General features: G+C 69.0%; 49 protein-coding genes (2 of these 49 only partly in view). 11 read left to right on the forward strand and 38 right to left on the reverse strand.

The window, feature by feature from the left end:
* The 4 genes in view from IEY14_RS07885 to phnG are tightly spaced (at most 1 nt apart) and all read right to left on the reverse strand, a layout consistent with a single transcriptional unit that may run on beyond the window.
* Nucleotides 1-266, reverse strand: the beginning of a protein-coding gene (locus IEY14_RS07885) for an alpha-D-ribose 1-methylphosphonate 5-phosphate C-P-lyase PhnJ (RefSeq protein ID WP_188907668.1). It extends 604 nt beyond the left edge of the window; the window shows 266 of its 870 coding nt (coding positions 1-266); its start codon is at nucleotides 264-266; its stop codon lies beyond the left edge, outside the window.
* Nucleotides 263-1,366 carry a carbon-phosphorus lyase complex subunit gene (locus IEY14_RS07890; protein WP_188907669.1) on the reverse strand — a complete coding sequence of 368 codons (1,104 nt, stop codon included), beginning with the start codon at nucleotides 1,364-1,366 and terminating at the stop codon, nucleotides 263-265. The genes IEY14_RS07885 and IEY14_RS07890 overlap by 4 nt, the downstream gene beginning before the upstream one ends.
* Before the next feature lies 1 nt (nucleotide 1,367).
* Nucleotides 1,368-1,973, reverse strand: a complete 606-nt coding sequence (gene phnH, locus IEY14_RS07895) for a phosphonate C-P lyase system protein PhnH (protein WP_188907670.1) — start codon at nucleotides 1,971-1,973, stop codon at nucleotides 1,368-1,370.
* Complete coding sequence (gene phnG / locus IEY14_RS07900; protein WP_188907671.1) at nucleotides 1,973-2,434, reverse strand: phosphonate C-P lyase system protein PhnG; 462 nt, start codon at nucleotides 2,432-2,434, stop codon at nucleotides 1,973-1,975. The genes phnH and phnG overlap by 1 nt, the downstream gene beginning before the upstream one ends.
* A gap of 113 nt (nucleotides 2,435-2,547) precedes the next feature.
* On the opposite strand from phnG, the gene phnF reads away from it, so the two are divergent.
* Entirely contained in the window at nucleotides 2,548-3,294 is a 747-nt protein-coding gene (gene phnF / locus IEY14_RS07905; RefSeq protein WP_188907672.1) for a phosphonate metabolism transcriptional regulator PhnF, read from the forward strand.
* Between the two features lie 11 nt (nucleotides 3,295-3,305).
* Here the strand turns inward: phnF and IEY14_RS07910 are convergent, their stop codons facing one another.
* Both IEY14_RS07910 and IEY14_RS07915 read right to left on the reverse strand, forming a co-directional pair.
* The gene (locus IEY14_RS07910; RefSeq protein WP_280515029.1) at nucleotides 3,306-4,334 is read right to left on the reverse strand and encodes a glycosyltransferase family 4 protein; all 1,029 of its coding nucleotides are present in this window, start codon (nucleotides 4,332-4,334) and stop codon (nucleotides 3,306-3,308) included.
* On the reverse strand, nucleotides 4,334-5,158 hold the full coding sequence (locus IEY14_RS07915) for a UDP-2,3-diacylglucosamine diphosphatase (protein WP_188907673.1): 825 nt from the start codon (nucleotides 5,156-5,158) through the stop codon (nucleotides 4,334-4,336). The genes IEY14_RS07910 and IEY14_RS07915 overlap by 1 nt, the downstream gene beginning before the upstream one ends.
* Before the next feature lie 386 nt (nucleotides 5,159-5,544).
* On the opposite strand from IEY14_RS07915, the gene IEY14_RS07920 reads away from it, so the two are divergent.
* Nucleotides 5,545-6,837 carry a Gfo/Idh/MocA family protein gene (locus IEY14_RS07920; protein WP_188907674.1) on the forward strand — a complete coding sequence of 431 codons (1,293 nt, stop codon included), beginning with the start codon at nucleotides 5,545-5,547 and terminating at the stop codon, nucleotides 6,835-6,837.
* A gap of 28 nt (nucleotides 6,838-6,865) precedes the next feature.
* Here IEY14_RS07920 and IEY14_RS07925 read toward each other — a convergent pair whose 3' ends face one another.
* The 3 genes from IEY14_RS07925 to alr all read right to left on the reverse strand — a co-directional run bounded on the left by IEY14_RS07925 (nucleotide 6,866) and on the right by alr (nucleotide 10,724).
* Nucleotides 6,866-8,158 carry an adenylate/guanylate cyclase domain-containing protein gene (locus IEY14_RS07925; protein WP_188907675.1) on the reverse strand — a complete coding sequence of 431 codons (1,293 nt, stop codon included), beginning with the start codon at nucleotides 8,156-8,158 and terminating at the stop codon, nucleotides 6,866-6,868.
* Between the two features lie 146 nt (nucleotides 8,159-8,304).
* Complete coding sequence (locus IEY14_RS07930) at nucleotides 8,305-9,555, reverse strand: D-amino acid dehydrogenase (protein ID WP_188907676.1); 1,251 nt, start codon at nucleotides 9,553-9,555, stop codon at nucleotides 8,305-8,307.
* A complete protein-coding gene (alr, locus tag IEY14_RS07935) occupies nucleotides 9,552-10,724 on the reverse strand; it encodes an alanine racemase (protein WP_188907677.1) in 1,173 nt (390 codons plus the stop codon). Before alr ends, IEY14_RS07930 begins: the two co-directional genes overlap by 4 nt.
* Before the next feature lie 123 nt (nucleotides 10,725-10,847).
* On the opposite strand from alr, the gene IEY14_RS07940 reads away from it, so the two are divergent.
* Nucleotides 10,848-11,294: an Lrp/AsnC family transcriptional regulator gene (locus IEY14_RS07940; protein WP_188907678.1), complete on the forward strand. Its 447-nt coding sequence runs from the start codon at nucleotides 10,848-10,850 to the stop codon at nucleotides 11,292-11,294.
* Here IEY14_RS07940 and IEY14_RS07945 read toward each other — a convergent pair.
* From IEY14_RS07945 to IEY14_RS07970, 6 genes are all read right to left on the reverse strand, one after another.
* Nucleotides 11,289-12,026: a FadR/GntR family transcriptional regulator gene (locus IEY14_RS07945; RefSeq protein ID WP_188907679.1), complete on the reverse strand. Its 738-nt coding sequence runs from the start codon at nucleotides 12,024-12,026 to the stop codon at nucleotides 11,289-11,291. The genes IEY14_RS07940 and IEY14_RS07945 overlap by 6 nt on opposite strands.
* Nucleotides 12,027-12,033: 7 nt before the next feature.
* Nucleotides 12,034-13,029 carry a galactofuranose ABC transporter, permease protein YjfF gene (yjfF, locus tag IEY14_RS07950; protein ID WP_188908108.1) on the reverse strand — a complete coding sequence of 332 codons (996 nt, stop codon included), beginning with the start codon at nucleotides 13,027-13,029 and terminating at the stop codon, nucleotides 12,034-12,036.
* Nucleotides 13,030-13,031: 2 nt separating this feature from the next.
* On the reverse strand, nucleotides 13,032-14,060 hold the full coding sequence (locus tag IEY14_RS07955) for an ABC transporter permease (protein WP_373288935.1): 1,029 nt from the start codon (nucleotides 14,058-14,060) through the stop codon (nucleotides 13,032-13,034).
* Nucleotides 14,057-15,580 (reverse strand): sugar ABC transporter ATP-binding protein, encoded by a 1,524-nt coding sequence (locus tag IEY14_RS07960; RefSeq protein WP_188907680.1) that lies wholly within the window; start codon nucleotides 15,578-15,580, stop codon nucleotides 14,057-14,059. Before IEY14_RS07960 ends, IEY14_RS07955 begins: the two co-directional genes overlap by 4 nt.
* 74 nt (nucleotides 15,581-15,654) lie before the next feature.
* Nucleotides 15,655-16,617 carry a galactofuranose ABC transporter, galactofuranose-binding protein YtfQ gene (gene ytfQ, locus IEY14_RS07965; protein ID WP_188907681.1) on the reverse strand — a complete coding sequence of 321 codons (963 nt, stop codon included), beginning with the start codon at nucleotides 16,615-16,617 and terminating at the stop codon, nucleotides 15,655-15,657.
* 224 nt (nucleotides 16,618-16,841) lie between these two features.
* Nucleotides 16,842-17,162, reverse strand: coding sequence for a hypothetical protein (locus IEY14_RS07970; RefSeq protein ID WP_244639386.1), 321 nt, complete (start codon nucleotides 17,160-17,162; stop codon nucleotides 16,842-16,844).
* Nucleotides 17,163-17,378: 216 nt separating this feature from the next.
* Between IEY14_RS07970 and ppk2 the strand changes: the two genes are divergently transcribed.
* Complete coding sequence (gene ppk2, locus IEY14_RS07975) at nucleotides 17,379-18,293, forward strand: polyphosphate kinase 2 (RefSeq protein ID WP_188907682.1); 915 nt, start codon at nucleotides 17,379-17,381, stop codon at nucleotides 18,291-18,293.
* Nucleotides 18,294-18,336: 43 nt separating this feature from the next.
* Here ppk2 and IEY14_RS07980 read toward each other — a convergent pair whose 3' ends face one another.
* Entirely contained in the window at nucleotides 18,337-20,064 is a 1,728-nt protein-coding gene (locus tag IEY14_RS07980; protein WP_188907683.1) for a methyl-accepting chemotaxis protein, read from the reverse strand.
* 235 nt (nucleotides 20,065-20,299) lie between these two features.
* Between IEY14_RS07980 and IEY14_RS07985 the strand changes: the two genes are divergently transcribed.
* The 3 genes from IEY14_RS07985 to IEY14_RS07995 are packed head-to-tail and all read left to right on the forward strand — an operon-like array spanning nucleotide 20,300 to nucleotide 24,013.
* Nucleotides 20,300-21,313: an iron ABC transporter substrate-binding protein gene (locus IEY14_RS07985; RefSeq protein WP_188907684.1), complete on the forward strand. Its 1,014-nt coding sequence runs from the start codon at nucleotides 20,300-20,302 to the stop codon at nucleotides 21,311-21,313.
* A gap of 43 nt (nucleotides 21,314-21,356) precedes the next feature.
* Nucleotides 21,357-22,958, forward strand: coding sequence for an ABC transporter permease (locus IEY14_RS07990; protein ID WP_188907685.1), 1,602 nt, complete (start codon nucleotides 21,357-21,359; stop codon nucleotides 22,956-22,958).
* Nucleotides 22,955-24,013: an ABC transporter ATP-binding protein gene (locus tag IEY14_RS07995; RefSeq protein ID WP_188907686.1), complete on the forward strand. Its 1,059-nt coding sequence runs from the start codon at nucleotides 22,955-22,957 to the stop codon at nucleotides 24,011-24,013. Before IEY14_RS07990 ends, IEY14_RS07995 begins: the two co-directional genes overlap by 4 nt.
* A 5-nt stretch (nucleotides 24,014-24,018) precedes the next feature.
* On the opposite strand, the gene IEY14_RS08000 is transcribed toward IEY14_RS07995, so the two are convergent.
* The 9 genes from IEY14_RS08000 to IEY14_RS08040 form a co-directional block, all read right to left on the reverse strand.
* Entirely contained in the window at nucleotides 24,019-25,365 is a 1,347-nt protein-coding gene (locus tag IEY14_RS08000) for a putative bifunctional diguanylate cyclase/phosphodiesterase (RefSeq protein WP_188907687.1), read from the reverse strand.
* 299 nt (nucleotides 25,366-25,664) lie between these two features.
* Nucleotides 25,665-27,206: a SpoVR family protein gene (locus IEY14_RS08005; protein ID WP_188907688.1), complete on the reverse strand. Its 1,542-nt coding sequence runs from the start codon at nucleotides 27,204-27,206 to the stop codon at nucleotides 25,665-25,667.
* Entirely contained in the window at nucleotides 27,203-28,501 is a 1,299-nt protein-coding gene (locus tag IEY14_RS08010; RefSeq protein ID WP_188907689.1) for a YeaH/YhbH family protein, read from the reverse strand. Before IEY14_RS08010 ends, IEY14_RS08005 begins: the two co-directional genes overlap by 4 nt.
* Before the next feature lie 19 nt (nucleotides 28,502-28,520).
* Nucleotides 28,521-30,461 (reverse strand): PrkA family serine protein kinase, encoded by a 1,941-nt coding sequence (locus IEY14_RS08015; RefSeq protein WP_188907690.1) that lies wholly within the window; start codon nucleotides 30,459-30,461, stop codon nucleotides 28,521-28,523.
* Between the two features lie 309 nt (nucleotides 30,462-30,770).
* On the reverse strand, nucleotides 30,771-32,906 hold the full coding sequence (scpA, locus tag IEY14_RS08020; protein ID WP_188907691.1) for a methylmalonyl-CoA mutase: 2,136 nt from the start codon (nucleotides 32,904-32,906) through the stop codon (nucleotides 30,771-30,773).
* Complete coding sequence (locus IEY14_RS08025; protein ID WP_188907692.1) at nucleotides 32,906-34,915, reverse strand: acetyl-CoA carboxylase biotin carboxylase subunit; 2,010 nt, start codon at nucleotides 34,913-34,915, stop codon at nucleotides 32,906-32,908. Before IEY14_RS08025 ends, scpA begins: the two co-directional genes overlap by 1 nt.
* Nucleotides 34,916-34,944: 29 nt before the next feature.
* Nucleotides 34,945-35,223: a DUF2442 domain-containing protein gene (locus IEY14_RS08030; RefSeq protein WP_188907693.1), complete on the reverse strand. Its 279-nt coding sequence runs from the start codon at nucleotides 35,221-35,223 to the stop codon at nucleotides 34,945-34,947.
* Entirely contained in the window at nucleotides 35,204-35,440 is a 237-nt protein-coding gene (locus IEY14_RS08035; RefSeq protein ID WP_188907694.1) for a DUF4160 domain-containing protein, read from the reverse strand. Before IEY14_RS08035 ends, IEY14_RS08030 begins: the two co-directional genes overlap by 20 nt.
* 22 nt (nucleotides 35,441-35,462) lie before the next feature.
* Nucleotides 35,463-36,995, reverse strand: a complete 1,533-nt coding sequence (locus IEY14_RS08040; protein ID WP_188907695.1) for an acyl-CoA carboxylase subunit beta — start codon at nucleotides 36,993-36,995, stop codon at nucleotides 35,463-35,465.
* Between the two features lie 142 nt (nucleotides 36,996-37,137).
* Between IEY14_RS08040 and IEY14_RS08045 the strand changes: the two genes are divergently transcribed.
* A complete protein-coding gene (locus IEY14_RS08045; RefSeq protein WP_188907696.1) occupies nucleotides 37,138-37,926 on the forward strand; it encodes a 3-hydroxybutyrate dehydrogenase in 789 nt (262 codons plus the stop codon).
* Between the two features lie 643 nt (nucleotides 37,927-38,569).
* Here IEY14_RS08045 and IEY14_RS08050 read toward each other — a convergent pair.
* The 7 genes from IEY14_RS08050 to IEY14_RS08080 form a co-directional block, all read right to left on the reverse strand.
* Entirely contained in the window at nucleotides 38,570-39,526 is a 957-nt protein-coding gene (locus IEY14_RS08050; RefSeq protein ID WP_188907697.1) for a carbohydrate kinase family protein, read from the reverse strand.
* Complete coding sequence (locus IEY14_RS08055; protein WP_188907698.1) at nucleotides 39,523-40,590, reverse strand: ABC transporter ATP-binding protein; 1,068 nt, start codon at nucleotides 40,588-40,590, stop codon at nucleotides 39,523-39,525. Before IEY14_RS08055 ends, IEY14_RS08050 begins: the two co-directional genes overlap by 4 nt.
* A complete protein-coding gene (locus tag IEY14_RS08060; protein ID WP_188907699.1) occupies nucleotides 40,590-41,651 on the reverse strand; it encodes an ABC transporter ATP-binding protein in 1,062 nt (353 codons plus the stop codon). The genes IEY14_RS08055 and IEY14_RS08060 overlap by 1 nt, the downstream gene beginning before the upstream one ends.
* A 4-nt stretch (nucleotides 41,652-41,655) precedes the next feature.
* On the reverse strand, nucleotides 41,656-41,946 hold the full coding sequence (locus tag IEY14_RS08065; RefSeq protein ID WP_188907700.1) for a hypothetical protein: 291 nt from the start codon (nucleotides 41,944-41,946) through the stop codon (nucleotides 41,656-41,658).
* Nucleotides 41,947-41,950: 4 nt separating this feature from the next.
* Nucleotides 41,951-42,784 (reverse strand): carbohydrate ABC transporter permease, encoded by an 834-nt coding sequence (locus IEY14_RS08070; RefSeq protein ID WP_188907701.1) that lies wholly within the window; start codon nucleotides 42,782-42,784, stop codon nucleotides 41,951-41,953.
* A 4-nt stretch (nucleotides 42,785-42,788) separates the two neighbouring features.
* The gene (locus tag IEY14_RS08075) at nucleotides 42,789-43,718 is read right to left on the reverse strand and encodes a carbohydrate ABC transporter permease (protein WP_188907702.1); all 930 of its coding nucleotides are present in this window, start codon (nucleotides 43,716-43,718) and stop codon (nucleotides 42,789-42,791) included.
* A 272-nt stretch (nucleotides 43,719-43,990) separates the two neighbouring features.
* Nucleotides 43,991-45,475, reverse strand: a complete 1,485-nt coding sequence (locus IEY14_RS08080; RefSeq protein ID WP_244639387.1) for an ABC transporter substrate-binding protein — start codon at nucleotides 45,473-45,475, stop codon at nucleotides 43,991-43,993.
* 163 nt (nucleotides 45,476-45,638) lie between these two features.
* Between IEY14_RS08080 and IEY14_RS08085 the strand changes: the two genes are divergently transcribed.
* Together IEY14_RS08085 and dhaL are read left to right on the forward strand one after the other, a co-directional pair.
* Entirely contained in the window at nucleotides 45,639-47,714 is a 2,076-nt protein-coding gene (locus tag IEY14_RS08085; protein ID WP_188907703.1) for a bifunctional sugar-binding transcriptional regulator/dihydroxyacetone kinase subunit DhaK, read from the forward strand.
* Nucleotides 47,715-47,745: 31 nt separating this feature from the next.
* Nucleotides 47,746-48,390, forward strand: coding sequence for a dihydroxyacetone kinase subunit DhaL (gene dhaL, locus IEY14_RS08090; RefSeq protein ID WP_188907704.1), 645 nt, complete (start codon nucleotides 47,746-47,748; stop codon nucleotides 48,388-48,390).
* Between the two features lie 185 nt (nucleotides 48,391-48,575).
* On the opposite strand, the gene IEY14_RS08095 is transcribed toward dhaL, so the two are convergent.
* A complete protein-coding gene (locus IEY14_RS08095) occupies nucleotides 48,576-49,886 on the reverse strand; it encodes a four-carbon acid sugar kinase family protein (RefSeq protein ID WP_188907705.1) in 1,311 nt (436 codons plus the stop codon).
* Between the two features lie 7 nt (nucleotides 49,887-49,893).
* Nucleotides 49,894-51,168: a 3-oxo-isoapionate-4-phosphate decarboxylase OiaX gene (gene oiaX, locus IEY14_RS08100; RefSeq protein WP_188907706.1), complete on the reverse strand. Its 1,275-nt coding sequence runs from the start codon at nucleotides 51,166-51,168 to the stop codon at nucleotides 49,894-49,896.
* 104 nt (nucleotides 51,169-51,272) lie between these two features.
* Here oiaX and IEY14_RS08105 point away from each other — a divergent pair, with 104 nt between their 5' ends.
* The gene (locus IEY14_RS08105) at nucleotides 51,273-52,022 is read left to right on the forward strand and encodes a transcriptional regulator NanR (RefSeq protein ID WP_188907707.1); all 750 of its coding nucleotides are present in this window, start codon (nucleotides 51,273-51,275) and stop codon (nucleotides 52,020-52,022) included.
* Here IEY14_RS08105 and apnL read toward each other — a convergent pair.
* The 4 genes from apnL to IEY14_RS08125 all read right to left on the reverse strand — a co-directional run.
* Entirely contained in the window at nucleotides 51,974-53,899 is a 1,926-nt protein-coding gene (gene apnL / locus IEY14_RS08110; protein WP_188907708.1) for a D-apionate lactonase, read from the reverse strand. The genes IEY14_RS08105 and apnL overlap by 49 nt on opposite strands.
* 162 nt (nucleotides 53,900-54,061) lie before the next feature.
* Nucleotides 54,062-55,093, reverse strand: a complete 1,032-nt coding sequence (locus tag IEY14_RS08115; protein WP_188907709.1) for a Gfo/Idh/MocA family protein — start codon at nucleotides 55,091-55,093, stop codon at nucleotides 54,062-54,064.
* A gap of 10 nt (nucleotides 55,094-55,103) precedes the next feature.
* The gene (locus tag IEY14_RS08120) at nucleotides 55,104-55,931 is read right to left on the reverse strand and encodes a phosphogluconate dehydrogenase C-terminal domain-containing protein (protein WP_188907710.1); all 828 of its coding nucleotides are present in this window, start codon (nucleotides 55,929-55,931) and stop codon (nucleotides 55,104-55,106) included.
* Nucleotides 55,932-55,971: 40 nt separating this feature from the next.
* Nucleotides 55,972-56,387, reverse strand: the 3' portion of a protein-coding gene (locus IEY14_RS08125) for an ABC transporter permease (protein ID WP_373288949.1). Its footprint extends 637 nt past the window's final position; the window shows 416 of its 1,053 coding nt (coding positions 638-1,053); its start codon lies off the right edge, out of view; it ends in the stop codon at nucleotides 55,972-55,974.

The following is a 56,387-nucleotide window of genomic DNA, read 5'->3' on the forward strand; positions in this document are numbered from 1 at the left end:
GTCTTCTCGAAGAAGGCGCGGATCGAGACGGCGTTGGTCGTGTCGTCGGCGCCCTGGTCGATCACCTTCAGCACGTCGTCCGGGCCGATGATCGCCGCCGTCACCTGCACGCCGCCGGTGCCCCAGCCATAGGGCATCGGCATCTCGCGCGAGGCGAAGGGCACCTGATAGCCGGGAATGGCGATCGCCTTCAGGATCGCCCGGCGGATCATCCGCTTCGTCTGCTCGTCGAGATAGGCGAAGTTGTAGCTCGGCAGGGCGCTCATTGCGCCGCCTCCCGTTCGGCCGCGTCCGGCGCGGTGTCGTGATGGCGCCGCATGCGCCGCACGAGGTCGAGTTCGGCCTGGAAGTCGACGTAATGCGGCAGTTTCAGATGTTCGACGAAGCCGGTGGACTGCACGTTGTCGGCATGGGCGAGGACGAATTCCTCGTCCTGGGCGGGCGCGTTGCGCTCCTCGCCGAACTCCTCCGCCCGGAGCGCCCGGTCCACCAGGCTCATCGCCATGGCCTTCCGTTCCGACTGGCCGAAGACGAGGCCGTAGCCGCGCGTGAACTGCGGCGGTTCGCTGGCCGAGCCCTTGAACTGGTTGACCATCTGGCATTCGGTGAGGCGCAGCTCGCCGATGGCGACGGCAAAGCCGAGTTCCGGCAGCTCGACCTCCACGTCGACGAAGCCGATGCGGATCTCGCCGACGAAGGGATGGGTGCGCCCGAAGCCGCGCTGGGTCGAATAGCCGAGCGCCAGGAGAAAGCCCTCGTCGCCGCGCGCCAGCGCCTGGAGCCGGAGGTCCCGCCCGGCCGGAAAGTCGAGCGGCTCGCGCGTCAGGTCGCCCGGCTCCTCGCCGTTGCCGGAGCCGTCCGGCTCGATCAGGCCCTCGGCGCCGAGAATGTCGGTGACGCGCGGGCAGGCCATTTCCGCCTCGTCCACTGCGCGCCGGGCGCCGGGCTCCACTGCCGCGTCGCCGGCCATCGCCGGATCGATCAGGCGATGGGTGTAGTCGAAGGTCGGGCCGAGAAGCTGGCCGCCCGGCAGGTCCTTGAAGGTCGCCGAGACGCGCCGCTCGATCCGCATCGCTCCGGTGTCGAGCGGCACGGAGGCGCCGAAGCGCGGCAGCGTGGTGCGATAGGCGCGCAGGAGGAAGATCGCCTCGATCAGATCGCCGTGCGACTGGCGCACCGCCATCGCGGCGAGATCGGTGTCGTAGAGCGAGCCCTCCGCCATGACGCGATCGACCGCGAGGGCGAGCTGGCCGGCGATCTGCTCCAGGGTCAGGGCCGGCACGTCCCGATCGCCGCGCCGGCGGTCGGCGAGCAGGCGATGGGCATGGGCGATGGCGGTCTCGCCGCCCTTCACCGCGACATACATGTCAGGCCCTCCGGATCTGCGTCGTGCGCGGCAGGGCGAGCGCCCGCGTGCCGCAGGCGAGGATCACGTCGACGCCGCGCGGGAAGAGCGCCTGGTTGATCGCCCAGTCGGCGAGAAAGGTGTCCGGCAGGCCGCGCGGCGCGAAGCGGGTCGTGGTCTCGATGCCGGGGCCGGCGAGGAGATAGGGCGCGCCGCCGTCGAGCGCGGCGATGCCGAGGATCAGCGTCGTGGAACGGTCGGGATAGGTCGCCGTGCCGATCGCGAAGCTGCTGAGCGCCGGCAGGTCGGCCCCTTGCGGCACGAGGGCGAAGCGCGAAAGCTCCGGCCGGTCCATCACCACGGCGCCGGTCTGGAAGGCGATCCAGCCCCGGACGGTCTCGCCGCGCAGCGCCTCGTGCAGCCAGAGCGGCGTGTCGTAGTCGGCGAGCGTCGCCAGGAGCGCGGCGGCGGCCGGCTCCAGCGGCGCCGGAGCGCCGAGGCGCTCGCCGAAATCGACGATTGTGCCGGGGCGGGAAAAGGCGCGCATCGCCCGGTCGAACACGGCCTGCGCATCCGTCACCGGGGCGCGGAAGCCGCGCAGCATGTCCTTGTCGTCCGGGGATGCCATCAGTCCTCTCCGCGCACCAGGGTGAAGAAATCGACCTTCGTCGCCGCCGTCTCCTCGGCGCGCGCCCGGCGCGCCGCCGCGCGCTCGGCCAGCACCGGCGCGACGAGCTCGGCTTCGATCGCCGCGCGCTCGGCCTCGCCCTGCCAGGCGGCGTCGAGACAGGCGGCAAGCCGCGCCTTCTCCGCATCGCGGCCGAGCACCATGGCATGGCCGAGCCGGCCGTCGGCGAGCCGCACGCTGGCGCGCGTCACGCTCGCCTCGCCGAGATTGAAGGGCGCGCCACCGCCGCCGATCCGGCCGCGCAGCATGACAAGGCCGATCTCCGGTCCCCGGACGAGGTCGGCGGCGAGGCCCGCCCCCCAGCGGTCCCAGGCCGCGGCGAGGCGCGCCGTCCCGGCCGCCGCGAAGGCCTCCATCGCGCGCCGGCGCCCGGCTTGATCCTCCGCCACCCTCTCGCTCATACCGTCGATCCTTTATTGTCTATTTGTGTAGACAAATAGACCTTATGCTTGATACTTACTCCCGTCGCGGTGACAGAACAATGACGCCGCCGGAATTTTTCGAAGGGGCGCGCATGATCGGCGGAGAAGACGGGATCGCGCGCTGGCGCAGCGTCGCGGACGGCATCCGGGGAATGATCGCCGAGGCCGGCGGCGCGCTGGAGCGCCTGCCGGTCGAGGCGGAACTCGCCGCGCGCTTCGGCGTCAACCGCCATACGGTGCGCCGGGCCATCGCGGCGCTCGCGGCGGAAGGCCTGTTGCGGGCGGAGCGCGGGCGCGGCACCTTCGTCGCCGCCCGGCCGCCGCGCCTCTCCTATCCGGTCGGCCCGCGCACCCGCTTCTCGGAAAATGTCGCGCGGGCGGCGCGCCGGCCGGGCGGGCGGCTGATTCGCGCCGATCTGGTGCCCGCCGACGCGGCGCTGGCGGGGCTTCTCGATCTCAGGCCCGGCGCACCGCTGCACCGCCTCGAAACCTTGAGCGTCGCCGATGGCGTGCCGCTTTCGGTCGGCACCGGCTGGTTCCCGGCGGAGCGCTTTCCCGCCATCGTCGCCGCCTATGCCGAGACCGGCTCGATCACCCTGGCGCTGAAGGCGCATGGCATCGAGGACTATCGACGGCGCGAGACGCGCGTCACGGCGGAACGGCTGTCGCCGGCCGATGCCGAACTGCTAGCCTCGCCGCCGGACGGTCTGGCGCTCGTGTCGCATGGCGTCGATGTCGATCTCGGCGGATGCCCGATCCAGGCCAACCGGACGCGCGCCCATGCCGATCGCGTCGAACTCGTCTTCGACCACGCCCCGCCGCCGCGTGAAGCGGGGTGAGGGGACACGCATCAGCCGGCGAGGCGCAGGCCGGTGTCCTTCCGCGCCGAACGGGTGGCGGCGTCGAGAAAGATGTCGGCGCAGAGTTCCCAGCTGAAGGCGCGCGAGCGCTCCAGCGCGTCCTCGCGCCGCAGGGCGAGGGCGCCGAGGCAGGCGGCGCGCAGATCCTCCGACAGGCAGCCGGCCTTCGTATCGGCGATGACGTCGAGCGGGCCGGGCACCGGGAAGGCCGCCACCGGCACGCCGCAGGCCAGCGCCTCGATCAGGACGATGCCGAACGTGTCGGTGCGCGAGGGAAAGACGAAGACGTCGGCGCTCGAATAATAGCGTGCCAGCGCCTCGCCGGTCTGGAGGCCGGCGAAATGCACCTTCGGATAGCGCTCGATCAGCGCGCCGAGCGACGGGCCGGCGCCGACCACGATCTTCGAGCCGGGCAGATCGAGATCGAGGAAGGCTTCGAGATTCTTTTCCGGCGCGACGCGCGAGACCGTCAGGAAGACCGGCCCCGGCAGGCCGTGGTCGAGCGGCGGCAGCGGCTTGAACAGCGCGCGGTCGACGCCGCGCGTCCAGACCGCGAGATTGCGGAAGCCGCGCGTCTCGAGCTCCTGGCGGATGCTGTCCGTCGGTACGAGGCAGGCGCTGGCCGGCGCGTGGAAGCGGCGCAGCAGCGCATAGGAGAAGGCGTCCGGCACCGGCGCGCGCTTGCGCAGATATTCGGGAAAGCGCGTGTGGAACGAGGTGGTGAAGGCGAGGCCGCGCTGCATCGCCGCCTTGCGCGCCGCGATGCCGACCGGGCCTTCCGTCGCGATATGGATCGCGTCCGGCCGGAACTCGTCGACGACGCGCCCGACCCGGAAGGCGGTGGCGAGCGCGAGGCGGATCTCGGGATAGGTCGGGCAGGGAATGGTGCGGAAATCCTTCGGCGCCACGATCCGCACCTCGACGCCGCGCTCGGCCAGTTCCTGGCAGAGGCTGGTGAGGGTGCGCACGACGCCGTTGACCTGGGGCTCCCAGGCGTCGGTCGCGAGGAGAAGGCGCATCAGGCGGCCTCTTCCAGCGCCGGGACGCCGAGCGGGACGGAGCCCTGACGACGGCGCGTGGTGGGCACGCTGACCGGCCGCGTCCAGCGGATCAGCTCGAAGGAGCCGTCCTCGCGCTCGCCGATCGCCGTGCAGCTTTCCACCCAGTCGCCGGTGTTCACATATTGGATGCCGGCGCGCTCGGCGATCTCGGCATGGTGGATATGGCCGCAGATCACGCCGTCGCAGTCCTGGCGCCGCGCCTCTTCCGCCAGCGCCGTCTCGAAGGCGCCGATGAAGGAAACGGCGTTCTTCACCTTCAGCTTCGCCCAGGACGAGAAGGACCAGTAGGGGAAGCCGAGCGCCCGGCGCACGCGGTTGAAGACGGAATTGATGGCGATCGCCGCGTCATAGGCCCAGTCGCCGAGATAGGCGATGAGGCGGGCGTTGCGCACCACCACGTCGAACTCGTCGCCATGCATCACCAGGAAGCGCCGGCCGTCCGCCGTGTGGTGGATGTCGGAGACGCGCACCTCGATGCCGCCGAAATGCTGGCCGGGAAAGCCGCGCATGACCTCGTCGTGATTGCCGGGAATGTAGATGATCCGGGCGCCCTTGCGGGCCTTGCGCAGCAGCTTCTGCACCACGTCGTTATGCGTCTGCGGCCAGTGCCAGGAGCGCTTCAGGCGCCAGCCGTCGAAGATGTCGCCGACGAGGTAGATCGTCTCCGCCTCGTGCACGCGCAGGAAGTCGATCAGGAGGTCGGCCTGCGCCGCCTTCGATCCGAGATGCACGTCCGAAAGGAACAGCGTGCGGAACTGCCGGATGTCGTCTGAAGGATGCATGGCCGCTGACCCCACTGCGGATGACAAGCCAATGCACCAACACGATTTCAGTCGTGTGACAGTCGCGATGATCCGGGATTTTCTTCGCCTGTCATGGAACTGTCTTGGCTTTCCGCTATGTTCCTTTTCGAGCAAAGGGTCCGGGTGCTGCCCGGTGTCCGACCCGCCCTGCGGTGCGCCGGACCCCTGCTCAACCCCCGGACCGTCCCGGCCGGTGCTCTGGCGCCGCTTCCTCGGGCCGCCGCGGGCCGCCTCTATTTCGGCCACCGGCACCGCTCCTCCGCCTTCCGTTCCGCCTTCGCCTTTCCGTGAGGTCCCTACCGGTCGCGAATCCCTTTCGTCCCTGCCGCGTTCAGCGGCCGACGAGTTGCGAAAGGACGAGCGCCATGGATCATCGCTTCCGGCCGAGCCGCCGGGGTCTCCTGCAACTGGCCGGCACCGGCGCGGCGGGGCTTCTCGCCGCCTCGCGGGCCTCGGCCGCGTCCTATCCGGCGCCGACGCCCGTGGATGTCGGGCAGGTCGAGAACGGCAAGGTGAGCTTTCCGAACTGGCGCGCGCCGGCCGATACGCCGAGCGGTCCGCCGCCCGCGCCCCTGCCGCCGGAACAGCGTGTCGGCTTCGCCATCGTCGGCCTCGGCCGACTGGCGCTGGAGGAGATCCTGCCGGCCTTCGGCGAGGCGAAGAAGTGCCGGCCTGTCGCGCTTGTCTCCGGCACGCCGGACAAGCTGAAGGCGGTCGCCGCCCAATATGGCATCGCGCCGGAGCGCTGCCATTCCTACGCGGATTTCGACCGCATCGCCGAGGATTCGGCGATCCAGGTCGTCTATGTCGTCCTGCCGAACGGCATGCATCGCGAATATGTCGAGCGCGCCGCCAAGGCCGGCAAGCACGTGCTCTGCGAGAAGCCGATGGCGACGAACGCGGCCGACGCGCGGGCGATGGTGGCGGCCTGCCAGGCGGCCAGGCGGCATCTGATGGTCGCCTACCGCATCCAGTACGAGCCGCACAACCGCCGCGCCCAGCGCTTCGTGCGCGAGGGCACCTTCGGCCGGCTGGTCGGCATGAGCGCCACCAATGTCCAGACCGTGGCGGAAAACGGCACCCAGCAATGGCGGCACAAGCGCGCCCTGTCCGGCGGCGGCTCGCTGCCGGATATAGGCCTCTACTGCCTCAACACGGCGCGCTTCCTCACCGGCGAGGAGCCGGTCGAGATCTATGCCACGCAATATGCGCCGCCGAACGATCCGCGCTTCGCCGAGGTGGAGGAGACGATCGCCTTCACTTTGCGCTTTCCCTCGAACTTCATCGCCAATTGCTTCGCGAGCTACGGCGCGCGCGACGACAAGCACCAGCGGCTGAACTTCGAGCGCGCCAGCCTCGACATGCCGAACGCCTATTCCTACGAGGGCCAGCGGCTCACCGTCACCGCCCGTCAGGAGGACGACACCTCGCAGAACGAACTCGTCATCCCGCGCCGCAACCAGTTCGCCGCCGAGATGGATCACATGGCCGACTGCGTCCTCGCCGATCGCCGGCCGCGCACGCCGGGCGAGGAGGGCGTGCAGGACCATGTGCTGATGGAGGCGATCTATCGCGCGGCGGCGAGCGGCATGCCGGTGCGCCTGGAGCCGGTGGCCGGCCTCGACGCCTTTCGCGGGCCGCCCCTCGCCGCCGATTAGGACGGGGGAAGGGGCGGCTCCGACTTTGTCAGGCGGGAAGCGCTGCCTCCGCCAGGGCCTCTCCCGGCTCCTCCACCTTCGCCCGGCAGCGGTCGCCGGAAAAGGCGAAGACCTCGATCGGGCCGCCGATGCCCTTCAGCGGGAAGGCGCCGAGGCTTTCCAGCACCTTCTGGCAGCCCGCCATCTCGGCGAAGGCCTTCGAGACGAGGACCGGCCGGCCGACCTCCTTCGTCAGCGCCTCCAGCCGGGCGGCGGTGTTGACCGCCGGGCCGATCACGGTGAAGTCGAGGCGCCGGCGCGAGCCGATATTGCCGTACATCACGTCGCCGACATGGATGCCGATGCCGTAGCCGAGCGGCTTGCGGCCCCGGCGCACATGGTCCTCGTTGAGGAGCGCCATGGCCGCCTGCGCCTCCGCCACGGCATGGAGCAGGTCGAGACAGGCATTCGGCCGGTCGAGCGGGAAGATCGCGAGCAGCCCGTCGCCGACGAATTTCAGGATCTCGCCGCCATGGCGTTCGATCGGCTCCGACATCGCGTCGAAATAGCCGTTGAGGAGCTCGATCACGTCGTCGCGCGGCCAGAGTTCCGAGATCGTGGTGAAGTCGCGCAGGTCGCAGATCAGGATGGCCGCGCCGACCGTCGCGCCGCTGCCGCGCGTGATCGCGCCGGCCAGGATCTCGGCGCTGGCATGCGGGCCGACATAGGTCTCGAGCAGCGTGCGGGCGAGGCGGTTCTTCAGGCGGATCTCGCTGACGAGGGCGAGCGCCGGCAGGAGATCGCGCAGAAGCCCGATGTCGCCCTCGTCGAAGCCGCCCGGCCGGTCGGCGGCGAAGGTCACGACATGGCGGCGCCCGAGCGTGTGCTCGATCGGCCAGGCGACATAGTCGGTCATGCCCTGATCGCGCAGTTCGTCGTAGAGCGGATAGTCGTAGTCGCTGCCCGTCGCCGGCCGGTCCAGCCGGCGCCGGATCTCGCCGGCGCCCGCCAGCACCGCCTTGATGGGGCTCGTCAGATAGCTGACATTGTCCATCGTGCCGTGCTCGTAGGTCTCGATCTCAGCCTCCACCAGCCCGACGCGCCAGCGCATACTGGCGCCGAACCATTGCGGATGCTGGATGCGGAAATTCAGCGTGGCGCGGCCGATCGGCACGCCCGCCTCGCGCAGCCGCTCGCAGAGCTGCACCAGGATATTGTCGATGAAGCGCTCGCCGCTCGTCTCCAGCATCAGCCAGTCGAGGATGGCACTGCGCCGATGCGGCCAAGCGCCGCCGGTCACGGAAGCGGCGGGCCGCTCCGACGTGGAAGGCAAGAGTTGCATGGGCTCGCTCCGTCCTCTTCCCCAGCCGCGACGGGGCCGGACGGCGGCTGTCCTCGCGGGGAGGCGGCGGTCGTGGCCCGGGCGGTCCGTCTTAAATGGGGGCGGGCGGCCCGACAATCCAGCCCCTGGAATCTCCTCGAAAAATCCTATGCGTAGCGCGCGACGGCGAGGTCCGCCGCCTCGATCTCCGGGCTGCGGCCGGAGACGAGATCGGCGACGAGCCGGGCGGAGCCGCAGGACATGGTCCAGCCGAGCGTGCCATGGCCGGTGTTCAGAAACAGACCGTTCACCCGGGTCGGACCGATCACCGGCGTGCCGTCCGGCGTCATCGGCCGCAGCCCCGACCAGTAGTCGGCCTTCGCCAGATCGCCGCCCGGAAAGAGATCGCAGACGGAATGTTCGAGCGTCCGGCGCCGCGCCTCCGGCCGGTCGGTGGTGAAGCCGGAAATCTCCGCCATGCCGCCGACGCGGATGCGCTCGCCGAGCCGCGTGATGGCGATCTTGTAGCTCTCGTCGAGGACGGTCGATTCCGGCGCCCGCTCGGGATCGAGGATCGGGATGGTCAGCGAATAGCCCTTCACCGGATAGACCGGCAGGCGGATGCCGTGCGGCGCGACGAGCGCCGGCGAGAAGGAGCCCATCGCCACGAGAACGGCATCCGCCGCCTGGAAGCCGCGATCGGTCTCGACGCCGCTCGCCCGCCCGTTCTCGACGCGGATTCCCCGGATCGTCCGCCCGTAGTCGAAGGCGACGCCGCGCGCCGCCGCCAGCGCCGCCAGCGCATTGGTGAACTTGAAGCAGTCACCGGTCTCGTCCTTCGGCGTCAGCAGGCCGCCGGCGATGCGGTTATGGGCATGGGCGAGCGCCGGCTCGACGCGCACGCAGCCGGACGGGTCGAGCACCTCGAAGGGAACGCCGTCCTCGGCGAGCGCTTTGACGTCTTTGGCCGAGGCGTCGAGCTGTTCCTGCGTGCGGAAGAGCTGGAGCGTGCCCTGCATGCGCTGGTCGTATTCGATGCCGGTCTCGGCCTTCACCTCCGCCAAGGCGAGGCGGCTGTATTCGGCGACGCGCAGCATCCGGCTCTTGTTCAGCGCATAGGCTTCGGCCGTGCAGTTGGCGAGCATGCGCGTCAGCCAGGACAGCATGGCGAGATCCGGCTTCGGCTTCAGGATCAGCGGCGCGTGCTCCATCATCAGCCATTTGAGCGCCTTCTTCGGAATGCCCGGCGCCGCCCAGGGTGAGCAATAGCCGAAGGAGACCTCGCCGGCATTGGCGAAGCTCGTTTCCAGCGCCGGCCCGGGCTGCCGGTCGATCACCGTGACCTCGTGCCCGGCCTTCGCCAGATACCAGGCCGAGGTGACGCCGATGACGCCCGCGCCGAGAACCGCGACCTTCATGCCGAAACTCCCGCTTCGTCTTCGAGATAGTGCCGCTCGAACCGCGATCCGAGCCCGGTGAGGATCTCGTAGGAGATCGTTTCCGCCGCCTCGGCCACCGCGTCGAGGCTCTGCGCTGGGCCGATCAGGTCGACGAGATCGCCAGGCCGGAGCTCGGCTGCGCCAGCGTCGAGGATGATCGAATCCATGGACACGCGCCCGACCATCGGCAGCGCCGTCTCGCCGATATGAGCGGCGATGTGGTTGCCGAGCCGGCGCGGCCAGCCGTCGGCATAGCCGAGGCCGAGGGTCGCGAGCCGCATCGGGCGCTCGGCAGTGACGGTATGGCCATAGCCGATGCCGGCGCCGGCCGGCACGTCGCGCAGCTGGATCACCCGGCCCTGCAGCCGGACGACGGGGCGCATTGGGTTCGGCGCCGGGTCGGCGAAGGGCCGGCCGCCATAGACGGCGATGCCGGGCCTTGCGAGGTCGAAGCGGAAATCGGGGCCGAGAAATAGGCCGGCGGAATTGGCGAGCGAGCGCCGGGCCGCCGGCAGCAGAGCGGCGAGCCGCCGGAAGGCCGCGAGCTGGGCGGCGTTGGCCGGATGGTCGGGCGTGTCGGCGCAGGCGAGATGGCTCATCACCAGCACGGTCTCAAGACCGAAGAGACGCGTCGGATCGGTGGCGATACGCTCCACCTCCGCCGGGGACAGGCCGAGGCGGGACATGCCGGAATCGACCTGGATCGCGGCCGGCAGGCGCCGGCCCCGGCGCACGCCCTCGCGCGCGAAGGCCTCGATCTGGGCGAGGGAATTGAGGACCGGCACGAGGCCAGCCTCGGCGCAGGCCGGCTCCGCGCCCGGCGCCAGACCGTTGAGGACGAGGATCTCGGCCTCCGGCAGCGCCTCGCGCAGCGCTAGCCCCTCGGCGAGATGGGCGACGAAGAAGCTCTCGCAGCCCTCCCGCGCCAGCCGGCGCGCGACGGGCACGGCGCCGAGCCCGTAGCCGTCCGCCTTGACGACGCCGGCGACCTTCGCGCCGCCGGCGAGCGCCACGAGCTGGCGATAGTTCGCGGCGAGCGCGCCGAGATCGATCGTCAGCACGCCGCCGCCCGGAATCTCGCCGCGATCGGGAACCGTCGCCGTCCGCCAGCCTTCCGTCCAAGACAGGTTTGCCGAATGCGCGCCCATTTTTCGCACTCCGTCCAATCCTGCTCATGATCCTCGAAGCATCGCCGAATGTCCGCGCGATCTGCCGCAGGATATGCGAATATAGCGCTCCTTCTTCGACGTTCCTGCGACGGAGCCGCATTTTTGGCAGACCTCGACAAGCTCGACCGGGCCATCCTCAAGGTGCTGCGGCGCAATGCCCGGATCAGCAACGTGCAGCTCGCGGCCGAGGTCGGCCTGTCGCCGTCCGCCTGCCTGCGCCGTGTCCAGATCCTGGAGGAGGTGGGGACGATCCGGGGCTATACGGCGCTCGTCGCGGGGGCGCGCGACGCGCATGTGGTGATCGTGCGCATCAGCCTGGAGAAGCAGACGGAGGAGGCGCTGAACCGCTTCGAGGCGGATGTCCTGAAGCATCCGGAGATCCGCGAATGCTATCTGATGACCGGCGAGGAGGACTATCTCCTGCGCGTCGAGGCGAACGGGGCGGGGGACTACGAGCGCATCCACAAGGAGGTGCTGTCGCGCCTGCCCGGCGTGTCGCGCATCAATTCGAGCTTCGCCATCCGCAGCGTGCTGTCGGCCGCCTCATGAGCCGAGGCGGAGCGCCCGCCGTGTCCGGTCGACGCCGACGCCGATGACGGTCAGCATCGCGGCGCGCGTCGCCCGCTCGTCGCCCGCCGCGATGGCGTCGACGATCGCCAGATGGTTCGCGGCGCATTCGGAGATCAGCACCGGGTCGGAGGCGGGCGAGCTCAACTTGAAGGAGATCGCCAGCGCCGCCTCGATCAGGCTGGAGATCGACAGCATGAAGGGGTTCTTCGACACCTCGGCGATGGCGAGGTGGAATTCGAGATCGACCTTGGCGATGCTCGCCTTGTTGTGGGACGGATCGGCGAGGCGCCGGGCGATCTCGTAGAGCCGGGCGACGTCGGCGGGATCGGCGCGGCGCGCGGCGAGCGCTGCGGCCTCCGGCTCGAAGGCGGCGCGGATCTCGCCGAGATGGACGAGGAGGTCCTCGTCCAGCCCCGCCTCGAAGCGCCAGGCGAGGACGTCGCTGTCGAAGAGGTTCCAGCGGCTCTTCTCCAGGATGCGCGTGCCGACGCGCGCCTTCGGCTGGACGAGGTTCTTCGCCGCCAGCGTCTTCATCGCCTCGCGCAGGACCGTGCGGGAAAAGCCGAAATGGGCGCAGAGCTCGTCGTCGCCCGGCAGGATCGAGCCGACCTCGTAGCGGCCGGAGACGATGGCGCGGCCGAGCTCGTCCACGACCTGGGCATGGCCGTTGCCGCGCCGCTGGCCGGCGATCGTGGTTTCGAGGAGACTCACCGCTCGCTCATGCCGTGATCCGCGCCTCGCTCGCCCGGCTCGGCATTGGCCGCCGCGCCGAGAGCCAGAGCACGGCGCGCTGCAGGACGATGAAGGCGAAGAGGAGGATGCCGATCACGATCTTCGTCCACCAGGAGGAGAGGGTGCCGTCGAACACGATATAGGTCTGGATCAGCCCCTGGATCAGAACGCCGATCAGCGTGCCGAGCACGAAGCCGGAGCCACCGGTGAGCAGCGTCCCGCCGATCACCACCGCCGCGATGGCGTCGAGCTCGACGCCGACGGCCGACAGCGAGTAGCCGGCCGACGTATAGAGCGCGAAGACGATGCCGGACAGGCCCGACAGGAAGCCGGAGAGGGCGTAGATGCCGATCGTCGTGCGGGCGATCGGCACGCCCATCAGCTCGGCCGACTGGCTGTTGCCGCCAAGGGCATAGACATTCGTGCCGAAGCGGGTGCGTTGCGCGACGACGGCGCCGACGACGAAGGTGGCGAGCATCAGGAGGCCGACGAAGGTCAGCCGCCCGCCGCCGGCCATGCGGAAGTAGAGGCTCTGCAGCGTGTCGAAGAAGGGATGGGAGATCGGCACGGAATCGACGGAGAGCATGAAGGCCATGCCGCGCGCGAAGAACATGCCGGCGAGCGTGACGATGAAGGCCGGCATCCGCAGATAATGGATGATCGCGCCCATCAGCGCGCCGTAGCCCGTGGTGACGGCGAGCGCGAGGGCGAAGACGACGAGCGGGTGGAGGCTGGTCTCGCGCAGGATCACGGCGATGAAGACGCCGGTGAAGGCGATCACCGAGCCGATCGACAGATCGATGCCGCCGGACAGGATGACGAAGGTCATGCCGACGGCGGCGATGCCGAGAAAGGCGTTGTCGGTGAGGAGATTGCCGACGACCCGCGTCGAGGCCATGTTCGGGAACTGCGCGATGCAGGCTGCATAGGCGAGGACGAAGATGACGAGCGTCGTCGCCAGCGGCAGATATTTCGACTTCAGGCTCATTCCGCCGCTTCCCTGGTACGGATCGCCGGCTCGCGCCGCCGGGGCGCCAGAAAGGCGAGGACGGTGCGGCTCGCCGGCGACTGGATGACGAGGATGAGGATGATGATCCCGGCCTTGATCACCAGATTGAATTCCGGCGGGAAGCCGGAAAGGAGAATGCCGGTATTGACCGCCTGGATGATCATCGCCCCGATCAGCGAGGCGAGGATCGAGAAGCGGCCGCCGAAGAGCGAGTTGCCGCCGATGACGACGGCGAGGATGGCGTCGAGCTCCAGCCAGAGGCCGGCATTGTTGGCGTCGGCGCCGCGGATGTCGGCGGTCGCGATCGTGCCGGCGACGGCGGCGCAGACGCCGCTCGCCGCATAGGCGGCGAAGAGGATGACCACCGCGTTGAGGCCCGCCAGCGTCGAGGCCTGGCGGTTGATGCCGACCGCCTCGATGAGGAGGCCGAGCGCCGTGCGGCGGACGATGAGCGTCGCGAGCAGGCCGAGGCCGAGAAAGATGAGGACCGGCAGCGGCAGGCCGGCGAAGGCGCCGCTGCCGATGAAGGCGAAGCCCGGATCGTTGAAGGTGAGGATGACGCCTTCCGTCACGAGCTGCGCGATGCCGCGCCCGGCCACCATCAGGATCAGCGTCGCGATGATCGGCTGGATGTCGAGGACGGCGACGAGGAACCCGTTCCAGAGGCCGCAGACGAGGCCGAGGCCGAGAACGGCGGCGAGCGTCGCGAAGAGCGGCGTGCCCTCCGCCACCAGCGACGCGCCGACGGCGCCGCAGATCGCCATCACCGCGCCGACCGAGAGGTCGATGCCGCGCGTCGCGATGACCAGCGTCATGCCGATGGCGAGAATCGCCACCGGCGCGCCGCGGTTGAGGACGTCGATCAGGCTGCCATAGAGCCGGCCGTTCTGGACGACGACGTCGAAGAAGCCGGGAAACAGGAGGCCGTTCAGCACGAGCACCGCGCCGAGCACGGCGAGCTGGGGCCCGAGCCGGCGCAGGCCGGGGGCGAGACGTCCCATCATAGCGCCGCTTCCTTCGCTTCCGGCGCGGCGATCGCCGCCATGATGCGGTCCGGCGTCACCGCCTCGCCGACAAGCTCGGCGACATGCGCGCGCTCCGAGCAGACGACGATGCGGCGCGAATAGGCCGCGAGCTCCTCCAGCTCGGAGGAGATGACGAGCAGCGCCATGCCCTCGTCGCAGAGTTCCTTGATGAGGCGGATGATCTCGGCATGCGCCCCGACATCGATGCCGCGCGTCGGCTCGTCGAGGATCAGGAAGCGCGGATGGGTGACGAGCCAGCGGGCGAGCAGCACCTTCTGCTGGTTGCCGCCGGACAGGAACTTGATCGGCTTCTCGCGGTCGGAGGTGCGGATGTCGAGCGCCCGGATATAGCGGTCGGTCAGTTCGACCTGCTCGGCCCGCGACAGGGGCTTCGTCCAGCCGCGCCGCGCCTGGAGGGCTAGGACCAGATTCTCGCGCACCGAGAGATCGGCGATGATGCCGTCGGTCTTGCGCTCCTCCGGGCAGAAGCCGAAGCCCGCCGCGATCGCGTCGCGCGGCGAGTTCAGCGCGACCGTCCGCCCGTCGACGCTCGCCTCGCCGGAATCGGCCCGGTCGACGCCGAAGAGGAGGCGCGCGGTCTCGGTGCGGCCGGAGCCGAGCAGGCCGGCGATGCCGACGACCTCGCCCCGGCGGATGCCGAGATCGAAGGGCTTGACGCTCGTGCGCCGGCCGAAGCCGCGAAAGCGGATCTCCGGCTCGCCCGCCGCCACCGGCGCCGCGCGCGCTTCGGCGAGGGTCTCCTCCTTCAGTTCGCGCCCGAGCATCATCTTCACGATGTCGAGTCGCGACAGGCCGGCGATGTCGCGGCTGCCGACGCCCCGGCCGTTGCGCAGCACCGTGACGCGGTCGGCGACGGCGAAGACCTGGTCGAGGAAATGGGTGATGAAGACGATCGCGAGGCCCTGGTCCCGCAGGGCCCGCATCACGCCGAAGAGCCGCGCCACCTCGGCCGCGTCGAGCGAGGCGGTGGGCTCGTCGAGGATCAGAACCTTGCCGGAAAGTTCCACGGCGCGGGCGATGGCGACGAGCTGCTGCACCGCCACCGAATGGGCGGCGAGCGGCGTCGCGGGATCGAGGTCGAGACCGTAGCGCGCCAGGATCTCGCGCGTCATCTTCCGCATGCGGCGGATGTCGGTGAGGCCGAAGCGGCGCGGCTCGCGCCCGAGCAGGAGGTTCTCCGCCACCGAGAGGTTCGGCAGGAGATTGACCTCCTGATAGACCGTGCCGATGCCGAGGGCCTGCGCCTCCTCGACATGGCGCGGATCGATCGGCCGGCCCTCCAGGGCGATCTCGCCGCCGTCGCGGCGATAGACGCCGGTGATGATCTTGATCAGCGTCGACTTGCCGGCGCCGTTCTCGCCGAGCAGCGCGTGGATCTCGCCGCGCTGGAGGGTCAGGTCGATGTCGCTGAGCGCCGCGATGCCGAGAAACGACTTCGAGACGCCGGAAACGCGCAGAAGGGGATGTTCGGAGGGCATGCCGTCTCCGCTGACTTGGCAGGCGGGGAGGCCGCCCCCGGGCCGGTTCGGCGCGGGGGCGGCGGAGCGGGTCGTCAGTAGCCGAGGCCCTTCTTCTCCTCGTAGACCTTCATCGGATCGTCGGCCTGGGTATAGAGCTTGGACTCGGTCTGGATCCACTTGGCCGGCGCGGCCTTGTCCTTCTTGTACTTCTCGAGCGCGTCGAAGGCGGGGCCCGCCATGTTCGGCGTCAGCTCGACGGTGGCGTTCGCCTCGCCCTTCGCCATGGCCTGGAAGATGTCCGGCACGGCGTCGATCGAGACGACGAGAATGTCCGTGCCGGGCTTCAGGCCGGCTTCCTTGATCGCCTGGATGGCGCCGACCGCCATGTCGTCGTTATGGGCGTAGAGCGCGCAGATGTCCTTGCCGCCATTGGAGGACTTGATGAAGCTCTCCATCACTTCCTTGCCCTTGGTGCGGGTGAAGTCGCCGGTCTGGCTCTTGACGATCTTGACGTTGTCATGGCCGGCGAGCGCCTGCTCGAAGCCCTTCTTGCGGTTGATCGCCGGCGAGGAGCCGGTCGTGCCCTGGAGTTCGACGACGTTGCAGGCCTTGGAGCCGACCGTCTTCACCAGCCAGTCGCCGGCGACCTTGCCCTCGTGCACCTGATCGGAGGTGACGGCGGTGAGGTAGAGCGAGTCCGGCGCGTCGATCTGGCGGTCGAGCAGCACGACGGGGATCTCGGCTTCCTTCGCTTCCTTCAGCACCGCGTCCCAGCCGGTGGCGACGACGGGCGCGACGAGGATCGCGTCGACCCCTTGCGCGATGAAGGTGCGGATCGCCTTGATCTGGTTTTCCTGCTTCTGCTGGGCATCGGCGAATTTCAGGTCGACGCCGCGCTTCTTCGCCTCGCTCTTGGTCACCGAGGTCTCGGCGGCGCGCCAGCCGGATTCGGAGCCGATCTGCGAGAAGCCGACCGTCATGTCCGCCGCATAGGCGGACGAGGCCAGCATGGCGGCCGCCATGGCGACGCCAACCCGGAACTTCCAGGATGTCATGAATTATCCTCCCAAGACCTTCGCCATCGGCCTCCCAGCCGATGCTGACCCTATTCATAATATCGTATGACTTTTTCCGTCCAGCTTGTTGCGATGCGGCAATCGCTGCCCGGCAAAGGATGTTCCTTGGGAACACGGTCGGGGCGGCCACGCCCGCGCGGCCATCCGGGAAATGCGCGAAACGGCAGGCGGGGGAGGCCGATCGCGACGGTCGGCCGGCGCGCTCAGGCCCCGGCTTCGGCCGCCGTTTCCGTCGCGGCCTCGCCGCCCTTCTTCTTCCGGCGCCGCTCGCGCTTCGCCGCCGGCTCGGGCGAGGGGCTCTCCTCCGGCTGGCCGCGCTCCTTCAGGGCGAAGTCGTGCAGGCGGTCGGCCTGTTCCGGATCCTTGGCGGCGCCGCTCGTCAGCGCGTAGAAGGCCGCCCGCACCACGTCCTTCTTCGAGATGCCCGGATGCCGCTCCTTCACCGCCGCGATCAGCGCCTTCGGCTTCATGCCGGGGGCGGCCAGGGCGCTCACCGTGATCGCGACTTCCTGCAGGCGGGACATTCCGAACTCCATATTCACTGAACCATCATGCCCTTAGGGCCTGATCCTGTCACAAACAAACGGGCCACGCCGTAAAACAGGACATGGCCGCTCTGCAAATTCGCCGGGGCGGGCCTCGGCCTCCTTCGCGGCGCCCGCTTGCCGCCACCGGGCCTTGTCACATTCTTGCAATCCAAACCGCGCATCCCCTTCGTCGGACCTTGAGGAGACCCGGCCATGACGGACGAGACCCAACGCAGTTCCGCCTTCGAGTTCGACCGGCTGCGCGAGGAGATCGCCGATTCCTTCGACGAGGAGCTGGAGCTTTCGCTGGACGAGGAGACGCTCGACGAGCTCTCCTCCGCCGAGCCGGGCAGCGGCTTCGACCGCCGCCTCTATTTCCGCGAGCTCTTCCGGCTCCAGCGCGAGCTCGTCCGCCTCCAGGACTGGATCCAGGCCAAGGGCCTGAAGGTGGTCGTCCTGTTCGAGGGGCGCGATTCGGCCGGCAAGGGCGGTGCGATCAAGCGCATCACCCAGCGGCTCAATCCGCGCGTCTGCCGCGTCGTCGCCCTGCCGGCGCCGAGCCCGCGCGAGCGCAGCCAATGGTACTTCCAGCGCTATGTCGCGCATCTGCCCTCGGCCGGCGAAATGGTGCTGTTCGACCGCTCCTGGTACAACCGCGCCGGCGTCGAGCGGGTGATGGGCTTCTGCAGCGAGGACGAGGTGGAGGAGTTCTTCCGCTCCGTGCCGGATTTCGAGCGCATGCTGGTGCGCTCCGGCATCGTCCTTATCAAGTACTGGTTCTCGATCACCGATGCCGAGCAGCAGTTCCGCTTCTCCATGCGGATCAACGATCCGCTGAAGCGCTGGAAGCTCTCGCCGATGGATGTCGAGAGCCGGCGCCGCTGGGAGGACTATACCCGCGCCAAGGAGTCGATGCTGGAGCGCACCCATATTCCCGAGGCGCGCTGGTGGCTGATCGAGGCGAACGACAAGAAGCGGGCGCGGCTCAACTGCATCGCCCATCTCCTGTCGCAGATCCCCTATGCCGAGGTCGAGCAGGAGGCGGTCACCCTGCCGCCGCGCGTCCATCACGCCGACTATGTCCGCCATCCGGTGCCGCCGGAACTCTACGTTCCGGAGACCTACTGACCGGACGGCGCGGTGCGCTTCCTTCGCGCGCCGCGCCGGGACTTCAGAAGGCGCCGGCGACTCGCGCCTGCAGGTCGCGGGCCGGAGAGCCCGCCATGCGTCGGTCGCCCGGGCGGGTGCCGTGGCCGGGACCGCCGAGCTGGAACTTCGCCAGAAGCGCGTTCAGCGTGCTGACCTCCTGGAACAGTTCGTTGCAGGCGGCCGAGGATTCCTCCACCATCGCCGCGTTCTGCTGCGTGCCCTTGTCCAGCGTGCCGACGGCGACATTGATCTCGCCGAGGCCGGAGGCCTGCATGCGCGCCGCCTCGACGATCGCCTCGACATGGCTGTTGATCTCGGCGACCTTCTCGACGATGCCGCCGAGCGCCGAGCCGGCCTTGCCGACGAGTTCCACACCCTCTTCGACCTGCGCCGAGGAGGTCGAGATGAGATCCTTGATCTTTTTGGCGGCTTCCGCCGAGCGCTGGGCGAGCCCGCGCACTTCCTGCGCGACGACCGCGAAGCCCTTGCCCGCCTCGCCGGCGCGCGCCGCCTCGACGCCGGCATTCAGCGCCAGAAGGTTCGTCTGGAAGGCGATCTCGTCGATGACGCCGATGATATTGCCGATCTTGCCGGACGAGGCCTCGATCTTGCCCATCGCCGCGACGGCCTGGGTGACGATATTGCCCGACTGCTGCGCCTCGGTCTTGGTGCGGGCGACGAGATCCCCGGCCTCCTCGGCCCGGCGGCTGGAGCGGCGCACGCCTTCCGTCATCTCGGCGAGCGCCGCCGAGGTCTCCTCCACCGCCGCCGCCTGCTGTTCGGTGCGGCCGGCGAGGTCGTCCGAGGCGGCGCGGATCTGATCCGTGCCCGTCTCGATCATCCGCGCGTTCTGCTCGACCGTGCGCATCGCGTTTTGCAACGTCTCGACCGAGGCGTTGAAGTTCATGCGGATCGGGTCGAGGGCCGGAATGAAGCGCTCCTCGATCCGGCTCGCCAGATCGCCATGGGCGAGCGCGTCCAGCGCCTGGCCGAGCCGCTGCACGGCATGGACGCGCGGCGTCACGTCGGAGGCGAACTTCACCACCCGGTCCACATTGCCGTCGAAATCGAAGATCGGGTTGTAGGAGGCCTGAATGAAGACCTCGCGCCCGCCCTTGCCGATGCGCTTGAACTCGTCCGCCACGAACTGGCCGCTCCGCAGCTTCGCCCAGAACGCCTCGTAATCCGCCGAATTGGCATAGGCGGTCTCGACGAACATCCGGTGGTGCCGGCCGGCGACCTCCTCGGCCGTATAGCCGAGGGCGCCGAGGAAATTGGCGTTCGCCGCGACGATCGTGCCGTCGATCTTGAACTCGATCACCGCCTGCGCCCGGTTCACCGCATCCATCAGCGCCGCGTTGCGGACCTGCGAGCGCTTGGTCTCGGTGATGTCGTTGCAGAACTTCACGACCTTGACGACGCGACCGCGTCCGTTGCGGATCGGGTTGTAGTTGCCGCGAATGAAGACCTCTTTGCCGTTCTTGCCGATGCGCTTGAACTCGCTGCATTCGAATTCGCCCCGGCGCAGCTTGTCCCAGAAGGCGGTATAGGCGGGCGAGCGAGCCTCCTCGGGATCGACGAAGATCCGGTGATGCTGGCCGACGATCTCCGCCGGCGCGTATTCCATAAGATCGCAGAAGTTCTTGTTGGCGGAAAGGATCTTGCCGTCCATGTCGAATTCGATGGTCGCCATCGAAAGATCGAGGGCGGCGAGAATCTGGCGGGAATCCGTCGATAGGAGATCGAACATGGTCCTTGAATCGCCCTTCCTTAACCACGATGGCTCGAGGTAGGAGGAGATTACGCTCAGTGATTTAAACAATCCTCAATGCCGGAACGGACTTCGCGCCGATGTCAACATGAAATGCAGCCCGTGCGGGCAGGAGATGACTGCCATTTGATTGGCTGGATAACTTGACTAGTAAAATCATATTATGGAAAGGGCAGCGGCGCCGCCTCGGCGCGATACCATGAGAGGTGACAGGATGAAACTGCGCAAACTCGGCCTGACCGGCGCCCTGGCGCTGGCGACTTCGGTCGCGGCCCTCATCGGAGGCCGGGCCTTCGCGGAGGAGGGGATCACCGTCTACAACGCGCAGCACGAGAGCCTGACCAAGGCCTGGGCCGAAGGCTTCACCAAGGAGACCGGCATTCCCGTGACGCTGCGCAAGGGCAGCGACACCGAACTCGGCAACCAGATCGTGCAGGAAGGCGCCAATTCGCCGGCCGATGTCTTCGTCACCGAGAATTCCCCGGCGATGGCGCTGGTCGATCGCGCCGGCCTCTTCGCTCCCTTGAGCCAGGAGACGCTCAGCGAGGTGCCCGAGCAGTTCCGTCCCGTCGACGGCCATTGGCTGGGTGTCGCGGCCCGCTCGACGGTCTTCGTCTACGACAAGCGCAAGCTGAAGGAAGCCGACCTGCCGAAGTCGATCCTGGATCTGGCCGGCGACAGCTGGAAGGGGCGCTGGGCCGCCTCGCCCACCGGCGCGGACTTCCAGGCGATCGTCGCCGCCATGCTGGAGCTGAAGGGCGAGGCCGCGACGCTCGACTGGCTGAAGGCGATGAAGGCCAATGCCAAGCCCTACAAGGGCAACAGCGTCGCCATGAAGGCGGTGAATGCCGGCGAGGCCGAGGGCGCCGTGATCTATCACTACTATTATTTCGGCGATCAGGCGAAGACGGGCGAGAATTCGGCCAATGTCGCCCAGCATTACTTCCGCAACCAGGATCCGGGCGCCTTCGTCTCCGTCTCGGGCGCCGGCGTTCTCGCCTCCAGCAAGAAGAAGGCCGAGGCGGAGGCCTTCGTGAAATGGGTCGCCGGTCCCAAGGGGCAGGAGATCCTGAAGACCGGCACCTCCTTCGAATATGCGATCGGCAACGGCGCGGCGTCCCATCCCGCCCTCGTGCCGCTCGCCGAACTGCAGGCGCCGAAGGTCTCGCCGGACAAGCTCGACAACCGGAAGGTCGTGGAGCTGATGACGGCCGCCGGCCTTCTCTGACGATGGCGATTGCGGTTCGCCGCCGGGGCCGCTAGGCGGGGCGATGAGCGTTTCGACGACATCGCCAGGCCGGACGGCGGCCGCTCCCGCGCGCGCCGGCTTCCGGGCAGGCGGGCGCCGCCGCCTGCCGGCCTTCCGCCTCGGCCTCTACGCGGCGGCGGGGCTGGTGTCGCTCTTCGCGCTCCTGCCGCTCGGCTTCGTTCTCGTCGCCGGCGCGGCGACCGGCTGGACCGTGGCGGTGAACCTCCTGGTGCGGCCGCGCGTCGGCGAGCTTCTGATCAATACCCTGCTTCTCGTCGGCGGCGCGCTGCCGCCGACGATCGCCGTCGCCGTCGCGCTCGCCTGGCTGACGGAGCGGACCGATCTCAAGGGCGCCCGTCTCTGGTCCTTCGCGGCGGCGGCGCCGCTGGCGGTGCCGGCCTTCGTGCAGAGCTATGCCTGGATCTCGGTCATGCCGCGCATGGACGGCCTGACGGCGGCAATCTTCCTGTCGGTGATCGCCTATTTCCCGTTTCTCTATCTGCCCGTCGCCGCGCAGCTGCGGCGCCTCGATCCGGCGCTGGAGGAGGCGGCGGCCGCGCTCGGCCTGTCGCCGGCGCGCGTCTTCCTGCGGGTCGTCCTGCCGCAGCTCCGCCTCGCGATCTGCGGCGGGGCGCTGCTCGTCGCGCTGCATCTCCTCGCCGAATACGGCCTCTATGTCATGATCCGGTTCGACACCTTCACGACCGCGATCTTCGACCAGTTCCAGTCCTCCTTCGACGGGCCTTCGGCGACCATGCTGGCGGGCGTCCTGATCCTGCTCTGCTCGCTTCTCGTTCTCGGCGAAGCCCGGCTGCGCGGCACGCGGCGCTATGCGCGGATCGGCTCCGGCGCCCCGCGCGCGCCGCGCCGGGCTGGGCTCGGCCTCGCCCAGCCCCTCTGCCTCGCCTTTCACGCCCTCGTCGCCGCCCTGTCGCTCGGCGTTCCCGCCTATACGCTCGGCCGCTGGCTCTGGCTCGGCGGGGCGGGAGCCTGGACGGATGGCGGCGTCGCCGGGGCCTTCGCCACGACCTGCCTCCTGGCGCTTGCCGGCGGCCTTCTCGCGGTGGCGGCGGTGTTTCCGCTCGCCTGGCTCTCGATCCGCGCGCCCGGCCGTCTGGTGCGGCTCTTCGAGCTGGCGCATCTCTATGTCGGCTCGCTGCCGGGCGTCGTGATCGCCCTCGCGCTCGTCGCGATCACCGTGCGGGTCGCCCTGCCGCTCTACCAGACGATGGCGACGCTCGTCCTCGCCTATGTCCTTGTCTTCCTGCCGCGCGCCCTCGTCGCGCTGCGGCCGAGCCTCGCCCAGGCGCCGGCGCAGCTCGAAGAGGCGGCGCAGGCGCTCGGCCGCACGCCGGGCGAGGCCCTGCGGCAGGTGACGCTGCGGCTCGCCGCGCCGGGCGCCGCGGCCGGCGCCGTCCTCGTCGGCCTCGGCATCGCGACCGAACTCACCGCGACCTTGATGCTCGCGCCGAACGGCACGGAAACCCTCGCGACGCGCTTCTGGACGCTGACCAGCGAGATCGACTACGTGGCCGCCGCGCCCTATGCGGTTCTGATGGTGATCGCCTCCTTGCCTCTGACCCTGCTTCTGATCGCCCGCGCCGGCATGGGCTCCGGCCGATGAGCTTCCTCGAACTCGACTCCGTCACCAAGCGCTTCGGCGCGGTGACCGCGCTCGACGGCGTCGATCTGCGCGTCGAGCCGGGCAGCCGCACGGCGGTGGTCGGCCCGTCCGGCTCGGGCAAGAGCACGCTGATGCGGATCGTCGCCGGCTTCGAGGCGCCCGACGAAGGCCGGGTCCGGCTCGGCGGAGCGCTGCTCTGCGACGGCCCGGCCATCGTGCCGCCGCATCGCCGGCCGATCGGCCTCGTCTCGCAGGACGGCGCGTTGTTTCCCCATCTCGACGTCGCCGAGAATATCGGCTTCGGCCTGGATCGCCGCGCGCCGGACCGCCGGACGCGCGTTCTCGCCCTTCTCGACATGGTGGAGCTCGACCGGAGCATGCTGCACCGGCGGCCGCACGAGCTGTCCGGCGGCCAGCAGCAGCGCGTCGCGCTCGCCCGCGCCCTGGCGCGGCGGCCGAAGCTGATGCTGCTCGACGAGCCCTTCTCGGCGCTCGACACGGGGTTGCGCGAGGCGCTGCGCCGCACCGTCGCCGAGCTTCTGGCGAGCGAGGGCATCGCCGCCATCCTCGTCACCCACGATCAGGCCGAGGCGCTCGGCTTCGCCGACCAAGTGGCGGTGATGCGCGACGGGCGGCTCGTCCAGACGGGCGCGCCGCGCCAGCTCTATCTCCAGCCGCGCGACCCGGCGACGGCGGCCTTTCTTGGCGACGCGGTTCTTCTGCCGGGGCGCCTCGACGGCGGCTTCGCCCTGTGCGCCCTAGGCCGGATCGCGGCGGAGGGCGAGGGCGCGCCGGGGGCCGTCCGCCTGATGCTGCGGCCCGAGCAGCTGCGCGTCGCCCCCGCCGCCGAGGCGGGGCCGGACGCCGTGCGGGCGCGCGTCGTGGCGATCGAGTTCGGCGGGCCGGCGAGCGAGATCCGCGTCGCGCTTCTGGAGCCCGGCGCGGCCGGGCCCGTGCCGGACATCCGCCTCAAGGTGCCGAGCGCCGCCGCCCCGGCGATCGGCGATGTCCTGGCCCTTCGGGTCGAGGGCGCCGCGCGGATCTATCCGGCCTGATCCCGTCAGGCCCGCAGCCGCGCGCGGGTCTCCTGCGCCGGTACGGCGGGCCCTTCGCGCAGCGGCGCCGGCCGGCCGAAGCGATAGCCCTGGAAGGTCATGCAGCCCGCCGCCTTGGCGAGGGTGAAATGCGCCTCCGTCTCGATGCCCTCGGCGACGATTTCCAGATCGCATTCCCGCCCGATCGCGGCGACCGCCGAGACGATGATGCCCGCCACGGGGTCGCTCTCCAGCGCCTGGATATAGCTGCGGTCGATCTTGATGCCGTCGACGGGGAGGGAGCGCAGCGTGGCGAAGCCGCAATTGCCGCTGCCGAAATCGTCCAGCATCACACGGGCGCCGAGATCGCGCAGCGCCTGGAGGCGCTGGAGCACCGCCGGCGTCGCGGCCAGCGCGACGCCCTCGGTGATCTCGAAGGCGAAGCGCTCCGCCGGGCAGCCGGTCTCGGCGAATACCGAGGTGACCGTGGCCACGAGCGCGTCGCGCCGCAGCTGCGCGCCCGAGATATTGACGTTGACGATGCCGGCCGGCAGCGCGGCCGCGTCGCGGGCGGCGCGCCGCAGCACCCATTCGCCCAGCATGTCGATGAGGGTCGACTGTTCGGCGATCGGCACGAAGTCGTTGGGCGGGATCATGCCCCGCAGCGGATGACGCCAGCGCACCAGCGCCTCGACGCCGAGCGTCCGGCCGGCGCCGTCGACCAGCGGCTGGTAGTGCAGCTCCAGCTCGTCGAGCAGGATCGCCGCCCGCAACTCGCGCTCGATGAAGCGCTGATGCCGCTGCTCGCGCATCATCGCGCCTTCGAAGGCGGTGGCGCAGCCGCGCCCGCGCCGCTTGCTCTCGTAGAGCGCCAGATCGGCGCTGACGATCAGCTCGTCCACGAAACAGGCATGGTCGGGCACGGCCGCGAGGCCGATGGAGCAGCCGAGGCTCATCGGCCGCCCGGCGATCGTCGCCGGCCGGCGCAGCCCGGCGAGGAAGTCGGCGGCATGGCGCAGGCCGGTCTCCAGATCGCCGTCCGGCATCAGGATCGCGAATTCGTCGCCGCCGAGCCGTCCGATATGGGCTTCGGGAAAGCTCTCGCGGGCGACCGCCACGATATGGCGCAGCACCTCGTCGCCCGCCGCATGGCCGAAGCCGTCGTTGAAGCTCTTGAAATGGTCGACATCGACCAGGAGCAGCACCGCCTTGTCGGTGGCGCGCGGATAGACGATGCCCTGCAGCCGCTCGATGAAGGCGTTGCGCGAAAGGGCGCCGGTGAGGGTGTCGCAGCCGATCAGCCGCAGGCGCTCGCGCTCGATGATCTCGCCGGTCCTCACCTTCTCGGCCAGGACAAGACGGGCGCGAACCAAGACGATCAGGCCGATCAGCGCAAGTATACATACGACATAGACGTATTGTGGTTCGATGATTCCAGTAGAATTCAGGGATGCGATCGCGCTCAGGCAGATCGCAAGGAAGACTGCCCCTGCGGCATAGAACGAAATCTTGCTATCGTGAGCTGCGGGACGGGGCGGCATATGCTATGACCTGTTGGGCGCGCGCATCATCCCCTCCAGGCCTTAATATTCGCTAAGAGAAATGTGAATTTAATCTGACAAGCTATTGCCGTCACCTATGGCGGGTCTTGGGGAAGCGCCGGCGCTTGATGTCAGGCCAGCGGATTGGGAATCGCGTCATAGGTGGCGAAGGTGCGCTCCTCGTCGGCCTCGACCAGACGGACGCCATAGCCCCAGAGATCGGCGAGGTGCTGGAGGACGCGCCGCGCGTCGCCCGCGTCGAGGCGCACCCCGTCCGCCACCTGATGGCGCAGCAGTAGGCGGCGGTCGCCTTCGAGATCGACATCGACGATCTGGATGTCGGGATCCTGGCGCGAGACGTCGTAATGGCGCGACAGCGCGTGGCGGATCTCGCGATAGCCGCGCTCGTCATGGATGGCGGACACCGCGATCTCGTCCGACGCGCCGTCGTCGACGAGGCGGAACAGGCGGTGCTTGCGGATGAGGCGCGGGCTGAGGAACTGCGCGACGAAGCTCTCGTCGCGATAGTTCGCCCAGGCGTCGCGCAGCACGGCATAGGGCTCGCCGCAGCCGGCGATGTCGGAGAAGAGCCGGCGGTCCTCCTCGTCGGGGGCGGTCGCGATCCGCTCGATCTCCTCCATCATCGAGAAGCCGAGCGCGTAAGGGTTGATGCCGCCATAGCGCCGGTCGTCGAAATCCGGCTGCATCACGACATTGGTGTGCGAATGGAGGAATTCCATGAAGGCGCCGTCGGTGATGGCGCCCGCCTCGTGCAGCCGCGTCATGATGCGGTGGTGGACGAAGCTGGCGCAGCCCTCGTTCATCAGCTTGGTCTGGCGCTGCGGATAGAAATATTGCGCGATGAGCCGGACGATGCGGATCACCTCGCGCTGCCAGGGGGCGAGGCGGGGCGCGGTCTTTTCGAGGAAATAGAGGACGTTCTCCTCCGGCAGGCCGAGCAGGGCGCGGCGGCGGCCGTCCTCCTCCGAGGCGCGCGGCGCCTTCTTCGCCACCGGCACGGTGCGCCAGAGATCGTTGAACAGCCGCTCGCCATGTTCGCGCCGCTCGCGCTCGCGCCGCTCCTCGCTGCGCAGGTCGAGCGCGTGGCGGCCCTGGTAGCGGTGGACGCCCTGGTTCATCAGGGCATGGGCGGCGTCGAGCACCTTCTCCACCGCCTCCACCCCGTGGCGTTCCTCGCAGGCGGCGATGTAGCTCTTGGCGAAGGCGAGATAGTCGTGGATCGACCCGGCATCGGTCCATTGCCGGAAGGCGTAGTTGTTCTTGAAGAAATGGTTGTGGCCGAAACCCGCATGCGCCAGCACGAGGGTCTGCATCGTCGCCGTGTTCTCCTCCATGATATAGACGATGCAGGGATCGGAATTGATGACGATCTCGTAGGCGAGGCTCTGCCAGCCCTTGCGATAGAGCGTCTCGTCCCGCAGGAAGCGCTTGCCGAAGGACCAGTGCCGGTAGAAGAGCGGCATGCCGGTGGAGGCATAGGCGTCGAGCATCTGCTCGGAGGTGATGACCTCGATCCGGTTCGGATAGATGTCGAGCCCGAGCTCCTCGGTCGCGATCCGCTCGATGGCGCCGTAGACGCGGCCGAGCGTGTCGAAGTTCCAGTCGGAGCCGGTGAAGAGCGGTGCCGCCGGCCTCGTCGCGATCGCGCTCATGCCTTCGCCCGGCTCCCCGTCTTGCGCGCGAAGAGTTCGCGGAACACGGGATAGATCTCCCGCGCGTCGCCGACCTTGCGCATGGCCATCGGCACGCCCTCGCCGAGCACGCCGTCATAGGCGCGCCAGAGGCCGGATTCCTGCACCGGGCGGCCGAGCCGCTCGCCGTCGCCGCGCCCGACCTGGAGATAGGCGTAATATTGGCACATCGGCAGGATCGTCCCGCGCAGGAGTTCGGCCGAGACGGGATTGTCGACGGAGACATTGTCGCCGTCGGAGGCCTGGGCCGCGTAGATGTTCCACTGGTCGGCCGGATAGCGCGCCCGCGCGATCCGCTCCATCTCGCGCAGCGCCGTCGAGACCACGGTGCCGCCGCTCTCGCGGCTGCGGAAGAACGTGTCCTCGTCCACCTCTTGCGCCTCGTGCGTGTGGCGGATGAAGACGATGGCGACGCGCTTGTAGCGGTGCGACAGGAAGATATAGAGCAGGCTGAAGAAGCGCTTGGCCAGATCCTTCATGTGCTCGTCCATCGAGCCGGACACGTCCATCAGGCAGAACATCACCGCCTGGGCCGTCGGCTCGGGATGGATGTCCAGCCGGCGGAAGCGCAGATCGACCGGATCGATGAAGGGAATGGTGCGGGCGCGGCGCAGGAGCTGTTCCAGCTCCGCCTGGAGTTCGGCGAGCCGCTTCGGCTCGCGGCCGCTGCGCTCCAAGGCCTCGATCTCGGCGCGCAGCCGGTCGAGCTCGCGCCGCTCCGGGCGGCCGAGCGCGATGCGGCGCGACAGGCTGCGGCGCAGCGTGCGCGGCACGGAGAGAGCCGCCGGCGAGCCGGTGGTGCGAAAGCCCGCCGGGTGGCGCGCTTCCTTCTCCTCGCCCAGCACCTGGCGCTTGGCCATGTCCGGCAGTTCGAGATCCTCCAGGAAGAACTGGAGGAACTCCTCGCGGGTCAGGACGAAGCTGAACTGGTCCTCGCCCGAGCCGTCGGCCGAGCCTTCCGATCCCTTGCCGCCGCCGGAGGGCGGGCGGGCGATGCGGTCGCCGGCGACATAATGCTTGTTGCCGGGCAGGATATAGTCGCGCCGGCCGCCCTCGGGGCTCGCATGGAAGCTCGGCTCGTGGACGCTGCCGGCCGGGATCGAGACCGCGCCGCCCTCGCCGATGTCGCGGATCCGGCGGGCGGCGGCGGCGTCGCGCACCGCCTGGCGCACGACGTTCTTCGCCCGGCGGATGAACCGCTGCCGGTTGGCGAGGCTCTTGCCGCTGGCATCCAGACGACGGTCGATGATGCGCATCTGCGTTCCGTCCCCGCCTTCAGGCGGCCTGTCTGACCCGCATGTACCATTCCACGAGGCGTCGCACCTGACGCGGCGTGTAGCCCCGCTTCGTCATGCGCTCCACGAACTCGCCATGCTTCTTCTCGCTGTCCGAATCCTTCTTGGAGCCGAAGCTGATCACCGGCAGAAGGTCCTCGACCTGGCTGAACATGCGCCTCTCCACGACGTCGCGGATCTTCTCGTAGCTCGTCCAGGACGGGTTGCGTCCGCCATTGGCGGCGCGGGCGCGCAGCGAGAACTTAACCACCTCGTTGCGGAAATCCTTCGGATTGGCGATGCCCGCCGGCTTCTCGATCTTGGAAAGCTCCTGGTTGAGAAGCTCGCGATTCATCAGCTGGCCGGTATCGGGGTCCTTGAAGTCCTGGTCCTCGATCCAGGCATCGGCATAGGCGACATAGCGGTCGAAGAGGTTCTGCCCGTAGTCGTGATAGGATTCGAGATAGGCCTTCTGGATCTCGTTGCCGATGGATTCGGCATAGCGCGGGCCGAGATCGGCCTTGATGAATTCCAGATAGTTGTTCTCGGTCTCCTCCGGGAACTGCTCGCGCCGGATCGCCTGTTCGAGCACGTACATGAGGTGCACCGGATCGGCGGCGACCTCCTCGGTGTCGTGGTTGAAGGTCGCCGAGAGCACCTTGAAGGCGAAGCGCGTCGAGATGCCGTCCATGCCTTCGTCGACGCCGCCGGCATCGCGATATTCCTGCATGGTGCGGGCGCGCGGATCGACCTCCTTCAGGTTCTCGCCGTTATAGACGCGCATCTTGGAGTTCAGCGAGGAGTTCTCGTGCGGCTTCAGCCGCGACAGCACCGCGAAGCGCGCCAGCATCTCCAGCGTCTCGGGCGCGCAAGGGGCGTCCGACAGCTCGGAATTGCGCAGGAGCTTGTCGTAGATCAGCGTCTCCTCGTCCACCCGCAGGCAATAGGGCACCTTGATGACGTAGATGCGGTCGATGAAGGCCTCGTTGTTGCGGTTGTTCTTGAAGCTGCGCCATTCCGCCTCGTTGGAATGGGCCATGATCATGCCGGTGAAGGGGATCGCGCCGATATTCTCCGAGCCGACATAGGAGCCTTCCTGCGTCGCGGTCAGCAGCGGGTGCAGCATCTTGATCGGCGCCTTGAACATCTCGACGAATTCGAGAACGCCCTGGTTCGCGCGGTTGAGGCCGCCCGAGTAGGAATAGGCGTCGGGATCGTGCTGGGCGTGCATCTCCAGGCGGCGGATGTCGACCTTGCCGACCAGCGAGGAGATGTCCTGGTTGTTCTCGTCGCCCGGCTCGGTCTTGGCGATGCCGATCTGGCGCAGGCGCGAGGGGGTGATCTTGGCTACCTTGAACTTGCGGATGTCGCCGCCGAACTCGTCCAGCCGCTTCACGCACCAGGGGCTCATCAGGCCGGTGAGCCGGCGGCGCGGGATGCCGTATTCCTCCTCCAGCGTCGGCGCCATCGTCTCGGGATCGAACAGGCCGAGCGGGCTCTCGAAGATCGGGCTCAGCTCGTCGCCCGCCTTCAGGACATAGATCGGCTGCGCCTCCATCAGGAGCTTGACGCGCTCGGCCAGCGACGACTTGCCGCCGCCGACGGGCCCGAGGAGGTAGAGGATTTGCTTGCGCTCCTCCAGGCCCTGCGCCGCCTGGCGCAGGAAGGCGACGATGCGCTCCACCGTCTCCTCCATGCCGTAGAACTCGGCGAAGGCCGGATAGGCGCGGATGGTGCGGTTCATGAAGATGCGGCCGAGCCGGGCATCCTTCGACGTGTCGATGAATTGCGGCTCGCCGATCGCCGCGAGCAGGCGTTCGTGCGGCCCGGCATACATCAGCGGGTCCTCGCGGCAGCCCGCGAGATAGTCGCCGAGGCTCATCACCGTCTGGCGGCGGGTCTCGTAGGCTTGGGAATAGGATTCGAACAAGTGGCTCGACATGCTGCCTCCGTTTCAATCCATGCTCGCGTCGGCCTGTCGGTCGAAGCGGAATCCGATCGGTCGGGCGGAAGTTCCGCAGACGGTCCTTGGTCGCTCACAGAGCGTGATCGAAGACGATCAAAGTGACCGGCAAATGGCATCGCGTGAAGAGGCTTCCGGCGACCTCGCAGGTAAGGGTAGTCAAACTTATTTGATGGGCGAATTCAAACTTCTAACCCATAGGATATCTTTGGCGAGCAAGCTGGTGCGACGCTTGCGTGGGCAGAGGGCGCTTCTGCCCTCTCACGCGGCACCGCGTCGCTCGCCCATCTAGCGGTTGTGCCGCCGGCCTTCGAGAAGGTCAAGCAGCGCGTTGGCCGCCTCGACCACCGGCGTGCCCGGGCCGAAGACGGCGGCGACGCCGCTCTCCAGCAGGAATTCGTGGTCCTGCGCCGGAATGACGCCGCCGCAGATCACCAGCGCCTCCTCGCCTTGCGCCCGCAGCGCCGCGACGAGTTGGGGCAGGAGCGTGCGGTGGCCGGCGGCGAGCGAGGACACGCCGACGGCGTCGACGCCCGTCTCCGCCGCCAGACGCGCCGCCTCGGCCGGGGTCTGGAAGAGCGGCCCGATCACCACCTCGAAGCCGATATCGCCGAAGGCGGAGGCGATGACCTTCGCGCCTCGGTCGTGCCCGTCCTGGCCGAGCTTGGCGACGAGAAGTCGCGGCTTGCGGCCGAGCTTTTCGCCGAGCGCGTCGAGCCGGGCGCGCAGCACCGCATAGTCCGGCTCGTCGCGATAGGCCTCGCCATAGATGTCGCGGACGAGGACGGGCGTCGCGGCATGATCGCCGAAGACCTCGCGCAGCGCGTCCGAGATCTCGCCGACGCTGGCCCGCGCCCGCGCCGCCTCGACGGCGGCGGCCAGAAGATTGCCGGAGCCGCTCCGCGCCACGTCCCGCAGGGCGGCGAGCCTTGCCACCACGTCCTCGGCGCCGCGCCGGCGCCGCGTCTCGGCGAGGCGGCGGATCTGCGCCGCCCGCACCGCCGCATTGTCGATGGCGCGGATGTCGAGCGCCGCCTCGCTGTCCGGCCGGTAGCGGTTGACGCCGACGATCACCTCCTCGCCCTTGTCGACGGCGGCCTGGCGGCGGGTCGCCGCCGCCTCGATGCAGCGTTTCGGATAGCCTTCCGCCACGGCCTTCGTCATGCCGCCGCGGGCCTCGATCTCCTCCATCAGGGCCCAGGCCTTGTCGGCGAGCTCGGCCGTCAGGCTCTCGACATAGTAGGAGCCGGCCAGCGGATCGACCACCTTCGTCACGCCCGTCTCGTGCTGGAGGATGAGCTGCGTGTTGCGGGCGATCCGCGCCGAGAATTCTGTCGGCAGCGCGATCGCCTCGTCGAAGGAATTGGTGTGCAGCGACTGCGTGCCGCCGAGCACGGCGGCGAGCGCCTCGTAGGCGGTGCGCACGATGTTGTTGTAGGGGTCCTGCGCCTGGAGCGAGACGCCGCTCGTCTGGCAATGGGTGCGCAGCATGCGCGAGGCGGGCTGTTTCGGCTGGAACTCGTCCATCACCCGCGACCAGAGAAGGCGGGCCGCTCGGAGCTTGGCCGCCTCCATGAAGAAATTCATGCCGATGGCGAAGAAGAAGGACAGGCGCCCGGCGAAGGCGTCGACATCGAGGCCCCGGGCGAGGGCCGCCCGCACGTAGTCGCGCCCGTCGGCCAGGGTGAAGGCGAGCTCCTGCACCAGCGTCGCCCCGGCCTCCTGCATATGGTAGCCGGAGATCGAGATCGAGTTGAAGCGCGGCATCTCGCGCGCCGTGTAGTCGATGATGTCCGCGACGATCCGCATCGAAGGCTCGGGCGGATAGATATAGGTGTTGCGGACCATGAACTCTTTCAGGATGTCGTTCTGAATGGTCCCCGACAGGCGGGCGCGCGGCACGCCCTGTTCCTCGCCGGCGACGATGAAGGCGGCGAGCACCGGGATCACCGCTCCGTTCATGGTCATCGAGACGGACACGCGGTCGAGCGGAATGCCGTCGAACAGGATCTTCATGTCCTCGACGGAATCGATGGCGACGCCCGCCTTGCCGACATCGCCCTCGACGCGCGGATGGTCGGAATCGTAGCCGCGATGCGTGGCGAGGTCGAAGGCGACCGACACGCCCTGCTGGCCGCCGGCCAGCGCCTCGCGATAGAAGCGGTTCGACTCCTCGGCCGTCGAGAAGCCGGCATATTGGCGGATCGTCCAGGGGCGGCCGGCATACATCGTGGCGCGCGGCCCGCGCAGGAAGGGCGCCTCGCCCGGCAGCGAGCCGAGATGGTCGAGGCCTTCGAGATCCTGGGCCGTGTAGAGCGGCTTCACCGCGATGCCCTCGGGCGTCGCCGAGACCGCCGCCTCCGGCGCGGCGCCGAGCTCCTTCTCGGCGCGGCGGCGCCAGGCGTCGAGATCCGGCTTGTCCATCAGGCGAGTTCCAGGATCAGGTCGTCGGCGGCGAGACTGTCGCCCGCCTTCACCGCGACGCGCTTGACGACGCCTTGGCGCTCGGTGCGCAGCACGTTCTCCATCTTCATCGCCTCCACCGTCGCCACCGCCTGGCCTTCCTCCACCGCGTCGCCTTCCGAAACGGCGAGCGCCGTCAGGATGCCCGGCATCGGGCAGAGGAGAAGCCGCGAGGTGTCCGGCTTCACCTTCGGGCGAAGATGGCGCGTCAATGCGGCGACATGCGGCTCGCGGACATGGAGGTTTAGGTCGATGCCGCGCCAGCGCAGGCGAAACCCGGACCCGGCACGGTCGATCTTCACCGTCAGCGTCTCGCCCGCGATCTCGAAGACGCCCTGCCTCCGCCCCGGCAGCCAGTCGCCCGCGATGGCGAGCCGGCCCGCCGGACCGAAGTCGAGTTGGAAGCCTCTCGGCGCCGGCTCCAGCGCGACGGGAAGAGAGGCGCCTCCTCCCTGCACGACGAAGGCGCGGCCGATCAGGCGCCGATGGTTGTCGATCGTGCCGGAAATCGCGGCGGCGCGCGTTTCGATCGCGTGCCGCGCGAAGACGGCGACCGCCGCGAGGCGCAGGCGCTCCTCCGCCCCCGGCGCCACGCCGGCGAATCCGTCGGGAAATTCCTCGGCGATGAAGGCGGTGGAAAGGCGTCCGGCGCGAAAGCGCTCCGAGCCCATCACCGCCGCGAGGAAGGGCAGGTTGTGGCCAATGCCCTCGACCTCGAAACCGTCGAGCGCCTCGGCCATCGCCGCGATCGCCTGGGGACGATCCGGGCCGAAGGCGCAGAGCTTCGCGAGCATCGGATCGTAATGGACCGAGACCTCGCCGCCCTCCGCGACGCCGGAATCGTTGCGGATCAGGGTCCCGTCCGGCCGGGCGCCCTCGGCCGGCGGCCGATAGCGCGTCAGCCGGCCGATCGAGGGCAGGAAGTTGCGATAAGGGTCCTCGGCATAGAGCCGGCTCTCGATCGCCCAGCCGGAAAGCCGCACATCGTCCTGGCGCAGCGCCAGCGGCTCGCCCGCCGCGACGCGGATCATCGCTTCCACGAGATCGAGCCCGGTGACGAGTTCCGTCACCGGATGCTCGACTTGGAGCCGCGTGTTCATTTCGAGGAAATAGAAGCGGCGGTCGCGATCGACGATGAATTCCACGGTGCCGGCCGAGTGATAGCCGACGGCCTTGGCGAGGGCGACGGCCTCGGCGCCCATCGCGGCCCGCGTCTCGGCGTCGAGAAAGGGGGAGGGCGCCTCCTCGATCACCTTCTGGTTGCGGCGCTGGATCGAGCATTCGCGCTCGCCGAGATGGACGAGATGGCCGTGCCGGTCGCCGAGCACCTGGATCTCGATATGGCGCGGCTCCTCGATGAACTTCTCGATGAACAGGCGCTCGTCGCCGAAGGCGCCGCGCGCCTCGTTGCGCGAGGCCCGGAAGCCCTCGCGCGCCTCGGCCTCGGTCCAGGCGATGCGCATGCCCTTGCCGCCGCCGCCGGCCGAGGCCTTGATCATCACCGGAAAGCCGATCGCGGCGGCGATCCGCGCCGCCTGCCCCTCGTCCTCGACGATGTCGATATGGCCGGGCACGGTGGAGACGCCGGCCGACGCGGCGAGCCGCTTCGAGGCGATCTTGTCGCCCATGGCGCGGATCGCGGCGGGCGGCGGGCCGACGAAGGCGATGCCCGCGTCTTCGAGCGCCTCGGCGAATTCCGCCCGTTCCGACAGGAAGCCGTAGCCGGGATGCACGGCATCGGCGCCGCTGTGCGCGACGGCGTCGAGGATCGCCGGGATCGACAGATAGGACTGGCCGGAGGGCGCCGGCCCGATGCGCAGCGACTCGTCGGCCTCCCGCACATGCAGCGCGTTGCGATCGGCGTCGGAATAGACGGCGACGGTCGCGATGCCGAGACGCTTCGCCGTGCGCCTGATCCGGCAGGCGATCTCGCCGCGATTGGCGATGAGGAGCTTGGAGAAAAGCGGCAACTCGAACGATCTCCGGCGAAACGCGGCTGTTACTCGGCGGCTTCCGCCGGGGGGACGGCGTCAGCCGCCCGCCATCCGGCGAGCATGCCGGCAATGCTCAGGTCCTCGTCGAGATCGGGCCAATGGATGCCAGTATACATCAGCTGCATATTCGCGCGCTGCGCCGGCCCGGCGGCGGCGAGCGCCGGATACCACCAGAGCGGCGTGGCGATCTGCCGGCCGTCCCGCAGCCGGACGTACAGATCGTGGTCGTCGCACCACGCGTCGACCGGTTGGCGGCGATCCAGGTCAGTGTCCGAATTGCTCATGCCAGATCTCCAGAAGCGAGGCGCGTTCCTCGGCCGTCTTGGCGAGCAGCGCCCGCATCTCGCTTCCCGTGTAGCCCTTGTTGAATGCGATCGAGAGGCCGTGCAGCCAGATCTTGCATTCCTTGTCGTCCCTGAAGATGTGGACATGCGGCGGCTCGCGTCCATCGGCAACGTACCAGAAGAAGCGATTGCCTTTCCAACGCAGCACCGTGGGCACGCGACGCTCTCTCCGCCGATCGTCACAAGGGAATCGTGTCGTGCTTGCGCCAGACCCGTTCGCGGCGCTTGCCGCGCAGCGCCGCGAAGGCGCGGGCGATGCGGCGGCGCGAGGAATGGGGCATGATCACCTCGTCGATGAAGCCGCGCTCGGCCGCGACGAAGGGATTGGCGAAGCGCTCCTCATAGGCGCGCGTGCGGGCCGCGATCGCCTCCGCGTCGCCGAGCTCGGACCGGTAGAGGATCTCGACGGCGCCTTTCGCGCCCATCACCGCGATCTCGGCCGTCGGCCAAGCATAGTTGACGTCGGCGCCGATATGTTTCGACGCCATCACGTCATAGGCGCCGCCATAGGCCTTGCGGGTGATCAGCGTCACCATCGGCACGCTCGCCTCGGCATAGGCGAAGAGCAGCTTCGCGCCATGCTTGATGACGCCGCCATATTCCTGGCCCGTGCCCGGCAGGAAGCCCGGCACGTCGACCAGCGTCAGGAGCGGGATCTCGAAGGCGTCGCAGAAGCGCACGAATTTCGCGCCCTTCCGGGCCGAGTCGATGTCGAGGCAGCCGGCCAGCACCATCGGCTGGTTGGCGACGACGCCGACCGTGCGCCCTTCCAGGCGGATGAAGCCGGTGACGATGTTGCGGGCGAAATCCTTTTGGAGTTCGAAGAAGTCGCCCTCGTCGGCCAGCGCCAGGATCAGCTCCTTCATGTCGTAGGACTGCGCCGAATGGTCCGGCACCAGCGTGTCGAGGCGCATCTCGATCCGGCCGGGATCGTCGAAGAAGGGGCGGGCCGGCGGCTTGTCGCGATTCGACAGCGGCAGGAAGTCGAAGAGGCGGCGCACCTCCTCCAGCGTCTCGATATCGTTGTCGAAAGCGGCGTCGGCGACGGAGGAGCGGCGCGTATGGGTCTCGGCGCCGCCGAGCTCCTCGGCGCTCACCACCTCGTTGGTGACGGTGCGCACCACGTCCGGGCCGGTGACGAACATGTAGGACGTGTCGCGCACCATCAGGATGAAGTCGGTCATGGCCGGCGAATAGACGGCGCCGCCGGCGCAGGGCCCCATGATGACGGAGATCTGCGGAATGACGCCGGAGGCCTCGGCATTGCGGCGGAAGACCTCGGCATAGCCGGCGAGCGAGGCGACGCCTTCCTGGATGCGCGCGCCGCCGGAATCGTTGAGGCCGATCACCGGCGCGCCGACCCGCATCGCCATATCCATGATCTTGCAGATCTTCTGGGCATGCGTCTCGGAGAGCGAGCCGCCGAGCACGGTGAAGTCCTGCGAGAAGACGAAGACCTGTCGGCCGTTGATCGTGCCCCAGCCGGTGACGACGCCGTCGCCCGGCACCTTGGTCTCGGCCATGCCGAAATCGACGCAGCGATGCGTGACATAGGCGTCGTATTCCTCGAAGGAGCCGACATCGAGAAGGACGTCCAGCCGCTCGCGCGCCGTCAGCTTGCCCTTGGCGTGCTGGGCGGCGACGCGCTTCTCGCCGCCGCCGGCCCGCGCGGTGCGCCGCCGTTCCTCCAGCTCCTCGATGATGCGAAGCATGTCCTCTCCCTCGGCCGTCCCGCGCCGAAGATAGCGCTCCCGCCGGCCGGCGCGAAGGCATTTCGGCCTCTTGTCGTGGCGCCGGCCCGGCCAACATGCGACAAGCGGCACGCAGCCCATCCTTCGACACGGCAGGAACGCCATGGCCATGCTTTCGGGAAGAAACGCCCTCGTCACCGGCTCGACGAGCGGCATCGGGCTCGCCATCGCCCGCGCCTTCGCCCGCGAGGGGGCCAATGTCACGATCAACGGCTTCGGCGAGCCGGCGGCGATCGAGGCGATCCGCGCCGGGATCGAGGCCGAGTTCGGCGTTGTCTGCCGCCATAGCGCCGCCGACATGACGAAGGGCGAGGAGATCGCCGCCATGGTGCGCGAGGCGGAGGAGGCCTTCGGCAGCCTCGACGTGCTCGTGAACAATGCCGGCATCCAATATGTCGCGCCGATCGAGGAGTTTCCGGACGAGCGCTGGGAGACGATCATCCAGATCAATCTCGTCGCGGTGTTCCACGCGGTGAAGGCGGCGCTGCCGGGCATGAAGGCGCGCGGCTTCGGCCGCATCATCAACACCGCCTCCGCCCACGCGCTGGTCGCCTCGCCCTACAAGTCCGCCTATGTCGCGGCGAAGCACGGCGTCGCCGGCCTGACGAAGACGGTGGCGCTCGAAACCGCCCGGCATGGCATCACCGTGAACTCCATCGCGCCCGGCTATGTCTGGACGCCGCTCGTGGAGAAGCAGATCCCCGACACGATGAAGGCGCGCGGCCTGACCGAGGAGGAGGTGAAGCGCGACGTCCTCCTCGCCGCCCAGCCGACGAAGGAATTCGTGACGGTCGAGGAGGTCGCCGGCATCGCCGTCTTCCTCTGCTCCGACGCGGCCCGCCAGATCACCGGCACGACGCTCTCCGTCGATGGCGGCTGGACGGCGCAGTAGGGTTCCGGGTGTTGCCGACGGTGCCGCCGCGTCCCTCTCCCGAGTCGGGAGAGGGTGCCGGCAGGCGGGTGAGGGTGACGTAGGGCTCAGACGGCTGCATTCGCCACGGGATGCGGACGATGGCGCTCTACGTCTCCCTCATCCCGCTGCCGCGACCTTCTCCCGACTCGGGAGAAGGAGGAGGCTGCACGGCTTCTGCCTGTTTTCGGCAGCGAAGAAGCCGCATGCCGCGAGAGGAAGGGCGCCCTTCCTCTCCCCTGCGGGGAGAGGGTGGCCGCGAAGCGGCCGGGTGAGGGGCACGCGGCGGTTGAGATCATCCACGGCCCCTCGGCTGCGCCGGCCCCTCATCGCCTGCCGGCACTTCTCCCCGCAGGGGAGAAGAAGGCGGTGGACACGGCTGCGCCGTCTTTCAGCCGGATAGAACAGGCGGGGACGGGGGACACCGCGTCCCTCTCCCGAGCCGGGAGAGGGTGCCGGCAGGCGGGTGAGGGAGCCATAGGGCGACCACATCGAAGCCTTGACGCTCGTCGCCGTTCGAAACGGACGGCTCGGCGCTCGACGTTTCCCTCATCCCCCTGCCGGGACCTTCTCCCGGTTCGGGAGAAGGCGCGGCTGCTGCGTCGGCGCCTTCCGGAGGCGCCCTTCAGCCGAGCGCCGCGAGCTTTGCCGCGACGAAGTCTTTCGTATGCTCGAAGGAGATGACGCCGGCATCCGAGCCGAGGCCGCCGGCGACGAGGGCCGCGACGCCTTGGGCGAAGCGGATGCCCGTTTCCGGGTCCATCCGATGGTGCAGGGCGGCGATGAAGCCGGCGTCGAAGGCGTCGCCGCAGCCGGTCGTGTCGACGACGTCGATCCGATAGGCCGGCACCTTCAGCCGTGTGCCGTCGGCCCCGGCATAATAGGCCCCGTCGCCGCCGAGCGTGAAGACGCAGGTGCTGGCCCCCTGGTCGAGATAGAATTTCGCGCAGTCCTCCGGCCCCTTCTGCCCGGACATGTCCTGCGCCTCCTCGATCGAGGGCATGAAATAGTCGACATAGGGGAGAAGCGGCAGGACGAGCCGCGCCGTCTCGGCGCTTGCCGCGATGAGGTCGAAGGTCGTGGTCCGGCCCCGGCGCTTGGCCTCCTTCAGGATCTCGACGCTGCGCGGCCCGTCGAGCCGCTTCAGGAGGCCGGTGCCGCCGAGATGGACGATCGGCGCGTCGAAGGCCTTGTCGGCGAGTTCCGCCGTCAGGTCGAAATGATCCGAGGCGCCGCGCTGATGCAGCGCCGGCCGGTCGCCGTTCGGCCGGACGTTGAGGATCGTCGCCGAGGTCGGGATGCCGTCGAGCCGCTGCATGGCCGAGGTGTCGATGCCGAGCCGGTCCATGGCGCCGATGACGAAATCGGCCTTCTCGTCCTCGCCGACCGCGCCGACGGCGAGGCTCTTCAGGCCGAGCTTGGCGGTGTTGACGACGACGCCCCCGGCGGTGCCCGCCACCGTCAGGCGGATCTCGTCGATGAACTCGACATTGCCGCGCTCGGGGATGCGCGTCACCGGCCGGCCGAGAATGTCGAGGATGTAGAGGCCGATGACCGAGACATCGTGACCGGTCGTACTCATGGCGAGAAGCGCTCCCCGTTGCGGAAGATGGCGAGGCGCTCGACCGGCACGGTCAGATGCACGGTGCCGCCGAGCGCGGCGGGCGGCCGCCGGTCCGTGTTCACCTTCACCTCGATCTCTCCCAGCCGGACCTTCGTCAGGTAGCGGCCGGCGATGCCGATCGCCTGATCGGTGAGGACGGCCGGCACCGAGCCCGTCTCCGGGGCGCCGGTCATGCGGATCAGTTCCGGCCGGATGCCGAGCGTCAGCTTGCCGTCGCCGGGAAGGCTAGCCGGCTTGGCGAGGGGCTCCGCGAGAAGCGGCGAGCGCAGCGTGCCGCCCGCCGCCTCGGCCGGCACGAAGTTCATGCCGGGATTGCCGAGGAACCAGCCGCCGAATTCCGAGCTCGGCTCGTCATAGAGTTTGTGCGGCCGGTCATATTGCAGGATGCGGCCGGCCTGCATCAGGGCGATGCGGTCGGCCAGCGTCATCGCCTCCGTCTGGTCGTGCGTCACATAGACGATGGTCTGGCGCAGCCGCTGCGTCACCAGCTTGAAGGCTCGGATGAGGGCGAGCTTGGCATTGACCTCGACATTGGTCGTCGGCTCGTCGAAGAGCACGATCTCGGACTGGCGCGCGACGGCGCGGCCGACCGCTACCTTCTGGCGGCTGCCGGCGTCGAGCTCCTCGATGAAGGCCGTCGCCTTATCGCGCATGTCGAGGACGTCGAGCACTTCCGCCACGCGCTTCTCGCGCTCGGCCGCCGAGACGCTCCGGTCATGCACCATCGGCAGGCCGATATTCTCGGCGACGGAGAGCGTCGGGTACATGACCGGATATTGGAAGACCATGCCGACATTGCGCTTGCGCGGCGGCAGCGCCGTCACGTCGCGCCCGCCGAAGAGGATGCGGCCGGAGGTCGGGCGTTCCAGGCCCGCCAGCATGCGCATCAGGGTGGTCTTGCCGCAGCCGGAGGGGCCGAGCAGGCAGGCAACCTCGCCATCGGCGAAGCGCATCGCGATGTCGCTGACGGCGGTGAAGCTGCCGAAGCGCTTCGTCACGTGATCGATGACGATCTCGGCCATCAGGCGGCGCTCCCGGCGAGGCGGATCTCTGTCGCGGCGTCGAAGAGAAGGATGTCGGCGGGATCGACGGCGAGCGCGGTGCGGCTGCCGATCTCGGGCGGGCGTCCGCCGGAGATCGGCAGCGTGGCGGTGAGGTCGCGCCCGGCGGCTTCGAGATAGATCACCGCCTCGCCGCCGAGATTCTCGACGAGCCGCACCTGCGCCTCGATCCTGAGGCCCGGCGCCGCGCCGAGACGGATCGCCTCCGGGCGCAGGCCGGCGATCACCTCGCCGTCGCGCGCCGCGACCGCGCAGCGCAGCGGTCCCGCTTCCAGCATGCCGTTCGCGACGCGGCCGGAGAGGAGATTGGCATGCGGGAAGCCGACGAGATCGAGCGCCCGCGCGTGGCGCGGATCGTGATAGACCTCCGCCGCCTCGGCATGCTGCACGACACGGCCGCGATCGATCACCACCAGACGCTGCGCCATCGTCAGCGCCTCTAGGCTGTCGGAGGTCGCATAGAGGAAGGTCGCCTTCAGTTCGGCGCGCAGCGCCTTCAACTCGTCCATCAGCCGCTCGCGCAGCTTGTAGTCGAGACCGACGAGCGGATCGTCGAGCACGAAGATCTCGGCATCCTTCAGAAGGCCGCGCGCCACGGCGACGCGCTGCTTCTCGCCGCCGGACAGCTGGTCCGGCGTCTTCTTCAGGAGATGGGTGATCGACAGGATGCCGGCGGTGCGGTCCACCCTTCGGGCGATCGCCTCGCGCGGCGCGCCGGCGAGCCGCATCGGATAGGCCATGTTGTCGGCGACCGTCAGATGCGGATAGAGCGCGAAGCTCTGCGGCACGTAGCCGACCGGCCGCTCGGCCGGCGGCGTCGCCGTGATGTCGCGTCCGGACAGGAGGATGCGCCCGGCATCCGGCTTCTCCAGCCCGACCAGCAGGCGGAAGAGCACCGACTTGCCGGAGGCCGGCGGCCCGCAAAGGACGGTGAAGCTCTGCGGCTCGACCTTGAGATCGAAGCCGTCGAGGGCGGGCTTGCCCTTGTAGCTGCGCGAGAGGGTCTGGAACTCGACGCTCATGCGCTCAATGCCCGAAGCTGGCGAAGGTCGGCACCAGGAAGATGCCGAGTGAGAAGATGGCCGCGACGATCAGAAGCACGACGGCGATGAAGCGCAGGCTCCGCGCGACGGAAGCGTCCTTGGCGAGATTGCCGACGGCGATCTGCAGGATGGTCGAGACGACGAGGATCGACAGGCCGATCTTATAGAGCGTCAGGTCGTAGCGCTGGGCGATGAGGAGGATGCCGAGAAGCAGCCCGACGATCAGCGTGGTTTCGAGGACTTCCGGGAAGGAGCGGGAATGTTTCGTCGCCATCGCCTCAGACCTCGCCGCGCACCGTGCCGAAGGTCATGCCGACTAGCAGGTATTTCTGGAAGAAGAAGATGAATGCGATCGGCAGGATGATGTAGATCGACGTCATGGTGGAGATAAAGGTCCAGTTCACGCCGCCATCCGCATAGGTGCCGACGGCGAGCGCATAGGGAATGTTCTGCGTCGTCACCCCGCCGATGATGAAGTTAAACAGGAACTCGTTCCAGACGAAGATCATGTTGAAGATGAAGGCGGCGATGAGCCCCGGCCGGACCTGCGGCAGCACGACCTTGAAGATGACGTGGAACCAGGAGCCGCCATTGACGATGCCGGTCTCGTCGAAGCGCGTCGAGACGCCGTCGAGAAAGCCCTTCAGGATCCAGACCGAGAAGGGGATCGAGAACATCGCGTAGAAGAGCATCAGCCAGAGATGCGTGTCCTTCCAGCCGAAGGCGACATACATCAGGAAGACCGGCAGGATCACCGCCGGGCCGGGCAGCATGCGGATGGAGAGAAGCAGGAACATCAGGAAGTCGGTGCCCTTCGGCCGGAAGCGCGAGAAGCAGAAGGCGGCCAGGAAGGACACGAGCACCGCGATGATCACCGCGCCGAGCGACAGGAAGATCGAATTAGCGAGCTGGAGGAAGATGCCCTGCCGGTTGAAGAGCTCGACATAGTTCTCGAGCGTCGGCGTGAAGAGAAGCTTCGGCGGCACCGCCAGGATGTCGGCGCGCGTCTTGAAGGAGGCGAGCACGATCCAGGCGATCGGCGCGAAAAACAGGAGCGAGATCGCCCAGAGCGCCGTGTAGTAGAGGCCGCGTTTCAGGGATTCGGTCGACATCGGGTCAGCCTCCGCGCCGGCGGCGCAGGTTGAGCACGAAGATGAAGGCGCTCGTCATGGCGATGGAGATGAGGAGGAGCAGCACCGAATAGGCCGAGGACCAGCCCATGTTGAAGCTCTCGAAGGCCTGCTTGTTGAGTTCGAGCGCGACGAGGCGGGTCTGCTGGCCGGGGCCGCCCTTCGTCATCGGGATGACGAGGTCGAGCGTCTTGAAGCTGTCGATGGTGCGCAGGAGGATGCCGAGCATCAGGATGAACTTGCCGTGGTGCCAGATCACCAGCGACAGGCGCTTGTGGAAGGGAATGCGGTCGATCTCCGCCGCCTCCAGCTCCGCCTTCGGCACCGAGCCGAGGGCGGCCAGCGTCATCAGCGTCATGAAGGGCGTCCACATCCAGCAGTCGACGGCCAGCACCGACCAGAAGGCGATCTTCGGATTGCCGAGGAAGTCGATCGGCCCCCAGCCGAAGAGGCCGCCGGTGATGGCGTTGAGGACGCCGAAGGTCGGATCGTAGATGAAGCGGAAGAAGGTGCCGGTGGCGACGGGCGTCAGCACCATCGGCGCGAAGAGCAGCGTCAGCGCGAGGCGCCGGCCCGGCATGTCCTTCGAGCCCCAGAACAGGAAGCCGAGCGCCGCGCCGAGAACGGTCTGGATGCCGACCCCGCAGAGCACGAAGGTGAAGGTGCGCGACAGGTCGAACCAGATGGCGTTCTTGGAATTGAAGATCTGCACGAAGTTGCGGAAGCCGACATAGTCCGGCGGCAGGCCGTTGGTCAGCGAGAAATTGTAGAAGGACAGGCCGAGCAGCCAGAGCGTCGGAATCGTGTTGAAGACGACGAAGAACAGGAGCACCGGCGCGAGCAGCGCCGGCACGAGCAGCCTGCGGTCGTCGAAGAGGCGGGCGCGGCGGCGGCCCGGCCTGGCCGTTGCGGACATGGCGATCCAATCCATTGTGCGAGGAACGAGGCACCGGGCCGGTCTCCTCGCCGTGTCCGGCGAGTCCTCCGTCGCAAGGCCCGTGCGGGCGCTTCGCTCTCGACCTCGTCATCCCGGGCTTGACCCGGGATCCATTCCAAATCGTTCGATGCGGTGCGGGCGGGGGAGGAGAAGCTCCATCCTCCGACCGGTCTGGCGATGGCCCCGCCTCGGCATGGATCCCGGGTCAAGCCCGGGATGACGAGGCGGGGGTGCTGGCTACGACACCTCGCTCAGAGCGAGGTCGTCGCGCACATGTCGGAGGGGGCGATCTTGGACGTGCCGGAATCGTTCAGGATCTGCTGCTGCTGGCAGGCGATGTAGTCGAGCACCTGCTTGGGGTCCGAGGACTGGCCGGTGACGAAGGCCGAATAGCCCTCCTGCTGGACCGCCAGCATCTCCGAATATTTCGGATCGTGCCAGAAGTCGCGGCTGCGCCCGTCCTCCAGCATGTATTTGAAGGTGCGGTTCCAGGGATTGATGTCGTTGAAGTCGGCGCGCGACAGCGTGGTCTTGTCGCAAGGGTTGCCGCCGCGCTTGGCGAATTCCAGGGCCGTGTCCGGCTGGTACCACCAGTTCATGAAGTCGATGGCGACGCGCATCTTCGTCTCGTCGTTGAAGGCGTTGACCACCCAGGGCTGGCCGCCCATCGAATAGACGCGCTTGGCGGAGGCGCCGCTGCCGTGCTTGGGCGGCGGTACGACCAACACCTTGCCCTTCAGCTCGTCGGTGATCATGGCCGGGCCGACGGCGGCCCACTGGATCTGCGAGAAGACCTTGCCCTGCGTGAAGATGTCGATGCCTTCGGCGATGCCGACATTGGTCGAGCCCGGCGGGCAGTATTTCAGCCAGTCCTTGAAGGCCTGGAGCGACTTGGCGTTCTCCTCGGTGTTGAGGATGCCCTCGATCTGGCCGGTCTTGGCGTCCCAGATCTCGCCGCCGCGGCTCCAGAGATAGTTGTTGAAGGCGCAGGTCGCGAAGTCGTAGACGCGGCTATATTGCTGCGAGAAGCCCCAGCGCTGCTTGTCGGGCTGGGTGAAATGCGCCGCGACCTTCTCGAATTCCTCCATGGTGAGGTTCTCGAAATCCTCGAAGGTCTTGGGCAGCGGCTTGCCGTGCTGGGCCTGGAAGGCCTCGTTCTCCTTCGGGTCCTCCAGCCAGTCCTTACGCACGAAGAGCGCCTCGACATCGCCCTCCTGCGGCAGGCCCCAGATCTCCTTGGTGCCGTCCGGATAGGTCATGTAGGTGTCGATGACGGTCTGCGAGTACCAGTCGAGCTGGAGATTCTTGTTCTTCGCGATGGTGTCGTTGAGCTTCAGGATCCAGCCGGGTTTGGCCAGCGCGCCGAGCCACTGCGAGTCCGAGATGATGATGTTGAATTCCTGGCTCTTGGTGACGAGCGAGGTCGCCGCCTTCTGGAAGAGGTCGGAGAAGGGCGCCTCCTGGAAGCCGAAGGAGACGTTGTAGCCGTATTTCTCCTTCACGAAGTCGGCGAAGAGCGGCGACATCTTCACGCCGAGCGACGAGGGCACCCAGCCGGCGATGCCGAGGATGTTCATCTCGATCGTCTTGCCCTTCAGCGGATGCGCTTCCTGGGCGTGCAGGCGGTTGATGAAAGGTGCGCCGAGCGCCGTCGAAAGTCCGAATGCTGCGGCGCCACGCAATATGGTGCGGCGCGGCACAATAAGCCCGCCGGTCGTCTTGGACGTATCCGTCATTTCTCCCTCCCGATCTGTCCGACGAACCCAGTCTACTTCCGGTAGATGGTTCCCGGCGCGCCGGCACTCGCATCGGTCGGAGAAGCTCTCCCAAGCTTCTTTGATTCCGGCGCGCGAATACTGGTTGGCGACATTATTCAGATCGGCTACAACAAATGTCAATATGTCCTCGGCGACCTCGACCCCTCTCCTGTCCGCTTCTTCTGCGCCCGGCTCCGCGTCCGGCGGGATGGCGCTGCATTTCCAGGACGATCCGCTGCTCTGGGCCGGCTGGCTCTATGCCTGGGACGGGATGACCCAGGGCGACATCGCCAAGGTCATGGGCGTCAGCCGCGCCACCGTGAACGGCTATCTCGCCGAGGCGCGCAGCCGCGGCATCGTCACCCTGACCATGGACGCGGCGCGGCTGTCGGAGCTCTCGATCGCCCAGGCGCTGAAGCGGCATTTCGGCCTGGAGGGCTGCGTCGTCATTCCGCCGGGCGACGGCGAGCGGCCGCTGACCGAGCGGCTCGGCATCGCCGGGGCCAAGGTGCTGCAACAGCTCATCCGGCCGGGCGACCGGGTCGGCGTCTCCTGGGGGCGCACCGTGATGGCGGTCGCCCGCACCATGCCGCCCTTGCGCGTGCCCGATGTCGAGGTGGTGCAGGTGACGGGCGGGCTGACGGCCACCTTCGACTTCTCGCCCGAGCTCTGCATCTCGCGCCTCGCCCAGGCGCTCGGCGCGCGCTCGATCAACATCACCGCGCCCTTGATGGTGTCGAGCCCGGCGGTGCGCGACGTCCTGATGGCGGAGGCGATGCTGGCCGACCAGATGCGCCTCGCGCGCGGCGCCGACCGGCTGCTCTTCGGCATCGGCTCGACCCGCGAGGGGAGCCTCGCCTTCGAATCGCATCTCATCACCCCGCAGGATCTCGAGGCGGCGCATGCCACCCATGCGACGGCGGTGCTCGCCGGGCGGCTGATCGACGATCGCGGCCGGCCGATCGCGGGCCCCCTGGAAGGGCGCACGATCGGCCTGACGCTGGAGGAACTGTCGCGCATCCGCTCGCGCATCGCGGTGGCCGGCGGCTCGGACAAGGTGCAGGCCATCCTGTCGACGCTGCGCGGGCGCTACGCCACGGTTCTCGTCACCGACGCGGTGACGGGGGCGGGCATCCTGCAGGCCGAGGGCGTGCCCGAGGCGCCGGGCGGGCTGCGCGCCGTGAAGAAGGCCAACAGCCAGGGAGGGACGGCCGTGAAGACCAAGAAGCTGATCAACGATCCGGCGAACATCATCGAGGAGATGCTGGAGGGCATCGTCAAGGCGCATCCGAACCATATCCGCGTGGCGCCCGGCCATCCGCGCGCCGTCGTCGCGGTGGACGGGCCGCGCGAGGGCAAGGTCGGCATCGTCGTCGGCGGCGGCTCGGGCCACGAGCCGACCTTTCTCGGCTTCGTCGGCAAGGGGCTCGCCGATGCCTGCGCCGTCGGCAACGTCTTCGCCTCGCCGCCGCCGGACCCGATCGTCGAATGCACCAAGGCCGTCGATGGCGGCGCGGGCGTCCTCTATCTCTTCGGCAACTATGCCGGCGACGTGATGAATTTCGAGATGGCGGCCGAGCTCGCGGCGCTCGAGGATCACGAGGTGCGGATCGTCACGACGACCGACGACATCGCCTCCGCGCCGCTGGCCGAGAAGGAGAAGCGGCGCGGCGTCGCCGGCAATTTCTTCGTCTTCAAGATGGCGGGCGCCGCCGCCGACAAGATGCTGTCGCTCGACGAGGTGGAGCGCGTCGCCAGAAAGGCCAATGCCGCGACCTTCACGGTCGGCGTCGCCTTGTCGCCCTGTTCGCTGCCGCAGACCCGCCGGCCGAATTTCGAGATCGGCGAGGACGAGATGGAGGTCGGCATGGGCATCCATGGCGAGCCGGGCATCAAGCGCGAGCCGCTGAAGCCGGCCGATGCCGTGGTGGACGAGATCATGGAGCGCATCTTCGCCGAACTCCCGAAGGAGACGAAGAGCGTCGCCGTGCTCGTTAACTCGCTCGGCTCGACGCCGCCGATGGAGCTCTATGTCGTCAACCGCCGCGTCCATCAGCGGCTGGAGCGCAAGGGCATCGCGGTGCACGCGACCTGGGTCGGCGGCTACTGCACCTCGCTGGAAATGGCGGGCATGTCGGTGACGGTGACGGCGCTGGACGAGGAACTGACCGAACTCCTCGACCGCCCTTGCGACTGCGCGATGTTCCGCGCCGGCTGAGATTTCGGACCAGAAGAAAGGGGAGGAGAGGATGGGCGAGGTTTCCGCGCGGGACCTGACCGGCATGTTCGAGGCGGTGGCCGCCGCGATCGATCGCGAGAAGGACCGTCTCAGCGAGCTCGACGGGGTGATCGGCGATGCCGATCACGGCGTGACGATGGATATCGGCCTCAAGGCGGTGGTGAAGGCGCTCAGCGCCGAGGGCGCCGCCGCCGACCCGATGACCGTCTTCTCGACGGCGGCGAAATCCTTCCTCAACGCCGTCGGCGCCTCCTCCGGGCCGCTCTACGCGACGGCCTTCCTGCGCGCGGCGGCGGTCGCCAAGGGCCGCGAGACGTTGGATGCCGAGGCGATGACCGAGATCGTCGCCGCCATGGCCGAGGGCATCCGGCATCGCGGCAAGGGGGAGCGCGGCGAGAAGACGATGCTGGACGCCTGGCTGCCGGCGGCGGAAGCCGGACGGGCGGCGCGCGCCGGGGGGCAGGGGCTCGCCGCCTCGCTCGCCGCCGCCGCCACGGCCGCCGAGGAAGGGGCCGAGGCGACGAAGGACATGCTCGCCGCGCGCGGCCGCGCCTCGCGGCTCGGCGAGCGCGCCATCGGCCATATCGACCCCGGCGCCGCCTCCGCCGCCCTCATCCTGCGCACCATCGCCGACCATTTCGCCGGCCGGGACTGACGCGAGGGGCGGCCGGGCGATTTTCGACGCGCCGCCATTCGCGACAGGCCTGAATCCCGCTTGAGGCGAGATCGCGGCTTGGCGGTCTCGCACTTCCTGCCCCCGCCGCGATGACGGGCATCACCGTCCGAGATCACGCAGCGTTACGGTCTCGTTTCGTCTCGCATCTCCCGGCACCGGAGCCTTCACCCGCCGTCGCGCAGGCGGACGAAATAGTCGTCGCCGCCGACCTGGCCGCCCTTCATGGCGAGTTCCAGCCCGTCGAAGGCGGGGTCGAGGCTATGGGCGAGGGTGACGGGCGAGCCGGGCGTCTGCGGGAAGGGCAGGCGCACCGTCAGCGCGAAGACGCCGAGCGCCTGGAGCGCGTGGCTCGACGTGTCGCCGCCGGCGATGACGGCGCGGGAGAGGCCCGCCTCCCGCACGAGTTCCGCCTCGATCCGCCCGAGCGTCGTGCCGATCCGGTGCCGGGCGCCGGCGACGCGGTCGATCTCGGCGCCGAGATCGCTCTCCGGCCCGAGCGCGGTATGGACGAGCGGGCTCAACCCTTCGGCGAGCGCCCGGCGCGCCGCCGCGAGGGCCGCCTCGCTGGCCGCCGTCTCGCCGCCGGCCAGCGCCCGCGCGTCGACAGGCACGAGGACGAAGCCCTCGCGCTCGGCGTGGCGGATCTGGCGCTCGGTCGTCGGCGAGCAGCTGCCCGAGACGATGGCGAGACGCGCGACCGGCGCCAGCGGCGAAAAGCTCCTCGGCTCGTCCAGTGGAGGAATGAGCGCATATTCGACGCCCGACGAGCCGATGACGAAGCGGTGCCCCGCCGCGGCGAGACGGCGGAGATGCCGGCCCGCCGCCGCTTGGCTCGCGGCCTCGGCGACGTCGATGAGAAGCCCGCCCGGCGTCTCGACGAGAAGCGCGTCCAGCCGTCCCTCGGCATCCGGCGCCAGCGTCGCGGCGAGGTCGAGAAGCGCGATCGCCAGCGTGGTCTGCTCGGCGAGATGCAGGCGGAGATCCGCCTCGCGCATCGGCGTCACCGGATGGCGGCTCATTACCGGATGGCGGTCGATGCGATAGGTGGCATCCCGGAAGGCGGCGAAGAGCTGGCCGAAGGCGGTGTAGCGGCGCAGCTGCGGCGCGCCGACGACGAGCGGCACCGCCTTGTCGCCGAAGACGCGGCGGCCGATCTCCAGCGCCCGGCCGATCGAGCCGATGCCGGGGGCGGAATCGAAGGTCGAGCAGACCTTGTAATGGCAGAATTCGGCGCCGGTCGCGGCGAGCCAGCCGAAGATCGGCGCCAGATGCTCATCCATCCAGGCCGGCGTCTCGCTGCGGCTCGTGCCGGCGATGCCGATCGCGCGGGCGGCCGGAAAGCGGGCGCGCTCCTCCTGCGTCGGCACGCCCGTGAAGAGCACGCTGTCCAGCCCGCGCAGGGCCAGGGCTTCGAGGACGTCGGTCGAGCCGGTGAAGTCGTCGCCGTAATAGGCGAGGAAGGGTCGTTCGGACATGGCGGTCTCACGCATGCTTGCCATCGGCGAATTTCTCGATCGCGCGGGCGAGGTCCGGATGGTCCGTGGCATAGATGCCGAGATCGATGCCGGCCACCGCCGCCTCCCAGGCCTGGCGCACGGCGCGCACGCCGGCCGCCGGGCCGCCCGGATGGCTGACGACGCCCCCGCCGCAAAGATAGAGGAGATCGGTGGAGCCGCCGGTCGCCGCATAGGTGTCGGGCGCCTGACCGCCCCATTGCCCGGAGCCGACCACCGGCAGCGGCCGGTCGTCGGGCGAGAAGATCGGCTGCTGCAAGGCCTTGAAGGAGCGCACGAAGCTCTCGTCCGGCTCCCAGTATTTCACGCGGATGCCGTTGATCTGGAACTGGTCGATGCCGGACAGGCGCCAGAACGGCTCCCAGGCGGCGAAGTCGAAGCCGAGCGCGGCATGGCGCGTGAGGATGTCCCAGCCGTTGCGATGGGCATGCAGCACGAGCTTCGAGCGCTTGCGCAGGAAGGTGAGGCCGCCGAGCCCGACCGAGGCGATGTTGATCACCGCCGCGTTGCCGCCGGCCTCGGCCACGATGTCATGGTTGCGCATCATCGTGTCGGGATCGGCGGCCGAGATGCCGAAGGCATACATCACCTTCTTGCCCGTCTTCTGCTCGTGGTCGAGGATCACCGGCATGATCGCCTTCACCCGGTCCTCCAGGCTGGAATAGGCCGGGCTCATCAGCTTCTCGTCGTCCTTGATGAAGTCGACGCCGGCCTCCACCAGCTCCTTCACCATCGCCGCCGTCTCGTGCGGGCGCAGGCCGAGCGCCGGCTTGACGATGGTGCCGACGAGCGGCCGGCCCTCGACGCCGGTGAGGCGCCGCGAGCCGGCGATGCCGAATTGCGGGCCGGGATAGGCGCCGGCGAAGCTCGCCGGCAGGCGGATGCCGAGAACGCGGATGCCGGAAAGCTCCCGGATCGACCAGACACCGCCGATCGCGATCGTCATCAGCGCCGCGAGATCGGTGCCGACCGCCTCCACCGGAAAGGCGATGTCGGCTTCCGCCCGGTTGAAGCGGCTGCCCGTGGCGAAGGCCGGATGGTCGCGGCCGAAGCCGGGCTCCGCGACCGGCTCCAGCGGCCGGAGCGCGATCACCCGCGCCGCGACGCGCGCCTTCACCTCTTCCGTCTCGCCGGGCAGGGCGACGAAGGTGCCGGTGGACTGGTCGCTGGCGATCTTGGCGGCGACGCGCTCCGGATCGCCGGGCGTTTCGATGCGATAGGTGACGATGATCGCGTCCTGCATCACGATGCTCCCGAACGGAGAAGAGGCGAGACAGGCCGGGGCATGGCATGCGCTCGCGAAGAGGTATAATGATTGTTCCAGTCGGCGCCCAGCCGGAGAGAGCCATGCCGATGCCGACCGAGCAGATCGTCCGCCGCAAGCTGTCGACGGAAGTCTACGAGCGCCTCCGGGCGATGATCACCTCCGGCCAGGTTCGGCCGGGCGACCAGATGCCCTCCGAGCGCGAACTGATGGAGCGCTTCGGCGTCGGCCGGCCGGCGATCCGCGAGGCGATGCAGGCGCTGGAGAAGAGCGGGCTGCTCGCCATCCAGCATGGCGAGCGGGCGCGGGTGACGGAGCCGACGCCGCGCTCGCTCTTCGGCCAGCTCGACGACGCGGCGCAGATCATGCTCTCGACCTCGCCGGGCGCGCTCGGCCATCTGAAGGAGGCGCGCATCTTCTTCGAGCGCGGCATCGCGCGCCGCGCCGCCGAGACGGCGACGCCGGCCGATGTCGCGGCGCTCGGCGAATTGATCGAGGCGCAGCGCCGGGCGCTCGGCGAGGCGGATGCCTTCATCGCGGCGGATATGCGCTTCCACGTCCGCATCGCCGCGATTCCCGGCAATCCGATCTTCGAGGCGATGGCCGAGGCGATGCTCGGCTGGCTGAAGGAATATCACACCGAGATGCTGATCTGGACCGGCAAGGAGCGCTTCACCCTTGCCGAGCACGAGCGCATCCTGGAGGCCATCGCCGCGCGCGACGCCGAGGCGGCCGAACGGGCGATGGTCGAGCATCTGGAGCGGTCGGCGGCGCTCTATGTGCATCAGGGCGTCGAGGCGGTGAGCGCCCCTTCCACTCGGACGACCGCATAGGGGCCGAGCGTGAGGTCCGGTCCTGCCGCCGCGCCGCGCTGCCAGCCGGCGGCGCCGGCCTCGAGCCGCGCCGTCTCGGCCGAGCCGAGGTCCGGCAGAAGGACCCGCTGCGGCTCGGGCGTCAGATTGGCGAGCCAGAGGCACACCCGTCCGTCGCCGGTCTCGGCCGCGACGCCGTCGACCCGCGAGGCGGCGGCGGACCGGAGCGCGAGGCGGGGCAGGCCGGACAGCGCCGCCATGCCCTCCGCCACATGGAACAGCGGATGGCGCCGCGTGTCGTCGCCCTGCCGCGCGATAAGGCCGCGCGGGCCGGCGAGCGTCGCGCCGGTCCAGGCCTCGATCCCGGCCCCCGCCAGCCGCGCCGCATAGCCGACCAGCCAGGCGGCGGCGAAGAGCCCGCGCCCGCGCGGGTCCTCGGCCGCCATGGCGATGCGGCGGTTCTCCGGGTTGGGCATGGTGCGCGAGCCATAGGGATTCTGGCGCATGCCGATCGTCACGGGGCCGAGATGATAGGGCTTGTCCCGCCCGATGATCGCCCGCGTCGAGCGGGTGATGAAGGGGATCGCCTCCAGGCTCTGCATCACGCTGAGATCGTCGGCGGCATGGACGATCGGGCAGGTCGCATGAGTCACGTAGTCGAGGAGGCCGACCGGCGGGCGCTTGCGGTTCAGCTCGGTGAAATAGCTGAACATGCCGCCGCCGAGCCGCAGGCCGGGAAAGGCCTGCCGGGCCGCCGCATAGACGGCGTCGAGCGGCGGGCAGGGCGGCCAGGCGCTGCCGGGCGGCGTCGACTGGCGATCGACCGAAGGGCCGACCGTGACGGCGCTCGGATCGAGGCCGCTCGCGGCGACGAGCGCGGCGCTCTCGCGAAGTTCCGCGCCGGGATCGCCGATGCCGGGCAGGACGCATTCCAGCATCGCCTCGGCGCCGGGCGCCAGCGCGCGGACCGCCGCGAGCCGTGCCAGTTCCGCCGCGCCATGGCCGGCGGTCGGATCGAAATGGAACAGGAGATGCCGGGGCGCGAGATCGCGGAGGGCGTCCGGAGCGGCGAGGATGTCCCCGGCCTCGTCCGGGGCGACGAGCAGGCCGAAAGCGGGAAAGCGCTCGCCGGTCGTGGGTCCGAGGCCGAGCCTCACCGGACCGGCGCCATCGGCGGCGACGGCCGGCACGTCGCGCCCGCCCTCGATCTCCAGGACGATGCGCTGGCGCATGGTCGCGCCGACGGGCAGGCGATAGGGCCAGGGCAGGGCCAACGGGCGGACATAGGTCTTGTAGGACGCGTCGGACCAGGCGCGCTGGTCCTCCATCTCGAAGACGTCGCCCTCCATCCGGCAGAGGGCGGCAAGGCCCGGCGCCGGCTCGTGGCGGATCGCCGCGATGTCCTTGAACGGCTGCCAGGGCTCGATCAGATCGGGAAAGCGCGCCGTCTCGACGCTGCCGTCCGTATGGACGACGCGGGCGAGCCGGCCGGCGACGCCCTCGATCGGGTGCAGGATGCAGAAGCCGCAGCGATTGGTCTCGAAATCGCCCTCCGGGCGGGCGCTCGCCTCGAAGACCAGCCGGCCCGAGGCCTCGCCCCGGATCGTCGCCTCGATGGCGAGCCAGGCGCCGTCCGGCGCGGTGCAGGCGGCGCGCCAGGCGACGGTGAAGCCGGCCGCATCCTCGGCGACGGTCGGCGCGTCGATGCCGAGATCGTAGGTGCCCCAGTCGCGGTCGCGCACGACATAGGCGATGGCGCGCAGCACCTCGTGGCCGGCGAAGCGGATGGCGCGGAGATTGCCGGCGACGAGATCGGCCTCCAACCGCCCGGCCCGCAGGCGCCGATGCGGCGCGGGCGGCTCGTCCGTGCCGTAGAGGGCGAGGCGATCGTCACTCATGTCGGTGGATTTCCTCGAAGGGCAGGGGCCTTCCGGCGTGTGACGGGCCGCCGCTCGTGTCGTTCCGCCGCCGCGACGAGCGAAATCCATCGCCGCGATCGCCCGGCTCGGCTCCCGCGAAAGACGAGACCGGGCCGGTCGCGGACGAAGCGGCCGGACGCATCACTGCGCGTCCGGGTCGAGCGTCAGCCCGCCTTTCGCGGCGCTGGCATAGGCGGCCTCGACGAGGGCGAGCGTCTTCAGGTTGTCGCGGCCCGAGGTTTCGGGCTCGCGGCCGGCGCGCAGGGCTTCGACCCAGTGGCGCTGGATCGCGGCGACGCTTTCCTGGATGTTGTGCCAGGGGCGCGACGCCCAGGGAAGGAGCGGCGGCGAGACGTCCTCGTGCCGCGTGTCCCCGCCGCTCGTGACGGCGAGGCGATAGTTCGCCCCGAGCCGCAGGCTGCCCTCCGTGCCGTCGATCTCGATCAGCGTCTGCGGAAAGAGCTCCTCTTCCAGCCGCGTCGCATAGGAACAGTCGACGACGCTCGTCGCGCCGTCCTTGTGGGCGAGGAGCATGGTCGCGACATCCTCGCCCCTGATCCTCGGATTGACCCGCTGGATGCGGGCCGTCATCGCCGAGGCGTCGCCGAGGAGGAAGCGCGCGATGTCGAGCGCGTGGATGCCGAGATCCTCGATGATGAAGCGCTCGCCCTCCGCTAGATAGGGCTGGCCGGCATAGACGTCATAGGCCGAGCGGAAGGAGACGCGGCCGAAGAACGGCCGGCCGATCGCGCCCGAGCGCAGCGCCCGGCCGACCGCCTGGATCGGCGACTGCCAGCGGAAGTTCTCGTGCACCATCAGCGGCACGCCCGCTGCGTCGCAGGCCTCGACCATCGCCCGCGCGTCGTCGAGCGTCGGCGCGAAGGGCTTCTGGCAGATCACCGGAATCCGCAGCGAGGCGGCGAGCTCCACCAGGGCGCGATGGCTCGGCGCGGTCGTCGCGATGTCGACGAAATCCGGCCGGACCTCGCGCAGCATCGTCTCGGCGTCGCCATAGCGGCGCTCGATGCCGAAGCTGTCGCCCATGGCGGCGAGCCGCGCCGGATCGCGGTCGCAGATCGCCGCGATGGCGACGCCCTCGATCCCGGCCCAGCCATGCATCTGGTTGACGGCGAAGAAGCCGCAGCCGATCAGCGCCCCGCGCAAGTCGCTCATGACGACGGCCTCAGGTGATGCGGCGGATGGAGGCCGCGAGCTCTTCCGGCTCGAAGACGCGCTTCCAGTCGTCGCGCATCAGCATCGGCTTGCCGAATTCGATCGCCTTGTTGCAGGCGTCGGAGAACACGCCCTGCGTCTCCTCGAAGATCACCGAGCCCAACACGTTCATATGGCCGAGCAGGAAGTCGCGGGCGGCCTCCTTCGGCACGCCGCGCCGCACCACCTCGTCCATCGCCTCGCGCATGGCGACGAGCAGGCTGGCGCAGACGGTTTCCGACAGGCCAGGTTCGAGAAGCGCCATCTGCTCGACGGTGACGCGGTGCGAGCGCATCACCGGCGCCCAGATCACCTTCGCCACCTCCTCGCCCAGCGCATAATGCTCGTCCGGCCCCTGCATCAGGGCGGAGACGATATGCTGCTTGGCCGCGATGCCGCCGAAGAAGTCGCGCTTGGCCGCCATCTCCGTCTCATCGTTGAAGATCGGCGGATGGCAGGGATGGGTGACGAAATAGGTGAGATCCGGCCGCTCCGGCAGATGGCCGGCGAAGGGGGCGGCGGCGTCGAGGATGACGACGATGGTCCCGGGCTTCAAGCTCTTCTCGATGCCGGACGAGACCTTGCCGATCAGCGTGTCGGGCACCGCGAGGATCACGACCTCGGCGCCGTCCAGCGCCGCCTCCGGCTCGACGCAGTCGAAGCCGAGGCCGGTCTTCAGGCGCTCGCGGCCGGCGGGGCTCAGCTCCACATGGCGCACCTCGAAGCGCGAGGCCTTCAGGTTGCTGGCGAGGCGGTAGCCCATCTTGCCGCCGGCGCCGAAGAGTGCGACTGCCGTCATGACAATCCCTTTCCTTGTCTGATCTTGATCTGCCGGCCGCTCAGCGGCCGAGCGCCGCCTGGCGCTGCAGCGCGAGCTTCTGCTGGAGGCGCTGCTGGAACTGGTCGACCACCACGGCCGCGATGATGACGAGACCCTTGATGACGGTCTGCCAGAAGGAGGAGACGCCCATCATCACGAGGCCGTCCGACAGGATGCCGATGACGAAGGCGCCGACCACCGTGCCTCCGATCCGGCCGCGCCCGCCGGACATGGAGGTGCCGCCGAGCACCGCCGCCGCGATGGCGTTCAGTTCGAAGGTCTCGCCGGTCGCCGGATGCGAGGCGACGAGCTGCGAGGCGATGATGATGCCGACGATCGCCGCGCAGAAGCCGGAGAACATGTAGACGAACATCTTGACCCTGGCGACCTTGATGCCCGACAGCGCCGCCGCGCGCTCGTTGCCGCCGACGGCGT

The sequence above is a fragment of the Aureimonas endophytica genome, assembly GCF_014642635.1.
Lineage (GTDB): Bacteria > Pseudomonadota > Alphaproteobacteria > Rhizobiales > Rhizobiaceae > Plantimonas > Plantimonas endophytica.

Bases quoted from the DNA above. Each gene is read 5' to 3' on its own strand.
- IEY14_RS07985 (WP_188907684.1), top strand. From the start codon at position 20,300: ATGAAACTGCGCAAACTCGGCCTGACCGGCGCCCTGGCGCTGGCGACT.
- IEY14_RS07915 (WP_188907673.1), bottom strand. From the start codon at position 5,158: ATGCATCCTTCAGACGACATCCGGCAGTTCCGCACGCTGTTCCTTTCG.
- IEY14_RS08060 (WP_188907699.1), bottom strand. From the start codon at position 41,651: ATGAGCGTCGAGTTCCAGACCCTCTCGCGCAGCTACAAGGGCAAGCCC.
- IEY14_RS07990 (WP_188907685.1), top strand. From the start codon at position 21,357: ATGAGCGTTTCGACGACATCGCCAGGCCGGACGGCGGCCGCTCCCGCG.
- phnG (WP_188907671.1), bottom strand. From the start codon at position 2,434: ATGAGCGAGAGGGTGGCGGAGGATCAAGCCGGGCGCCGGCGCGCGATG.
- IEY14_RS08115 (WP_188907709.1), bottom strand. From the start codon at position 55,093: ATGAGCGACTTGCGCGGGGCGCTGATCGGCTGCGGCTTCTTCGCCGTC.
- IEY14_RS07960 (WP_188907680.1), bottom strand. From the start codon at position 15,580: ATGCCCTCCGAACATCCCCTTCTGCGCGTTTCCGGCGTCTCGAAGTCG.
- IEY14_RS08075 (WP_188907702.1), bottom strand. From the start codon at position 43,718: ATGTCCGCAACGGCCAGGCCGGGCCGCCGCCGCGCCCGCCTCTTCGAC.
- IEY14_RS07910 (WP_280515029.1), bottom strand. From the start codon at position 4,334: ATGCGCCTTCTCCTCGCGACCGACGCCTGGGAGCCCCAGGTCAACGGC.
- IEY14_RS08005 (WP_188907688.1), bottom strand. From the start codon at position 27,206: ATGAGCGCGATCGCGACGAGGCCGGCGGCACCGCTCTTCACCGGCTCC.
- alr (WP_188907677.1), bottom strand. From the start codon at position 10,724: ATGGGCGCGCATTCGGCAAACCTGTCTTGGACGGAAGGCTGGCGGACG.
- IEY14_RS08105 (WP_188907707.1), top strand. From the start codon at position 51,273: ATGCCGATGCCGACCGAGCAGATCGTCCGCCGCAAGCTGTCGACGGAA.
- IEY14_RS07955 (WP_373288935.1), bottom strand. From the start codon at position 14,060: ATGATGGGACGTCTCGCCCCCGGCCTGCGCCGGCTCGGGCCCCAGCTC.
- IEY14_RS07995 (WP_188907686.1), top strand. From the start codon at position 22,955: ATGAGCTTCCTCGAACTCGACTCCGTCACCAAGCGCTTCGGCGCGGTG.
- IEY14_RS08030 (WP_188907693.1), bottom strand. From the start codon at position 35,223: ATGAGCAATTCGGACACTGACCTGGATCGCCGCCAACCGGTCGACGCG.
- IEY14_RS08010 (WP_188907689.1), bottom strand. From the start codon at position 28,501: ATGCGCATCATCGACCGTCGTCTGGATGCCAGCGGCAAGAGCCTCGCC.
- IEY14_RS08065 (WP_188907700.1), bottom strand. From the start codon at position 41,946: ATGGCGACGAAACATTCCCGCTCCTTCCCGGAAGTCCTCGAAACCACG.
- IEY14_RS08070 (WP_188907701.1), bottom strand. From the start codon at position 42,784: ATGTCGACCGAATCCCTGAAACGCGGCCTCTACTACACGGCGCTCTGG.
- ppk2 (WP_188907682.1), top strand. From the start codon at position 17,379: ATGACGGACGAGACCCAACGCAGTTCCGCCTTCGAGTTCGACCGGCTG.
- phnF (WP_188907672.1), top strand. From the start codon at position 2,548: ATGATCGGCGGAGAAGACGGGATCGCGCGCTGGCGCAGCGTCGCGGAC.
- IEY14_RS08085 (WP_188907703.1), top strand. From the start codon at position 45,639: ATGTCCTCGGCGACCTCGACCCCTCTCCTGTCCGCTTCTTCTGCGCCC.
- oiaX (WP_188907706.1), bottom strand. From the start codon at position 51,168: ATGCAGGACGCGATCATCGTCACCTATCGCATCGAAACGCCCGGCGAT.
- IEY14_RS08040 (WP_188907695.1), bottom strand. From the start codon at position 36,995: ATGCTTCGCATCATCGAGGAGCTGGAGGAACGGCGGCGCACCGCGCGG.
- IEY14_RS07925 (WP_188907675.1), bottom strand. From the start codon at position 8,158: ATGCAACTCTTGCCTTCCACGTCGGAGCGGCCCGCCGCTTCCGTGACC.
- IEY14_RS08050 (WP_188907697.1), bottom strand. From the start codon at position 39,526: ATGAGTACGACCGGTCACGATGTCTCGGTCATCGGCCTCTACATCCTC.
- IEY14_RS08055 (WP_188907698.1), bottom strand. From the start codon at position 40,590: ATGGCCGAGATCGTCATCGATCACGTGACGAAGCGCTTCGGCAGCTTC.
- IEY14_RS08080 (WP_244639387.1), bottom strand. From the start codon at position 45,475: ATGACGGATACGTCCAAGACGACCGGCGGGCTTATTGTGCCGCGCCGC.
- phnH (WP_188907670.1), bottom strand. From the start codon at position 1,973: ATGGCATCCCCGGACGACAAGGACATGCTGCGCGGCTTCCGCGCCCCG.
- apnL (WP_188907708.1), bottom strand. From the start codon at position 53,899: ATGAGTGACGATCGCCTCGCCCTCTACGGCACGGACGAGCCGCCCGCG.
- IEY14_RS07890 (WP_188907669.1), bottom strand. From the start codon at position 1,366: ATGTATGTCGCGGTGAAGGGCGGCGAGACCGCCATCGCCCATGCCCAT.
- IEY14_RS08095 (WP_188907705.1), bottom strand. From the start codon at position 49,886: ATGTCCGAACGACCCTTCCTCGCCTATTACGGCGACGACTTCACCGGC.
- IEY14_RS08120 (WP_188907710.1), bottom strand. From the start codon at position 55,931: ATGACGGCAGTCGCACTCTTCGGCGCCGGCGGCAAGATGGGCTACCGC.
- IEY14_RS07970 (WP_244639386.1), bottom strand. From the start codon at position 17,162: ATGTCCCGCCTGCAGGAAGTCGCGATCACGGTGAGCGCCCTGGCCGCC.
- IEY14_RS07920 (WP_188907674.1), top strand. From the start codon at position 5,545: ATGGATCATCGCTTCCGGCCGAGCCGCCGGGGTCTCCTGCAACTGGCC.
- ytfQ (WP_188907681.1), bottom strand. From the start codon at position 16,617: ATGACATCCTGGAAGTTCCGGGTTGGCGTCGCCATGGCGGCCGCCATG.
- scpA (WP_188907691.1), bottom strand. From the start codon at position 32,906: ATGGACAAGCCGGATCTCGACGCCTGGCGCCGCCGCGCCGAGAAGGAG.
- IEY14_RS08015 (WP_188907690.1), bottom strand. From the start codon at position 30,461: ATGTCGAGCCACTTGTTCGAATCCTATTCCCAAGCCTACGAGACCCGC.
- IEY14_RS07980 (WP_188907683.1), bottom strand. From the start codon at position 20,064: ATGTTCGATCTCCTATCGACGGATTCCCGCCAGATTCTCGCCGCCCTC.
- IEY14_RS08045 (WP_188907696.1), top strand. From the start codon at position 37,138: ATGGCCATGCTTTCGGGAAGAAACGCCCTCGTCACCGGCTCGACGAGC.
- IEY14_RS07930 (WP_188907676.1), bottom strand. From the start codon at position 9,555: ATGAAGGTCGCGGTTCTCGGCGCGGGCGTCATCGGCGTCACCTCGGCC.
- dhaL (WP_188907704.1), top strand. From the start codon at position 47,746: ATGGGCGAGGTTTCCGCGCGGGACCTGACCGGCATGTTCGAGGCGGTG.